At 63.8% G+C, this 57671-nt stretch carries 59 protein-coding genes and 2 pseudogenes (1 of these 61 running past the window's edge); 39 read left to right on the top strand and 22 right to left on the bottom strand.

Translation table 11 applies throughout. The features are described 5' to 3' along the window. The 3 genes from G9373_RS09595 to G9373_RS09585 all read left to right on the top strand — a co-directional run. Positions 1-838: the end of an ADP-ribosyltransferase gene (locus G9373_RS09595; protein ID WP_167114987.1), read on the top strand. Its footprint begins 1166 nt before the window's first position; 838 of the gene's 2004 nt are visible here — the last part of the coding sequence; its start codon lies beyond the left edge, outside the window; its stop codon occupies positions 836-838. 68 nt (positions 839-906) lie between these two features. Then, on the top strand, positions 907-1077 hold the full coding sequence (locus tag G9373_RS09590) for a hypothetical protein (RefSeq protein ID WP_167114849.1): 171 nt from the start codon (positions 907-909) through the stop codon (positions 1075-1077). Next, positions 1074-2168, top strand: a complete 1095-nt coding sequence (locus G9373_RS09585) for an ADP-ribosylglycohydrolase family protein (protein ID WP_240960433.1) — start codon at positions 1074-1076, stop codon at positions 2166-2168. The genes G9373_RS09590 and G9373_RS09585 overlap by 4 nt, the downstream gene beginning before the upstream one ends. A 688-nt stretch (positions 2169-2856) precedes the next feature. Here G9373_RS09585 and G9373_RS09580 read toward each other — a convergent pair. From G9373_RS09580 to G9373_RS09565, 4 genes and pseudogenes are all read right to left on the bottom strand, one after another. Beyond that, a complete protein-coding gene (locus G9373_RS09580; protein ID WP_206031964.1) occupies positions 2857-3720 on the bottom strand; it encodes a ParB/RepB/Spo0J family partition protein in 864 nt (287 codons plus the stop codon). After that, positions 3720-4432: pseudogene (locus G9373_RS09575) on the bottom strand (ParA family protein). The gene G9373_RS09580 and the pseudogene G9373_RS09575 overlap by 1 nt, the downstream one beginning before the upstream one ends. A gap of 578 nt (positions 4433-5010) precedes the next feature. Continuing rightward, a complete protein-coding gene (locus tag G9373_RS09570; protein WP_167114844.1) occupies positions 5011-6318 on the bottom strand; it encodes a pentapeptide repeat-containing protein in 1308 nt (435 codons plus the stop codon). Between the two features lie 580 nt (positions 6319-6898). Then, entirely contained in the window at positions 6899-7180 is a 282-nt protein-coding gene (locus G9373_RS09565) for a hypothetical protein (RefSeq protein WP_346842815.1), read from the bottom strand. A 282-nt stretch (positions 7181-7462) separates the two neighbouring features. On the opposite strand from G9373_RS09565, the gene G9373_RS09560 reads away from it, so the two are divergent. The 9 genes from G9373_RS09560 (at position 7463) to G9373_RS09520 (ending at position 16538) form a co-directional block, all read left to right on the top strand. Then, a complete protein-coding gene (locus tag G9373_RS09560; RefSeq protein ID WP_167114843.1) occupies positions 7463-8224 on the top strand; it encodes a LamG domain-containing protein in 762 nt (253 codons plus the stop codon). Positions 8225-8335: 111 nt separating this feature from the next. Beyond that, entirely contained in the window at positions 8336-9520 is a 1185-nt protein-coding gene (locus G9373_RS09555) for a hypothetical protein (RefSeq protein ID WP_167114841.1), read from the top strand. 142 nt (positions 9521-9662) lie between these two features. After that, complete coding sequence (locus G9373_RS09550) at positions 9663-10394, top strand: hypothetical protein (protein WP_167114839.1); 732 nt, start codon at positions 9663-9665, stop codon at positions 10392-10394. Positions 10395-10409: 15 nt separating this feature from the next. After that, positions 10410-11177: a hypothetical protein gene (locus tag G9373_RS09545; protein ID WP_167114837.1), complete on the top strand. Its 768-nt coding sequence runs from the start codon at positions 10410-10412 to the stop codon at positions 11175-11177. A 4-nt stretch (positions 11178-11181) separates the two neighbouring features. Further along, positions 11182-12492: a hypothetical protein gene (locus G9373_RS09540; protein WP_167114835.1), complete on the top strand. Its 1311-nt coding sequence runs from the start codon at positions 11182-11184 to the stop codon at positions 12490-12492. 14 nt (positions 12493-12506) lie between these two features. Continuing rightward, positions 12507-14135 carry a hypothetical protein gene (locus tag G9373_RS09535; protein ID WP_167114833.1) on the top strand — a complete coding sequence of 543 codons (1629 nt, stop codon included), beginning with the start codon at positions 12507-12509 and terminating at the stop codon, positions 14133-14135. Continuing rightward, entirely contained in the window at positions 14132-15190 is a 1059-nt protein-coding gene (locus G9373_RS09530) for an aminotransferase class I/II-fold pyridoxal phosphate-dependent enzyme (protein WP_167114831.1), read from the top strand. Before G9373_RS09535 ends, G9373_RS09530 begins: the two co-directional genes overlap by 4 nt. Then, positions 15187-15966 (top strand): amidohydrolase family protein, encoded by a 780-nt coding sequence (locus tag G9373_RS09525; protein ID WP_167114829.1) that lies wholly within the window; start codon positions 15187-15189, stop codon positions 15964-15966. Before G9373_RS09530 ends, G9373_RS09525 begins: the two co-directional genes overlap by 4 nt. After that, complete coding sequence (locus tag G9373_RS09520; RefSeq protein ID WP_167114827.1) at positions 15948-16538, top strand: hypothetical protein; 591 nt, start codon at positions 15948-15950, stop codon at positions 16536-16538. Before G9373_RS09525 ends, G9373_RS09520 begins: the two co-directional genes overlap by 19 nt. Position 16539: 1 nt before the next feature. On the opposite strand, the gene G9373_RS09515 is transcribed toward G9373_RS09520, so the two are convergent. From G9373_RS09515 to G9373_RS09470, 8 genes are all read right to left on the bottom strand, one after another. Further along, entirely contained in the window at positions 16540-17901 is a 1362-nt protein-coding gene (locus G9373_RS09515) for a sigma 54-interacting transcriptional regulator (RefSeq protein ID WP_167114825.1), read from the bottom strand. Positions 17902-18188: 287 nt separating this feature from the next. Continuing rightward, positions 18189-18596: a hypothetical protein gene (locus G9373_RS09510; RefSeq protein ID WP_167114823.1), complete on the bottom strand. Its 408-nt coding sequence runs from the start codon at positions 18594-18596 to the stop codon at positions 18189-18191. Next, positions 18596-19222 (bottom strand): nucleotidyltransferase domain-containing protein, encoded by a 627-nt coding sequence (locus G9373_RS09505; protein ID WP_167114821.1) that lies wholly within the window; start codon positions 19220-19222, stop codon positions 18596-18598. Before G9373_RS09505 ends, G9373_RS09510 begins: the two co-directional genes overlap by 1 nt. Before the next feature lie 221 nt (positions 19223-19443). Next, positions 19444-20880 carry an IS1182 family transposase gene (locus tag G9373_RS09500; protein WP_167114819.1) on the bottom strand — a complete coding sequence of 479 codons (1437 nt, stop codon included), beginning with the start codon at positions 20878-20880 and terminating at the stop codon, positions 19444-19446. A gap of 153 nt (positions 20881-21033) precedes the next feature. Further along, positions 21034-21195 carry a hypothetical protein gene (locus tag G9373_RS09495; RefSeq protein ID WP_167114725.1) on the bottom strand — a complete coding sequence of 54 codons (162 nt, stop codon included), beginning with the start codon at positions 21193-21195 and terminating at the stop codon, positions 21034-21036. Positions 21196-22267: 1072 nt separating this feature from the next. Then, positions 22268-23023 carry an HEXXH motif-containing putative peptide modification protein gene (locus G9373_RS09485; protein ID WP_167114815.1) on the bottom strand — a complete coding sequence of 252 codons (756 nt, stop codon included), beginning with the start codon at positions 23021-23023 and terminating at the stop codon, positions 22268-22270. A 631-nt stretch (positions 23024-23654) separates the two neighbouring features. Continuing rightward, positions 23655-24833, bottom strand: coding sequence for a YcaO-like family protein (locus G9373_RS09475; RefSeq protein ID WP_167114809.1), 1179 nt, complete (start codon positions 24831-24833; stop codon positions 23655-23657). 688 nt (positions 24834-25521) lie between these two features. Beyond that, a complete protein-coding gene (locus tag G9373_RS09470; protein ID WP_167114806.1) occupies positions 25522-26355 on the bottom strand; it encodes a class I SAM-dependent methyltransferase in 834 nt (277 codons plus the stop codon). Between the two features lie 106 nt (positions 26356-26461). Between G9373_RS09470 and G9373_RS09465 the strand changes: the two genes are divergently transcribed. The 3 genes and pseudogenes from G9373_RS09465 to G9373_RS09455 all read left to right on the top strand — a co-directional run bounded on the left by G9373_RS09465 (position 26462) and on the right by G9373_RS09455 (position 29225). Further along, positions 26462-26794, top strand: coding sequence for a hypothetical protein (locus tag G9373_RS09465; RefSeq protein ID WP_167114803.1), 333 nt, complete (start codon positions 26462-26464; stop codon positions 26792-26794). A 21-nt stretch (positions 26795-26815) separates the two neighbouring features. Next, complete coding sequence (locus G9373_RS09460) at positions 26816-27955, top strand: cupin domain-containing protein (protein ID WP_167114800.1); 1140 nt, start codon at positions 26816-26818, stop codon at positions 27953-27955. 134 nt (positions 27956-28089) lie between these two features. After that, positions 28090-29225, top strand: a pseudogene (locus G9373_RS09455) (IS701 family transposase). Positions 29226-29679: 454 nt separating this feature from the next. Here G9373_RS09455 and G9373_RS09450 read toward each other — a convergent pair. From G9373_RS09450 to G9373_RS09440, 3 genes are all read right to left on the bottom strand, one after another. Further along, the gene (locus G9373_RS09450) at positions 29680-30549 is read right to left on the bottom strand and encodes a hypothetical protein (protein WP_167114797.1); all 870 of its coding nucleotides are present in this window, start codon (positions 30547-30549) and stop codon (positions 29680-29682) included. Positions 30550-30633: 84 nt separating this feature from the next. After that, positions 30634-30993 carry a hypothetical protein gene (locus tag G9373_RS09445; RefSeq protein WP_167114794.1) on the bottom strand — a complete coding sequence of 120 codons (360 nt, stop codon included), beginning with the start codon at positions 30991-30993 and terminating at the stop codon, positions 30634-30636. 306 nt (positions 30994-31299) lie between these two features. Beyond that, complete coding sequence (locus G9373_RS09440) at positions 31300-34410, bottom strand: type I restriction endonuclease (RefSeq protein ID WP_167114791.1); 3111 nt, start codon at positions 34408-34410, stop codon at positions 31300-31302. Positions 34411-34885: 475 nt separating this feature from the next. Between G9373_RS09440 and G9373_RS09430 the strand changes: the two genes are divergently transcribed. The 3 genes from G9373_RS09430 (at position 34886) to G9373_RS09420 (ending at position 37591) form a co-directional block, all read left to right on the top strand. After that, positions 34886-35653, top strand: coding sequence for a hypothetical protein (locus G9373_RS09430; RefSeq protein WP_167114788.1), 768 nt, complete (start codon positions 34886-34888; stop codon positions 35651-35653). Positions 35654-35797: 144 nt separating this feature from the next. Next, positions 35798-35977, top strand: a complete 180-nt coding sequence (locus tag G9373_RS09425; RefSeq protein ID WP_167114785.1) for a YegP family protein — start codon at positions 35798-35800, stop codon at positions 35975-35977. A 372-nt stretch (positions 35978-36349) separates the two neighbouring features. Continuing rightward, entirely contained in the window at positions 36350-37591 is a 1242-nt protein-coding gene (locus tag G9373_RS09420) for a saccharopine dehydrogenase NADP-binding domain-containing protein (RefSeq protein ID WP_167114782.1), read from the top strand. Here the strand turns inward: G9373_RS09420 and G9373_RS09415 are convergent, their stop codons facing one another. From G9373_RS09415 to G9373_RS47635, 4 genes are read right to left on the bottom strand one after another with little or no spacing between them, the layout of a single operon-like run. After that, on the bottom strand, positions 37592-38530 hold the full coding sequence (locus G9373_RS09415; protein ID WP_167114780.1) for an amidohydrolase family protein: 939 nt from the start codon (positions 38528-38530) through the stop codon (positions 37592-37594). Next, the gene (locus G9373_RS09410) at positions 38521-39123 is read right to left on the bottom strand and encodes an amidohydrolase family protein (protein ID WP_167114777.1); all 603 of its coding nucleotides are present in this window, start codon (positions 39121-39123) and stop codon (positions 38521-38523) included. Before G9373_RS09410 ends, G9373_RS09415 begins: the two co-directional genes overlap by 10 nt. A gap of 10 nt (positions 39124-39133) precedes the next feature. Next, entirely contained in the window at positions 39134-39883 is a 750-nt protein-coding gene (locus G9373_RS09405; RefSeq protein WP_167114774.1) for an MBL fold metallo-hydrolase, read from the bottom strand. After that, complete coding sequence (locus G9373_RS47635; protein ID WP_277346551.1) at positions 39880-40008, bottom strand: hypothetical protein; 129 nt, start codon at positions 40006-40008, stop codon at positions 39880-39882. Before G9373_RS47635 ends, G9373_RS09405 begins: the two co-directional genes overlap by 4 nt. A gap of 670 nt (positions 40009-40678) precedes the next feature. Here G9373_RS47635 and G9373_RS09400 point away from each other — a divergent pair. From G9373_RS09400 to G9373_RS09360, 9 genes are all read left to right on the top strand, one after another. Beyond that, positions 40679-40924, top strand: a complete 246-nt coding sequence (locus G9373_RS09400) for a transcriptional regulator (RefSeq protein WP_167114772.1) — start codon at positions 40679-40681, stop codon at positions 40922-40924. Between the two features lie 158 nt (positions 40925-41082). Beyond that, positions 41083-41757, top strand: coding sequence for a class I SAM-dependent methyltransferase (locus G9373_RS09395; RefSeq protein WP_167114767.1), 675 nt, complete (start codon positions 41083-41085; stop codon positions 41755-41757). Between the two features lie 23 nt (positions 41758-41780). After that, positions 41781-42554: a hypothetical protein gene (locus tag G9373_RS46330; RefSeq protein ID WP_167114764.1), complete on the top strand. Its 774-nt coding sequence runs from the start codon at positions 41781-41783 to the stop codon at positions 42552-42554. 102 nt (positions 42555-42656) lie between these two features. Next, complete coding sequence (locus G9373_RS09385; RefSeq protein WP_167114761.1) at positions 42657-43205, top strand: 3'-5' exonuclease; 549 nt, start codon at positions 42657-42659, stop codon at positions 43203-43205. A gap of 455 nt (positions 43206-43660) precedes the next feature. Next, on the top strand, positions 43661-43849 hold the full coding sequence (locus tag G9373_RS09380) for a hypothetical protein (RefSeq protein ID WP_167114757.1): 189 nt from the start codon (positions 43661-43663) through the stop codon (positions 43847-43849). A gap of 53 nt (positions 43850-43902) precedes the next feature. After that, positions 43903-44352: a hypothetical protein gene (locus G9373_RS09375; protein ID WP_167114754.1), complete on the top strand. Its 450-nt coding sequence runs from the start codon at positions 43903-43905 to the stop codon at positions 44350-44352. Positions 44353-44456: 104 nt separating this feature from the next. Next, positions 44457-44825 carry a hypothetical protein gene (locus tag G9373_RS09370; RefSeq protein ID WP_240960431.1) on the top strand — a complete coding sequence of 123 codons (369 nt, stop codon included), beginning with the start codon at positions 44457-44459 and terminating at the stop codon, positions 44823-44825. 87 nt (positions 44826-44912) lie between these two features. Continuing rightward, the gene (locus G9373_RS09365; protein ID WP_167114751.1) at positions 44913-45059 is read left to right on the top strand and encodes a hypothetical protein; all 147 of its coding nucleotides are present in this window, start codon (positions 44913-44915) and stop codon (positions 45057-45059) included. A gap of 125 nt (positions 45060-45184) precedes the next feature. Next, positions 45185-45721: a DUF6611 family protein gene (locus G9373_RS09360; protein ID WP_206031985.1), complete on the top strand. Its 537-nt coding sequence runs from the start codon at positions 45185-45187 to the stop codon at positions 45719-45721. A 225-nt stretch (positions 45722-45946) separates the two neighbouring features. Here G9373_RS09360 and G9373_RS46325 read toward each other — a convergent pair whose 3' ends face one another. Then, positions 45947-46249: a hypothetical protein gene (locus tag G9373_RS46325; protein WP_240960429.1), complete on the bottom strand. Its 303-nt coding sequence runs from the start codon at positions 46247-46249 to the stop codon at positions 45947-45949. A 1-nt stretch (position 46250) separates the two neighbouring features. Here G9373_RS46325 and G9373_RS46320 point away from each other — a divergent pair, with 1 nt between their 5' ends. From G9373_RS46320 to G9373_RS09320, 7 genes are all read left to right on the top strand, one after another. Beyond that, positions 46251-46421 (top strand): hypothetical protein, encoded by a 171-nt coding sequence (locus G9373_RS46320; RefSeq protein WP_240960428.1) that lies wholly within the window; start codon positions 46251-46253, stop codon positions 46419-46421. A gap of 35 nt (positions 46422-46456) precedes the next feature. Next, entirely contained in the window at positions 46457-47452 is a 996-nt protein-coding gene (locus tag G9373_RS09350) for a DNA ligase (RefSeq protein WP_167114748.1), read from the top strand. Positions 47453-48061: 609 nt separating this feature from the next. Continuing rightward, a complete protein-coding gene (locus tag G9373_RS09345) occupies positions 48062-48766 on the top strand; it encodes an SOS response-associated peptidase (protein ID WP_167114745.1) in 705 nt (234 codons plus the stop codon). 473 nt (positions 48767-49239) lie between these two features. Further along, on the top strand, positions 49240-50544 hold the full coding sequence (locus G9373_RS09335) for a CopG family transcriptional regulator (RefSeq protein ID WP_167114742.1): 1305 nt from the start codon (positions 49240-49242) through the stop codon (positions 50542-50544). 47 nt (positions 50545-50591) lie between these two features. Then, on the top strand, positions 50592-50924 hold the full coding sequence (locus G9373_RS09330; protein WP_167114739.1) for a hypothetical protein: 333 nt from the start codon (positions 50592-50594) through the stop codon (positions 50922-50924). Between the two features lie 146 nt (positions 50925-51070). Beyond that, positions 51071-51418 (top strand): Lsr2 family protein, encoded by a 348-nt coding sequence (locus tag G9373_RS09325; protein ID WP_167114736.1) that lies wholly within the window; start codon positions 51071-51073, stop codon positions 51416-51418. Positions 51419-51434: 16 nt separating this feature from the next. Further along, positions 51435-51764, top strand: coding sequence for a hypothetical protein (locus G9373_RS09320; protein ID WP_206031955.1), 330 nt, complete (start codon positions 51435-51437; stop codon positions 51762-51764). Positions 51765-51851: 87 nt separating this feature from the next. Here G9373_RS09320 and G9373_RS09315 read toward each other — a convergent pair whose 3' ends face one another. Continuing rightward, positions 51852-52388 carry a hypothetical protein gene (locus G9373_RS09315; protein WP_167114722.1) on the bottom strand — a complete coding sequence of 179 codons (537 nt, stop codon included), beginning with the start codon at positions 52386-52388 and terminating at the stop codon, positions 51852-51854. 397 nt (positions 52389-52785) lie between these two features. On the opposite strand from G9373_RS09315, the gene G9373_RS09310 reads away from it, so the two are divergent. The 5 genes from G9373_RS09310 to G9373_RS09290 all read left to right on the top strand — a co-directional run bounded on the left by G9373_RS09310 (position 52786) and on the right by G9373_RS09290 (position 56261). Continuing rightward, complete coding sequence (locus G9373_RS09310) at positions 52786-54645, top strand: SIR2 family protein (RefSeq protein ID WP_167114734.1); 1860 nt, start codon at positions 52786-52788, stop codon at positions 54643-54645. 144 nt (positions 54646-54789) lie between these two features. Then, a complete protein-coding gene (locus G9373_RS09305) occupies positions 54790-54981 on the top strand; it encodes a hypothetical protein (protein ID WP_167114718.1) in 192 nt (63 codons plus the stop codon). 226 nt (positions 54982-55207) lie between these two features. Continuing rightward, positions 55208-55390, top strand: a complete 183-nt coding sequence (locus G9373_RS09300; RefSeq protein WP_167114731.1) for a CPBP family intramembrane glutamic endopeptidase — start codon at positions 55208-55210, stop codon at positions 55388-55390. A gap of 90 nt (positions 55391-55480) precedes the next feature. Then, complete coding sequence (locus G9373_RS09295; protein ID WP_167114715.1) at positions 55481-55681, top strand: hypothetical protein; 201 nt, start codon at positions 55481-55483, stop codon at positions 55679-55681. A gap of 100 nt (positions 55682-55781) precedes the next feature. Next, entirely contained in the window at positions 55782-56261 is a 480-nt protein-coding gene (locus G9373_RS09290) for a hypothetical protein (RefSeq protein ID WP_167114728.1), read from the top strand. 181 nt (positions 56262-56442) lie between these two features. On the opposite strand, the gene G9373_RS09285 is transcribed toward G9373_RS09290, so the two are convergent. Next, positions 56443-57420: a phosphatidylserine/phosphatidylglycerophosphate/cardiolipin synthase family protein gene (locus G9373_RS09285; RefSeq protein ID WP_167114973.1), complete on the bottom strand. Its 978-nt coding sequence runs from the start codon at positions 57418-57420 to the stop codon at positions 56443-56445. Between the last annotated feature and the right edge of the window lie 251 nt (positions 57421-57671).

Here is a 57671-nt window from a genome sequence, read left to right as displayed (position 1 = left end):
GGCGCACCGGCGCGCTCTGGGGACGCCCACGGTCGGTGGCGGCACCATCCCGCACTTCGACCACGACATCCCACCGCAGAGCCTCGGCGCCGACAAGCACGCCAGCCTCTGGCGCAGCGGAATCCGCGCCTACGGCAAGGAAACAGCCGGCGACTACAGCGTGATCGCGCAGAAGGCGGGGGACCTGAAGGCATGGGGGTTCCAGGTGGGCCCAGGTGGGCAGGTGCAGACCTCGAGCATCGGGTCGCTGACCACCTCGAACGCGCAGTTCGTGCAGAAGATGCTCAGCTACCAGGAGCGGACCGCGCTGACCACCTACACCGGCGGTAGCTACCACGCGATCAATGCGGCGATCACCGGCCGCGACCCGAGTCCCTCCGGGCACATCAAGACCGTGGTGTCGCAACTGGACTCGGCATTCGGAAAGTTCCGTGAACACAACCCGAACACGGCGCCGATGACACTCGTACGCGGTACCCGAGTGCCGAGCGGGTGGACGGGCAGCACCGAGGAGTACATCGACGCCGCCTTTACCGTCGGATCGCGGATGGAGATCGGCAAGGTCACCAGCTTCTCCACCAACCACGGCACCGCGAACGCCTTCGCCGGCCACCCGCCGTACATGATGGTCGTCCGCACCCGGGACGGACTGCCACTCAAGTCCATCTCGAAGTTCTCCTCCGAAGACGAGGTCGTGCTCCCGACGGGTACCCACCTGCGGTGCGTGAAGGTCGACCACAAGGGCATCGGCGGCCGGCCGACGGTCTACATGGTCGCCGAAGACCTCGTCGCCGAAGCCGACAGCGGCGCCGGCGGCGGTACAACCAAGGCCGCGTAACCCATTCTCTACCAGCTAAAATGACACGTCCCCTCCCGAGGGGGGCAAAGACGGAAGGACCACCGACGATGGCCGCACTCAACGACGAGCAACTCGACGAGATCCGCCGGCAGCTCGATCAGGGGATGACCCCCGACGCGATCGCCGACTACCTCGGACGAGTCGCCGACCTAGACCTCATGGACATCGAGACCGTCCGCACCGCCGCCTACGCCCTCTCGCGAGGAGAGACCCCATGACCATGACTCCATCGATGAGCTACCACACCACGCCGGCCGACACTCACATCCGGTACGCCAACGCGTTGACCGGACTGGCCGCCGGTGACGCCTGGGGCTACCAGGTCGAATTCACCAGCTACGCTCAGATGCCGGCCTACCCGGTCGCCCCACCGGTGGGCCGGTGGGTGATCTCAGATGACACGCAGATGACTCTTGCCCTTCATTGGGCTCTGGCCGAGGTCACCGACTTCGCCGACATCGAGACGGTCACCGACGCCATTATCCGGCAGTTTCTGCTGTGGCAGGTCGACCCCGACAACACCCGGGCCCCGGGCCGCACCTGCATGACGTCGCTGCACAACCTCCGCGCAGGCGCCCGCTGGTACGACACCGATGGCGCCGTCGAATCCGCCGGCTGCGGGGCCGTGATGCGCCTGGTCCCCACCGCATTCGCTCCCGAATCGTATTGGTTGGGTCTGACCGCGCTTCAGGCCGTGATCACCCACAAGCACCCGCGGGCCGTGGTGCCCGCGTTGCTGCTCGCCGACACCATCCGCGACGCCCCCGAGCATCGCGGCCGGTTCGTCGAGCACGCACGGACAGTGGCTGCGCAGATCTACAACGGCACCAGCGGCTGGACCGCGGATCCCTACCTGCGCGATGTCCTCGCCCCGATCACCGGGGACGTGTCGTCATACCTGGTAGAAGGGCTGGATGACGGGACCGCGGACATCCTCACCGCCGCCGCGGACCGACTCGAACAGCTACGCCCTCTGTCGCCGGCCGAATTCGGCGATCCCTGTGTCGGGATCGGTGAGGGGTGGGAGTCGGCCAGCGCGGTCGCCCTGGCCCTGCTGGTCGCCGACCTCGCCACCACCACCGCCGATGACAGTCCGGCAGCACTGACCGGACCCAAAGCGCTCGCCTGGGCATCCACCAGCAACGGCGACTCCGATTCCATCGCCTGCATCGCCGGTGGGCTCATCGGCTCCGCCCACCCCGAGAATGGTTACTGGGCCGCCGCGGGTTTGGCGCCTGAATTCGAGCCCCGTTACGCCGAGGAGATCGCCACCACAGCACGCCGGCTCCCGGCCGGTGACACCGACTGACACACCTGCCTCTGACATGTTCCTGCCGATCCGCGCAACGCCTGCACGCGCCAGTGGCGGCTATACCAGGGAGCGCGCCGCCAGCCAGATGACGCGCTCGGAGACCGCGCTCAGCAGCGTTCGTGCTTTCTCAGGGGCGGTGCCGTCGACGAGCGTCCACAACTACCCGCGCCGCACCCCAGCTCCATAACCGGGTACCCCGGCCGTGATCCAATCCATCACCTCAACGTCGTTGTTCATTACCCGCAAGCTATCCCAACGACCGCGGGCTTCCCTGCAAGACATCTCACATCCTTAGTTTTCCGGCGCGTCTTACCGGAATTTTCAGCCGGTCATCTATAACGAACGGGTCGGAGTCGATTCACCAGCCGTAGGTTCGCCGTGGAGTGCCGTTCTCCGGTGTGCCGGTATGTCGTAGGCCAAAACGGACCCTGGTGACCGCAGAAAGGCGCTCAGCCCGTTTCGCCTCCGCGGCCGGCCTCGGTAACAGCTGACGAAGCGAATGACCGCGACCGTCAACTACTGCTCACCCTAGAAATGGGTAGACGCAGGCATAGTCGACGAAACGCGCGTCATCGGAAGCGTTAGTCGTCCACACGTTGTGCTCGGCACGCAGTTGCACCACAGGGACTCTCGGTGCTGGGGCTGTTCACGCATCATGGTGAACAGCCCCAGCCAGGTTCCTGGATCAGTGTCGATCGGTGAGTGCCTGGATGAGTGTTTGCAGTCCGTCGGCGTCGAGATAGTCGACCAGGGCGTCGGCGAGCGTGACCGGGTCGGCCTCCATGCGGCGAAATGTGCGCGTGACTTTCGCTGCGGTGACGGGAGTTCTTTTCGGCTCACGGTTTTCAGGTTCAGGTGCGGGATCCGGCTCGGGCTTCTTGTGTCCCCGCTCTTGCTCGGCTGCCCAGACCTGGACCTGGGCCTCGGGTGGAACCTGGGCGAGTGAGCGGGCAGTGCGGACGGCGAGTTCGCCGTTGCGGAGCGCGGCCTGCAGTTCCGGCGCCAGGTTGAGCAGGGCCCGCCGTTGAGAGATCCATCCCTTGGACTTCGCAAGCTTCATGGCGGCCATCTCGACGGTCCCGCACTCGCCGATCAGAAGTTCGACGGCCTTGGCCTCTTCGATGACGTCGAAGTCGCGGCGGCCGACGTTCTCGATGACCGCCGCCGCAAGCAGGGTCATCCGGTCCTTGGCAACCGCGTCCTTGACGACGATATCGAGGTTGGGGCGCCCGAAGTTTTCGGCGGCGGCCAGGCGCCGGCAACCGTTGATCACCACCCACCGGGCGAGCCCGATCTTGGTTTCATCCTCCGGATACAGTCGCAGGTAGGCGTCCCGGGTGACTACCAGGGCGGGTTGGAGTTGGGTGCCGGTGATCGAGACCAGGTCGCTGAGGTCGCCGAGGTCATCACGCGGATTGCGCGGATTCGGGGCCAGCTCGCTCAGGGGCACGTTGGTCGGTGTCCCGCCGGCGGCGGGCCGGTCGACGGGGGAGTTGTCGCCGACGACTCCGGCGAGGGTCGCGAGGTTGGTGCGGGTGCCGCGTGCCATCATCGACCACCGTCGATCCGCAGTTCTAGAGCCAGCCGGTAGAAGTCCTCCCGGGCCTGCAGTGCTACCCGGTTGGCGGGGTACTCGGTGACCACCAGGCCGTCTGCGCTCGCCCGGGCATGCAGTTTGTAGTGCCGGATCACGGTTTTCGCGAGTGGCCACTTGTTCGCGCGGATGAAGTCCTTCGTTTCCTCGAGGTCGAGCTTGCCGTCGCGGGGATCCCAGTTGTTGATCACCACCGTGTACGGAATGCCGCGGGGCTCGAGGATCTTTCGGATGGTGCGTGCGGTTGGGTCGAAGGACAGTGGCTCGGTTTCCATCGGCACGATGACGTGATCGGCAACCTCGAGGACTGTTCGCAGCGCGTCGGCGGCCGGGCCGCGACCGAGTGGGTCGGAGGTGTCGTCGGCGGCATTGAGGTCGATCCAGCCGGGAGTGTCGACGTACACGTGGCGGATGCCGGGCAGCTGGCCTAGCTGACGGAGCCCGTTGAGATCGTCGTGGGCCTGGACGACGTGGAACGGCAGGTTGTCGAGGCGGTCGGCCCACCAGATCGCCGAGCCCTGCGGGTCGACGGAAACCGCGGCGACCGGGGAGGTGGCACGGGATCGTCGTCCTGATTGAGAACGTCCGCGGTGACGGCGGCGAGATTGACGGCGACGGTGCTCTTCCCGACGCCGCCCTTCTGATTGAGAAGGACATGAATGGTCATGGGACCCTTTCCGTTTGCTTCACCCGTGTGGGCTACTTCGGACGGGGTGCACGGTACGGCACAAGGTGGCCGTGTCAGGTCCGACACGCGGCCGGGCGGCAGAATGATGTGCGGATCATCTAACGGGCCTCAAGCGGGTCCGTTTTGTCCGTTGTTTACCGCGGTAAACAACGGACAAAACGGACGTTGTTCGATGTTGCGGCCCCGCGTACTGACCCATCCGGATGGCGCACCGCCTCGAATCGCACAGTGCGCGTCCTGCAGCAAGTGCTGCGGCTCCGAGAAGGTGCCTTTATTGCCGCCACTGCGGCTGATGCGGAGGAGTTCTCGACTCATCCCGGTTTAGTTCCCCGGGGGCGCTGCCCCGCCGTGGTGTCCATCGCGACTGTCGTCGACGGTGCCTGGCCGGTCCGGCAGGGGTTCCGGGTCCAACGGCCGAGGAAACACCGGATTTGCCGGTCACGGGCCTACGGTGAGGTGTCGTGCCGGTCAGGCTAGTAACGCGCTGACCAGTGCCAACGTTGTTTCTGGACCGGATGGACCGTAAACCCTTATATGCGAGGGCATCTTCTCGCGGCCTATTCGGGATCTTCCTCGTCAAGTGGGAACGGCGGCAGCTTCGTTTCCTCGTCGACAATCGGGGGTGCGTTGAACCACGTTGTTCCCCCGTGGATCTGCGGCGCTGTCAGGCCGAGCGCTCGCGAGAGGTCGACGCCGCGCAAGTCCGCGCCTCCGAGGTCTGCTTCCGTGAAGTCGGTGCCATCGACGACCACCCCCCGAAGATCGGCGAAACACAGGTTCGCTCGCCGAAGTGTTGATCCGCGCAAGTCCGCACCTCTGAGGGAAGTCCGACGTGGCTGCCCATTACCACCGGACATCTGCCAATCCAATTCATTAATAAAATCCATCCGCGCACCGTCGAGATTGACGGACTGGAGTCGGGCGCCGACGAGGCTTGCACCCTGAAGATGAGCGGCGGTCAGGTCGCCTTCGAAGATCGCCGCGCCATCGAGCGTTGCACCAACCAGCGACGCCGACGGCCAATGAGCATTCCCGATCTGGATTCTCTGCAGGTTCGCGTGGTTGAGCTTGGCTCCCCTCAGCGCGTCGTGCGGGACCTTGGCTTCAGTAAGGTCTGCTCCGGTCAGATTGGCGCCCTGAAGATGAACGCTGGTGAGGTCGGCCTTCCGCAGTTCCGCGTTCCTGAGGTCGGCGCCCTCTAAGTGCGAGGAAATCAACCGGGCATCGTTGAGGTGAGCTCTGGCCAACCCAGCCTTGGCCAGGCAGGTGCGATGTAGCCATGCTCCCTCAAGAGCCGCATCGAAGAGGACCGCATTCGCCAGAGAACAGTCGTTTAAGTGCAGCTCGAGATTGGGGGAATCGTTGTCCGGCGCGCGCCGCGCCAGCACCGTGAGGGCGGCCTGCACGTCCGCTGGCGGCCTGGCGTCCGTATCCTCATGGCTCCGGTTATCGAGTTCGGGTCGAAGTGGGGCCTGCTCTCGGACGAACGCCGTCAAGACCTCGACGATCGCGTCCTGATCCCTCGCGGAATCCCGGGCGATCCGCTCTAGCGCGAACATGCCGCCGATCCGGACCTGGAGTTTCTCGCTGCCCAACTGGTCGATCGCGTGCGTGAGCCTGTCGGTGATCTGGCCTTCACGCTCGAGCTCACGCTGCTTCACGCCCGCTTCTCGCTCGTCCTGAAGCTTCCGCCACGCCACGATAGCCCCGGACCCCACGGCGAGCCCGGCGATTGCCTGCAGGAGCGTCGAGCGGATGCCGTTCCTCGCCTCAAGCAGCTGTTCCTTGGTGAGATCCTCGGGGGACACCAACAGCCAGGGAATCACGATCACTACCGCAAGGGAGAGGGCGACGAATCCGAGCACCGCGACGGCACGGATCCATCCCCGGCTGTGGGGATGAATCGGTGAATCTGGTGACGACCCGACAGAGCCAGGCGTCTCATCCCGCCCGGAACGGCGCATGTCGCAAACAATACCGTGAGAGGGCCCGTGTCGGTCGCACTTCGACCCCGAGGGCCGCCGCGCTGCCCGTATTGTGAATGCGATCCCTGCGAACCCGGGTTCCTCAGCGCGCTGGACCTTGTCGTCGATGCCCAAGCAGGTCCGAGTTGACCGAGCGGTTCGATCGCTGCACGACCCTCAGTCCGAAAACGTTTTGTAGCTCAATGCTTCCTGTCGTCGAGTTCTGCAACTCTCGACCGCATTCACCACGTGAACGGTGATCGCCCATCGGGGCACGCTGGACACCCGGGTGAGCCGCGGAATATCGACCGGCCCGGCCGCACGCTCCCCGCGAGCCACGAATCAACAATGTCCGTTTTGTCCGTTGTTTACCGCGGTAAACAACGGACAAAACGGACATCCGCCAGTGGCGGCAGTGGCCGGGGCAGCTCGGCGCGGACGTCGATGGTGGCGCGGAACCATCGGGCGAGGTACTTGTCGGTTACCAGTTCCGGATGCGTGTGTAGGTATTCGATGAGCCATCCGGCCAGTCCGTCCCACGTCCTGTAATCGCCTGCCGCGACAGCGTCCAGCCGAGCTCGTCGAGGGTCCAATGTGCCTTCGCGGAGTTGCGCAACATCGACGTACTCATCCAGTTCGACTCATCGTCGGCGCCGCCGCCGGCGACCGGCACTAGGTGATCGATTGACGGGAACAACTCCCAGTACGCGAACTGGCTCTGCGAGACGGCCCAGTTCGGATGCGCGGGGAACTCCTCCGGCACGATCAGAGACTCAACTCGGAGGACGCTCAAATGAGACCGAAGCGTCAATTCTCGAACGCAACGTACAGTCCGTTGAGGACGCCTACGCTTTATGTATGCCTACAGATGAGACCCGCTAGTTCTTCGGGACGAAAGGCCTCCAAGCGACGCGTCAATGCGTACTGGCGGCCGGCACGTAGCTGACACTCCATGAATGGTTAGGAAGATGGAGACCTCACCCGGCGAAGCCGCACGGCAGCGTCACTCATCCTGTACGCGCCCGCCGAGACCAAACACTCCGCCATGAACTCGCCGGACGTTCCGACTCACGGTCTCGTGGGCGCCTACACGATGAACGACAGCCCGGCCGACTCCAGCGGCAAGGGTCATGACGCACATACGAGCGGCGTGACAACCACCCGGAACCGCTTTTGCGCCCCGCGCACGGCGTATCACTTCGACGGTGCCCGCTCCGTGCTCACGATTCCGGACCACGACGATTTCAGTGTGAACACCACGGGCTATCTGTCGATCTCCGTGTGGTTTCGTCCCGAGGGGACATCGGTTACCCCTTCCGGCGAACTTCTCTTTTCGTCCCAAGAAGGCACCGGTTACGTGCATTGGTTCGGGAAGGGCGACGTGAGCGAGGACAGTGGAAACGAGGAATGGACGTTTCGCATTTACAGCGCAGACAACACCGAGAATCGGCATAACCGGATCAGCTTCTACCATTTCGACTATCGCGGTGGGAAGGGTCCGGGTAGCTATGTGGAAGAGCCCGTCGCGCAGGGAGTGTGGATCCATCTCGTCGCCTCAGTCAGCAAACCCGAGCATCGAATCTGGTTGTACAAGAACGGAGTGCTGCGCGACACCGACAGCTTCGGGCCCCAGGTGAAGAAGTACTCGATCGACGATGTGGATCTGCGCAACGGAAATGCGCCCGTGCGAATGGGGTCGAAAGACGGCGAGAGTCATTTCAAAGGCGCCATCGACAATGTGTACTTCTACAACCGGTTACTGACACCGACCGAGATTGCCGCGCTCTACACCGATGCCACCCCCTAGTCCGGCGGCACCGGCACCATGAGATCGGACGCGGGCGCTTCCTCGCCGAGCCAGTCCCTTCAGGCGGCGATGGAGTTGCGGCCAGTGCCGGGCCTGCTGCAGGCGTTGGCCATGCTGCCTCTGACTCACAACGAGTTGGTGGAGGCGGTCGAGATCGCCCTCGATGACAATCCGATGCTCGAACGCGCATCCGGGGCCACATGCCCGAGCTGCGGACGTCCCAGACCCGGTGGTCAGTGCACCAATTGTGCGCACGCGCGACCGAGTTCCGAAACGCTGGCGTCACCGTTCGACGAGCTGGCAGCGCTCGCGATGTGCGAAGTCCGCACCGAATGTCGGCCAGTCATGGCGCTGTTCCTCGACCACCTCACCGTCCGAGGCCTCCTCGACAGTGATGCGGCAGAAATCGCCGATCTGCACGGTGTGCCGCTTGCGCACGTCACCGAATGCATCCGCGCTGTGAAGGCGGTCGGTTCCGTGGGGGTGGCCGAGCGTACCGTCCCCGAGCTTCTCGCCGCCCAGGCGCGGGTTCTCGTCGACTCGGAGTGTGCGGACCCGTGGCTCGTCGACCTGGTTCGCGACCATCTCGCGCTCGTCGCCGCCCGGGACTCCAATCAGGTCGCTCGACTCTTCGCGACGTCCGAGATTGCCGCATCTCGGGCCTTCGAGCTGATCGCCCGGCGCATGCGTCCTTTCGTCTCTCTCGGTGACGACACACAACCTGTCGTGCGGACCCCGCCGGACATCGTTGTCAGCAAGAATGCGGAGGGAGTGCTCGGGATCGAGGTCGAGGACAGTACCTGGTTCGGGCTCCGCGTTCTCGCCGTTCCCGAGGAACTGGCGTCGCATGCCGAGGCATCCGAGTGGCTGCTCGTCCATCAACGCAAGGCGCACGACCTCATCCGGCAGCTCGACGCCCGAGCCAACATGCTCACGCAGATCGTGCGAGCCGCCGTCGAGTACCAGTCCGAGTACTTCGACCAGGGTCCGCGGGCGCACCGGCCACTCACCCGCTCGCATCTCGCCACGCTCGTCGGAGTTCACGCCTCGACAGTGTCGCGTGCCGTCAAGGACAAGAGGCTACGACTTCCCGACGGAAACGTCGTCGATTTCGCGGACCTGTTCGGCACGGCCGTTGCCGTCCGCTCCCACCTGTCAGCTCTCGCGCAGGGCACCGCGATGAGCGACCGCCAGCTCTGCGCGGAACTCTCAGCCCGGGGGTTCACCGTCTCGAGGCGCGCGGTGGCCAAGTACCGCGCGCAACTGGGCATCGCCGCCGGTGGCTCCCGAAGCTGACTTCACCCGACCACCCTCGCTGAGCTCTGTCGGCGAATCTTGCTTCACACCTTCGGCCGCGAACGTGCTGGTCGAGGGTTGGCACGTTTTGTGCAGTAAGGGAGGTAGGGAGTTCGGCCACTTCGAGTGAGAGGAACCAACCATGCATGACATCGATCGCGTTCTCTTCGAAGACAGCGGGGAGGTGTACGGCGAAACAGGGCAATTCGAAACCGACGGCCAACGTGAAGAGCTCGGATCTTACGGGCAGCAGGAGGAAACCGGGTCCTACGGGCAGCAGGAGGAGACCGGAACCTACGGCGAAGGCCTCTACGAGGAAAGCGTCACCGAGGAAACTACGAACGAGTCGACGCTCGCGACCGAATTGCTCGAGATCACGAGCGACGAGGAACTCGACCGATTTCTCGGGAACCTGGTCAGCTCGGCGGTATCCGCTGCGAAGAACTTCGCCAATTCGGACGCGGGCCGGGCAGTCGGCAGCGTCCTCAAGACGGCGGCGAAGCAGGTGCTGCCCCAGATTGGCCAGGCAGTCGGTGACTACATCGCCCCAGGCAGTGGCGGCGCATGGGGTCAGAGCGCGGGCAAGTGGCTCGGAAGCAAGCTCGAGCTCGGTCTCGATGTCGAAGGACTGTCGCCCGAGGATCGCCAATTCGAAACAGCCCGCGCGTTCGTGAGGTTCGCCGGGAACACCGCCCGTACCGCCGCCCAGGCGCCCCGATCGATTCCTCCGAAAGTTGCAGCGAACCGAGCTGCGCTGGTAGCCGCACAGCGTCACCTGCCCGGCCTGATCTCCATGGCAGGCACACGGCGCAGGAGGCGACAGTCGGGCCGGTGGGTGCGGCGCGGAAGAAACATCATCATCATCGACGCGTGAATGGGTGAGCCAGAGATGAGCATGTTGGAAGAAGAAGGCGGGTTGTTCGAGTTTACCGAGGAGGAAGAAGGAAACTCGGCGGTCCTGGAAGAAGAAGGATCGTGGGAGTTCGGAAACCAGAACTACGAGAGCGTCTTCGGCGAAGATCGTGAGTCGGCGTTGGTCGCCGAATTGCTCGAGATCACCACTGAGGAGGAACTCGACGAGTTCCTCGGCAAACTCGCACGCGGGGTGTTTCGTGGAGCATCGAAATTCGTGAAGTCCCCGATCGGCAAGATGATCGGCGGCCTTGTCAAGAACGTGGCCAAGACGGCTTTGCCGATGGTCGGTGGTGCACTCGGTTCGATGGTGTTGCCCGGCGTCGGAACCGCGCTCGGTTCGAAATTGGGTTCGATGGCTGGCAACCTCCTCGAAGAGGAGGAGGTGGCGATGCTCGGTGAGATCCCAGCCGAGGAGGAGGCAGCCCGGCGGTTCATCCGATTCGCCGGCGCCTCCTACCGGAATGCGGCTCGTACGCCGCGCTCGGTGCCACCGCGTGTGGCGGCACGCGCCGCGACCGTCAGCGCCGCACGGATCTACGCGCCAGCCCTGCTCCGGGCGGGCCGGCGACCCTCACCGTGGCGCGGTCGTCGCCGCGGTTACATGCCCGGGGGCGACTACACCACCGACGACACCGGCTGGGTGGAACAACCCGGTGACCCGTATTCCGCGCCGCCGATGGTCGGTGCGGCGTCGGGACGATGGGTGCGCCAGGGCAACCGCGTCACCTTGATCGGCCTGTGAGGCGGTGAGTGCCGTGGACCAGCGGGCGTGGGCAACGCAGCTGATCGAAAGCGAGGCCAGGGGACTGATGAGCCGCCTCGATCTGATTCAGCCGTTCGTTCTGAACGAAACAATGGTGACCGCGGCAGCACCGCCCTACGACGCATTGTTGACCATCGAACGATTCCTCTTCCAGAGTCGCGAACACCTCCGCGGGCAGGTGCGCGAATACCTGGCCTGGTTGCGCGGACCCGGCCGCAGCGCCGACAACGGTGAGCAACAACGCCGCTTCGTCATCCTGCGCATGGCATTCAACAACGTTCTCGCACAGTTCGATTTGTTCACCGAGGCCATCACCCAACGCAGCGAACACCGTACCGGTGTCTGGCTGTCCGGTCTCGACGTTCTGGCAGCCGACGCGCTTCGGGTGAACGTCGAAGGTTTCGCCGAGGCACCCGTGGTCTGTTATCTCGCCCGCGGTGCCGGCGCTGCGATCCGGCGGACACGCACCCGGTTGCCCGGTGGCAGGTCGAATCCCGTCGCGATCATCCGGATCCCGCGTGAACGCATGATCGGCAGCGGAATCGCGTCGTCGCTCATCCACGAGGTCGGCCATCAGGGTGCCGCACAACTAGGTCTGGTCGAGTCACTGCGAGCCGACATCACCAACGCGGCCCGCGCGAACCCTCAAGGCGGCTGGGATGTCTGGTACCGCTGGATCAGCGAGATCATCGCCGACTGCTGGTCGGTCGGGAAGATCGGCATCACCTCCACGGTCGGTCTGCTGGCCGTGGTGAGCCTGCCGAAATTCTTTGTCTTCCGCCCCTCGGGCACCGATCCACACCCCATGCCCTACATGCGGGTTCTGATCAGCACGCGGATCGGGGAGGCGCTGTATCCACATCCGCAATGGGCGGCCATGCGCTCGACCTGGAAACGGCTGTATCCCATCGCTGACCAGACCGCGGAACGGCGGGCGGATATCGATCGGCACGAGGCCACGATCGGCGCCTTCGTCGACCTGCTGCTCAACCACCGCTCTCCGGCCCTGCGTGGCCGCCGGCTCGGCGAGATCTGGCCGGTTACCGAACGGAGACCGGACCAGCTGCTCGCCCTGTACAAAAAATGGAACGGCGACTTCGGAGTGATGGCACGGCAGTCCCCGTCACTGGTGTTCGCTGCGGTCGGTCAGGCGAAAGTGGCCGGGCTGATCACACCCGAGCGCGAATCTCCCATCCTGCGCGACCTGCTCTCGGCGTGGGCGGTCCGCAGCAGCCTCGACGTCACACGCCGCCCCTCCCCACCCATCGCGACGCCGCCGCGGCGCGCATCGTGAGAAAGGCAGATGTCATGATCATCTCGATCAATCCGGACCCGATTCGCGTCGGTCAGATCGGTTCACTCAATATCCAACTCGACTACGAGAAAGAAGGATTCTACTGGTTCACGATCGACGGTCAGGATGCCCCGTTCCCCGGTGGCAAAGGGACGAAGGAGCACCCGTACGCATATGTCGGCGCCTTTCTAAAGAAAGACAAAGGCTTCGATTTCGAACCCGAAGTCCAGTTCAGCAATGACGTTGACCTCTATGTCTACTGGGTACGAGGGGCGGAGGATAACGACGTCGAGGACCTCAACGAGAAGGATTGGAGCGAAAACCCCCCGAAGGTCACCACAATCCTCCCCGCTTCGAACCCTGAGCCGACCATGACGGTTGCGCTCGCCGCCGCGGATCCACCTTTGAGCGGTGATGAGGTCCTCTGGCGGTTCATCGGGGCGATCAGTCGCAGGATGCGTTTCGACGAGTTCCGCGACTTTGTGCAACCGAAACTTCCGAAGGAGGCGGCGGATTATTACGGCCCGAAGGCATACGGCGAGCTCAAGAGACTTGCAGACGAGTTTGTCACGCGCGCGGCCGTCCCGAAGAACAACATCGGCGGAGAATTGAGTGCAGCTACGGTGTCCGCGGCCGTGAAGAAGTCCTATGTCGCGAACATTGATCCGCCCTCGAAGGCATACCTCGGTTCCCACCCGTATGGAGACGAGCCACATCCAGAAACCCACGAAGTGGACGACAAATATCTCGAATCCCGGTTCCCGCTCCTGAACGTCCCGTTCGTGGAACTGATCTGGAACTATTGGATGGAGGAGGGCATGCTCGTTCAGACGATGAACCGCATCCTTGCTCGGTTCCAGAATCGCCGCCCCGGTCCGGGCGGTGACCCCTTGCTCCGGTGCAATATCAACCCTCTGATGTCGTTGCGGTCCTTCCTGTGGCCGTTCTCCGAGGACGAGCAGAACAGGCTGACCGTGCGGCGACGCGCAGCCGAATACGAGTACGAGTACGGCCTGCGCCTACGCGGGCGCGCGATTCCGCACGCGTCGATACTGTCCGAGCGGCGTAGCCAGTTCATAGAGGCCTTCCACCGATTGCTGCACGTGTGCGTCCAGTTCTACAAGGAGCACGACGACAAGACGGTCGACGCCGACGCGTTCCCTCTGCTGAGCAACCTGCAGGAAGTGCATCTCATCCTCGCTCGCGGTGCACACAACCAGTTCGCGAGCCTGGCGGTCACGGCCCGGGCCGAGATGCTGACCATGCAGTGGCTCCTCGCCCAACCCGAGATGCACGAATTCCTCGGCGGGCCCACGATGATTCCGTACGAAGAGCCGTGGATGGAGCGGGTCGACACGATGAAATCTGTTCAAAGGTGGTCCGACACCAGCATCACACATTTCTACGAGCTGGCCGTGCAGGGCGAGCAGCTCCTGCTCTCGATCCGGCATGGGCGTTGGAACGAGTCCACCAGAAAGCGCGAGGATGCGGCGAATTGGGCACTGGTGCATCGCAACCCGGTTCAACGCTACATCGCCAATCTCGAGACTGTGCTGGGGATCGATGTCAAGGCAACCGTCGATGCCACCATGCCGTCGGATCTCATCGCACGCAGACTGATGCGACAGAGGTCTCGGGCATGACAGCCGGCCCCCGCCTCGATGTCACAACGGCACTGTTCCTCGACCTGCGCCACCAGGCGCGCACACTGCCCGCATGGGAGTCGCTGACCACCGGTGTCCCGGCCGCTCTGGCTGAGGACCCAAGCGCCCGTCACGTGGCGGCCGCGGTGGCGGACATGCAGAGCGCCGGGGCCGGGGTCGTCGCTCGTTCGACGCTGCATGCCTTGATCGATATCTTCACGCTGTTGCCCCGGTCCGGAGACACGGTTGCGGTCGACGAGGCGGCCTACCCCACCGTCCAGGTGGCCGCGGCGTTGGCACGGAAGGCTGGTGCCCAGGTGTGGGCGTACGGCCATCACCGCCCCGACACGATCGCCGACACCGGTGGGCGGTTGTTTATCGCCACCGATGGGTGGTGCCCCGGCTGCAATCGCCCGGCACCCATTGGCGAACTGAGAGATCTCGCCGTGCGTTCGGGTGGCCTTCTCGTTGTCGACGATTCACTCGCGTGTGGCGTGCTGGGGCGCAGGGGCCATCGGGAATTGTTCGGTGATGGGGCCGGCACCGTCCGGTGGCTGGGCGCAAGTCATGACGGCGTGCTGTGGGTGGCGTCGTTCGCGAAGGCGTATGGGGCTCCACTTGCCGTGGTGACCGGACCGCCGGGCGCACTCCGAGTACTGCGCAGCGATGGCAATCGCCTGCACTCGAGTGCACCGTCGGCGCCGGATCTGTCGGCTGCCGTGCGAGCCCTCTCCCTTCCCCGCGAGCTGAACCGGCGCCGTCTACGGTTGCAGGTTCACGTGTTGGCGCTCCGCAGCGCGATCGTGAGAGAGAGCCTTCCGCTGAACGGCCTGCCGTTTCCGATCGTGGGTATCCCGATGCCCACCGGGGCTGCTGCGCGGTGGTGGGAGGCGCTCCGTGCGGACGGTATCGGCGTGATCGTCCAGCGACCACGGTGCCGGCGCGCTGCCCTTCTGAGCTTCGTTCTCAGCTCGCGGCACTCGACGCGCGATATCGAGCGGCTGATGTGTTCGGTGCGGCGACTCAGCCGTGATGGTTGGGGCGCGGCCGCGTGAGCAGGTATCCGATCATCGACTCGCATTGTCATACCGGCACTGCCGGAATTCTGGCGCGGCCGGGCGAACCGGACGTATCGCTTGTCCGGTATGCCGTTCGGGCAGTCGAGGCCGGGATCGGATGCACCGTGATCATGGCGCCCCCGGTCGGCGAGTATGCGGCGGCCAACCGCATGGTGTCGGAGGTTGTGATGGCGAATCCCGGCCGCTACCTCGGATACGTTTTCGTGAACCCGGAAGGCGATCGAGGCCGGGTAGACGAGGTGGTCGCCGGGGCTAGAGGCTGGGGTGCGCGCGGAATCAAGGTCCACTGGTCCGATGGCGCCATCACCCAGGAAATTGCCGAGGTCGCGCGCCGCCACCGCCTCCCGATCCTCTACGACCCGCGAGGAGACATCTCCACGGTACGGAAGGCAACCGACGCCTTCCCGGACGTCGCCTGGATCGTCCCACACCTGTCATCCTTCGCCGACGACTGGAAAGCGCAAACGGCATTCATCGACGAGCTGACGCGGACCCCCAACCTGTTCACCGACACCGCCGGCGTCCGATACTTCGATATCCTCCTCGACGCGATCCGACGAGCCGGAGCACACAAGGTCCTCTTCGGCTCGGACGGACCCTATCTACATCCGGGTGTGGAACTGGCGAAAATCACCGCGCTGAAGCTTGCCCCCCTCGACTTCTCGCTGGTGACCGGAGGAAACGTCATGCGACTGATCAAGCGCAGTCGAAGGCCCACCCCAAGGAGAATCCGATGCAACCGCTCACCGTGAATGAGGAGTTTCAGACCAGAACTTGGGACAAGATCGACGGCGCGGTCCAGTTCCTTCAACCCAAGATGGCTGGGATCGCCGAAATCAAACCACACACCGCGGCTGGCCAGAGGAGCGGCCTCGACCAGCTCCGCAAGTACAAGTCGCTGCACCCGGACCGTCCTCAATGGCTGATCACGTATTTGCCGATCAACGAATCGGGATCTCCGGTACGAAGCGGGCGTGCCGGTGCGGTCAAGATCTTCGCGCGTTCGGTCGACTGGCCCGGAGGCGGAAGAGGCGCGTATCGGCTCGGATCGCTGGAAATCGTCGGGACGAAGAAGTTGCCAGGTCTGATCGCCTTCCCCCGCGTCGACCAACCAGGCTTCTTCGGACACGCGGTGGAGAAGCACGTTCGCGCGCATCTTTTTCGGTCGATCAACCGCAAGGCGGTACGTGGAACGGGCGGCGCTCAGCCAGGGCCCGACGTCATGTGGAAGGAACTCGCCGCCTTGTACGGCGAGCTCGCACGAATCGTCCCCGACCCGCTCTATGCGGAGATCGCCGCCGAGCTGGGCGTCCGTGTGGAGTGAGTCAGGTAGGCGACGCGTCCCGCGCTCGCGCGCGGCGCAAGTGGAGCGCCCGATCGGTAACCCCGAGCAGCGCTGCAGCTGCCCGCACATTGCCGTCACACTCGGCCATTGCGGCGTCGACCGCAAGATCGCCCACCCCGTCGCGCAGTTCCTTGAGTGTCGTCCCTCCAGAGATCGCCTCACGCACCGCCGTGACCAGGGCCTCGTCAGCCACCGCGCCGGTAGACGGAGCCTCCGCATCACCATGAGTACACGTCGGCCGATCCGCGGGGGGTAAATCTCCCGGGGTGATCGGGCCCCCACCGACATGTCGTGCGGCCACGCGGTGCGCCACCTGGCGCAAATCGCGCAGATTGCCCGGATAAGTGCGCTCACACAGCGCGCGTTTCACGGCAGCGTCGAACCGGACCGGATCACTTCGACCGCTTGCCTCGGCGTAGAAATGAGCGAACAAGTCGAGGACGTCGCTGCCACGTTCACGCAATGGTGGCATCAGAACCGTGGACGCGGCGATCCGATAGTAGAGATCGCTTCGGAACCGGCCGGTGTCGACATCCCTGGCCAAGTCTCGGTTGGTCGCGCAAATCAATCGAAAATTACTGTGTTGCCACCGATCTCCACCGACGCGCTTGTATGCGCCCTCCTGGACCACACGCATGAACTCGGGCTGCAGTTCGAGTGGTAGGTCACCGACTTCGTCGAGGAAGAGAGCGCCTCCATCCGCCGCCGCGCATGCACCCGACCGGGCGGCGACCGCCCCGGTGAATGCACCCCGCTCGTGCCCGAACAGCTCGCTTCCCAGCAGCCCGGGAACAATTGTCGTGCAGTCGACAACCACCAATTGACCGTTCGATTTCGAGCACTCAACCTGATGAGCGACCCTCGCGGCAAGCTCCTTACCGGTTCCCGTTTCACCAAGTATGAGGATCGGACCCGACCCGAACCGCGCCGCGGTGATCAACTCACGCAGAGCCCGACGCAGCGCCGTACTTCGACCAACAATGACCTCCGACACGGTGCGTGAATCGATGAACTCCTCCACTTCACGGATTCTCGCGAGCTGGGCCTGGATCGGTTCGGTGTCATCGTCCCACCGCAGTACATCGCTTGCCCCCGCCGCGAGTTCCGCCCACGGATCCACCATGGACCGGCCTACGTGGACGACGATCACCTGCGCATCGGCGGCGGCGCTCTGCAGAGCTGTACGAATGTCCAGCCAAGAACACCGCGCCGAACAGACGATGACACCGAGCCGGCCCTTGCCACATGCGGCATCAAGCCGAAGATCATCCTCCGCTGAACACAATTCCTGCACAACGTAGTTCGACTTCTTGTCACGTTTGAGATCAACGATCCACGACATCGGACGCGGACATCATCGGCAGACCCCTGACTACATCGATGTCGAGATACTGAGTCTCGCGAGCGCTCATCTCTTCTCAGTTGGATAGCGGTGGAGGTCACGGCTAGGTGGGGATACATTGCGATCAAGACCGGTCTGTTTCATCGTCCTCTGGCGATTCGTCCATGTCACTGATCGTTAGACGCTCGAAAGGCTTGCAGAACTCCCGGATCAGGTCACTGATCGGTCGAGGCTCCATTCGCTGGATCAGCTCTGGTTCCGATGTCCGCCAGTGTCGAGTCTGACGTTCAGTTTCCGGCCTGAGCGTGCGCGCGACGGGCCGCCTCGATCAGAGCTTCGGCGGCACGTTCGGCGCGCTTCGATTCGGTACGACTCGTCGGCGTATCGGTGTAACCGGACCGCGTCTTGAGGCCCAGCAGCACACTGAGGTGCTTCGCCGTGGCCGTGTCGACGGACCCGAGCAGCGTGACAGCATCCTTGTGGTCCTCGCCCTGCGCATGCTTACCCAGTCGCGCGCAACAGATGACCTCCGATGCTGCGATGCCCGCGTGCACCCACAACGTCACGACCGCATCATCGACACCGTCCGGCTCGTCGGCGAAGTCGCGACCGATCTCGGCCAGGTGAAAGAACTGTTCGGCTTTTCTTAGCCGGCCTCGGCGGACCGCCTGGTCACACGGCCGCGTCCGCCCCACTACCGATTCCCCCGACGCAGCAATCGGGTGAAACCGGCCCGTGAACCGGCCACCGTCAGCCCCTCCTTCGCCACATCCCGCAGGACCGGCTCGTCCGCGCCGCGGCCGGCGATCTCACTCTCCGCGAACTGCAGATCCCGCGCATCGTTGCCGGTCCATCTGGTCACCTCGGCCGTCAGCTCCGCCACCTGTTCATCCCACCGCTCGCCTGCGACGTCGTCCGGCCGGACCAGAAAGATGTCGATGTCACTGTCGATCGTCATCGTTCCGCGTGCAGCCGACCCGAACACGGCGGCATACACCGGGGGAATCTCCCAGCCGGCCAACCGCGCCTCCAACCTGCGCAGGAACTCCCCGGACAAACCGGCGAGACCCATGACATGAGGGAAGGCCAGGTGCTCACGATTGAGCTGATACACGAATGCGTTGCCCACCCTCGAAGACAGCACCGTGCCCTGCTTGCTCAATCGTTGCAACACCTTCCGTATCCCCTCTTCCGAATGGCGGTGCAGCACCCGGTGCAACTGGCCGGTCGTGAATGTCGCCTCGGATGCGGCTGCCAGCGCAGCGAGCACCTCACCATCAAGCGTGGGCGTCACCGTCTGCAGCGGCCGGATCAGATCCATAGTTCCGTTCCCTAGGGACGTCAATCTCACGCACTATTGTACGCCTACCCGTATTATAGTACGGATGGCCTAGGAGCGTGGGTCTGTATTGCCAATCGGGATCGTTGCCAGGGTCCGCCGGAGTCGATTGGGTCGGCGGTGGGTGGGCAGATTGGTTCGGGATGAGCGCAGGTTGCGCGGGTGTCCGTACCGAGCTCTGCGGGTGGCGGCTGACCGGGAGGTCAGCTCGCGGCGAGGGTCGCGAGGCCGTGGACACCGACTACGCCGTGGAGCTTGCGGAGGTTGTGACAGGCGGCGAGCAGCAGCCATTCGCCGCGGGCCTGGTCGAGTCCGCGGAGCAACAATTGTTTGGCGTTCTGCAGGGTGCTCATCTGACCGAAGACCGGTTCGACGATGGCCTTGCGGCGGGCGTATGCGTTGCGGCCCTTCCGGGTGGCCAGCTTGCGGGCCATTCGTTGCTTGCCGTTCGCGGACTTGGGGATTCGCCCGCGCGGCGCGATCGGTGGCGGGTCGACACGGCGCCGGCGTCCGGTCGCGACATAGAACTCGGTGCCGTGTTCGTCGGCGAACTCGGCGGCGCTGTCGAGGTTGTCGGCCGAGCAGTAGCCGGCGTCGGCGAGAACCTGGTCCGGGACTTGCCCGGTGTTCGCCGCGGTCTGTTCGGTCATCGGCATCAGATTGCCGACATCGGCGGCGTTGGTGTTCACGTCAGTGGCCACGATCACCTGATGTTTCTCGTCGACCACGGCCTGCGCGTTGTAACACTGCTGAAAGGCCGCGTCGCCGGTCAGCATGATCTTCGAGTCCGGATCGGTGAAGTTGCGTTGCGCCTTCGGTTTCGGCGTCGCCTTACCGGCCGCGCCCGTGCCCGCCCCCGCGGCGGTGTCATCGTCGTCGCCGCGGTCGCGGGCCTTCGCCTCGGCCCGCTCCCGCGCCGCCTGCCGGGCCTCTTCCTCGAGGGCGGCCTTCGCCGCCCGGATCGTCGCCAGCCGGGTTTCTCGGCGCCGCAGCTCCTCGGGGAGCTCGTCGCCGCGGTTGTTCCGGCCGAAGCGGGCGTCTTCGGCCTTGTCGATCCGTTCGGTCTCGGTCAGCAGGGCCGAGACCTCGTCGGCGAGGACCTTCTCCTTCTCCGACATGCGGGCGTAGCTCATCGCCTTGCGTTTCGAGGCGTTCGCCCGCACCTTCGTCCCGTCCAGGGCGACCCGGCCCAGCCGGACCATGCCCGCGGCCTGGCACAACGCCAATGCCTGCACGAACAGGTGGCCGAGCGCGGACAGGTGCCGCTTGCGGAACCGGGCGATCGCCCGATAGTCCGGGGCCGCGCCCGCGGCGAGCCACCGGAACGGCACGTCATCGACGCATTTGCCCTCGATCGCCCGAGACGAGCGCACCCCGGTGGTGTATCCATAGAGCAGGATCCGCACCATCAGCGGCGGGTCATAGGGTGGGGCGCCGCGGCCCTCGGTGTAGGCGGCGCGGATCCGGGACAGGTCCAGATGCTCGTCGACCAGCTCGGCGATGAACCGGGCCAGATGCTCGGCCGGCAGCCAGTCGTCGAGCGACGGCGGCAGCAACAACCCCTGTTCCGGGTCGAATGCCCGGAACGTCTTGTCCACCGGCCGCTTCGGCACCCCGAAATCGGGTTCGACCCGCTGCACAGGGTCTACCTCGAATAACCCACCATCATCGAGATCATCAGGCACGCCCCATCATCTCGCATACCCGACCATCACCCGAACACCCCGCCCGGCGTGTTACCGACCCACGCTCCTAGGGGTGTTGCAGAAGCGGCGTCACTCGTCGAACAGGAATCACGCCACTCCGAGGAGTGAAATCGGGGCGATATGGACCTCGACCGCCCGCCCACGCGCCCCGGCGAGCGGGGTGATGGCGAAGGCGTCGTCCCGGTCCCGCGCAGACGTCGAGTCGACCATCAGCAGCGTCGACAGGTCGGTCTTTGTCGGTGATGCCATGGTCGATACCTGTCATTGATGACTTGGCCGTAACCGTACGAACCGGACCTCTCTGCGCTCTGCGAAGGGAGCTAGCGACCAACCAACCCATCCCGGTGCAATTACCAATGTGCCGGCCGACAAGGTCAAGCGAAGCGAGCGACCAAATGGGAGACCTGGTGCCATACTGAGCGCAGCGCCGGCGCGAGGGTCATGAAGCAACAGTTCGGCCGATCCGGCGGTACAGAGCAAACCGTGCCACGAACCGGCACAGTACGACGGAGGCGCTGAGTCACCTGCGCCCCACGACTCAATCGCACTCGGGGCTAGCCCGCTGAAGTCGGCCCAGACTTCGGTCGCGGCGTCGAAAACCTGATCGCGAATACTTAGCCAGTTACCCGAATCAAGCCGTTCGCCAGGTGGCTCAGAAGGAAGATTCGGCAGTACGACGTGACGCCGAATGACCCGCGTGGGCCATAGCATCAGAATAGTCGGCTTGCTCATAAGCGGTAGCCGACATTAAAGGCAATGCAAATCCGGACTTCCGACACTCGGTGCGGGAGCACTCGGTGCTCTAGCCAACTCGGGAAGGCAACAAGGAGACCCGACGACGGTATAACGCGGTACGTGCAAGGGTTCCCCCGCGAACGGTAGCCAAGGCGTGGATCGAGCAGCTCAAGGACCCCCGAGTCTGGAGTGGCATGGACGTAGTACACGCCACTCCACGCGGAACCGGGGTGTACGTGGAGTGACTGCGAGTCGAACTGCCGGTAGCGAACCGCCCATGCCTCGGCCCGTCGCTCGCCGAACTCTCCGGCGTCGGCGCCGAGTGGCGTTGTAATCTTCACCAGCGTCGAAGTTGCCTCATCAATCCAACTCGTGATTCTCCTTATGCTTGGTGCGGGATCGGTAAGCAGATCCGGTTCACTCTGCCATGCGCCAAGGTTGCTGGTAACAATTCCGGACTCGTTCTCACTTCGTCGCATGATAAGTGAACGCAACTCGGCGTTTACGTTTGTCGCATCGTGAATTCGCGTGTAAACCGGTGTCGGCCAACACGCCAGAAGCCCGCCACCGAGGTTTCGATTCAGAGTCATCGCCGTTCCCCTATCAGCCGGAAGGCCACTGCGAGGCCCGTGGGAGTGAGCGGACGGCAGGTCGGGTCGTCAATTAGGTCTAGACAACCATCGAGGTATCGCGTGAGGAGGTTGATGCGGCTCTCCTCACCTGCTAAACCTCGACGCCGATACCACCGAACGAGCGTCGCGGAAACGTAGGCGGCACCGAGCAATTCCGTTGGCTGCTTGTTCTGAGTGCCGGAAGGCAGCGTGAATCGTTCGAGCGCCTGGAATGTCTGGAGCGGCTCGAGTTCTTCTAATAGATACGTCCAGTTATGGCACAACTCGTGCAGGAGATATTCGCCGAGAAGAACCTCGTCTGAGAAGGCTCGCGGACTGATATAGATATGTTGCGGTGCGAAAAAACAAGAACATGACATCGCCTCGCTGCGGACGAGCCGTTTGACGCGAACTGGGAGTTTCAGGAGCGCTTCCCACTCAGGCACGTCATGCGCTAACCCTTCGAGTGCCGCGTCGATATCTGCCTGTTCATCCGCCGAAAGCGGCTCGCTGGCGATGTCGGCGGGCGACCTCATCCTCCGATTCGCCTCGATCGCGTATTCCGGTAACAACAAAACCTTTAGCTCGCTCCAATTAATGTGTCCGCGGTCGTGGACACCTTCCCGCCAGGCGCGGACAGCACAGACCGCGGAGAGTAGTCGCGACGCACGGAACTCTCCATCGAGAAAAGGCAAACCCCCCACCTCAGCAAGGAGATTTACACGCGCCATGGCGCCTCATCTAAGAACCGCACTAGATCGTGATGTTTGGTACGGAAGTCATCAAAGTGATCAATTGCCGAGCGAGAGCCCACCGATCGGCCAATTCGATTTTCTAAGAGCTTCAGGAATTCCCCAATAGTCCGCTCACCGAACCAGCGATTCTTGAGGGACGCGATCACAGCGTCGGCTACCAACTGGTCAATCAATCCGATCTCGACCAGATGACTAGACGCCCTACTCAGGTGAACGAGCGGTTCCGATACCGGCCTCCACGGCCACTCCGGATCGTGCAACAACGCTACGACGTCGTCCGGCTGCTCCGGATTGCAACGGAAGGACTCGTAAATCTCGCCAAACCCCATCATTCCAAGGTGGTCGAGCTCCGCGGCGCGGATAGCACCGATCGAACATAGCCCCCAGACCTGCCGCCCGGATCTCAAGACCTCGATGATCTCGTGGTGTCCAACCGCTGGAACGCTCTGAAAGAATCCGTCAGCAAGCGCGATGGCTACGTCAGGACCCGACTCGACACTGAGACGGTCGAACGAGCCCCTCCTCGCAGGTGGTCGCAGTTCGACATCGTAAGGAAGGTCTCCTTCATCGAACCCGCACAGACTAGGCCCTGCAAATAAGACAAGACTCAATGCTGCCTCCGGAGGTGGGAGAGGAGTCTCCGGCCAACTTTTCCCTCAGCAACCGTGAAATTCTCTGCACCTGGCACGACAATACGAACGACGGCCAAATCGGTAGTTGGGACTTCGTAAACATATCTCAGCACGTGACGGAGCCCGGCCGCGTTCGCAGCACTGACCGTCGCAACAATTGCATTGTCGACATCAAGCGTCGCGTCGAGGGACGCGATCTCGGCGAAGTCGATTGCGTTGGCGCCTCTGCGCGCCACGCGGAGAACTCGCCCAACGTGGCGCCGACGGCCTGTGGTGCCAAGGCCCTCGAATCGCGAATATGTTTCTGCTAGATCGTCTCGACCGCCGTGGATTGTTACCAGCCGACTCTGAACAGCCTCCAAGACAGCCCGCATTGCAGCGATCGAAGGGTCGCAATGGCATCCGTATCCCCCGTTCACAAGGCACGGGTCATCGACCAGAGGATCCCAAATAACAGCACGGAACCACGGGACCGGAACGGGCCCTACCACGTAACGAAGCGAGTACTGCAATCCGGCAGCCTCAATAGCGTCGCCTGTCGCTTGGAGATGCGTGGGGAGAGATTCGGGCGAAACAAGTCGAGTGGTGTCGTTGACAGCCTGAAATGACTTCGTGTCTCGTTCGATCACTTCGAATAGGCCGTGAAGGGTCGCCTCCGCAACATCGTTGCCCGATGCGAGGCCGGTTGTATTCGAACCGAAATAACGCTGCGTCACACCATCGCCCAGAAACACGCTGCTTAGAGGAACGGGATGTGGACTCCCGTCCGCGACCGACGTGGCGACAATAGATGGCAGCGTCTCATCGCGCCCTATTTCGACTCCAAGTCTCGGGCAAAACGATAGGACATCGTAGTCCGCCTCTGTCGCGGACATCGGGATCGTGTCGGGAGGCCGGCGCTCGGCCACTGCGAACTCGATGGCCTCCATAGCGGCGCTCGCTGCCGCTTCGTCGTACGTTACGCCTTTGCCAGCATGTACAGCCAGCGTCCTTCCCTGTGGCCGAACGGCTGCGAAGACCGGCACTCCGACACGGTCGAGGCGTGTGAGGTCTACTAATCTGCGTATGCCGTACAGCTCGAAGAGCGAGCGTGCGGCGGCAAGAGATCGGTCGGCGGGTCGGTGCCGGAAACTTGTCCCGAGTGATATGGTCACTGACATTGGATCGGCCATCTTACAAACCATGGGCAGTCGCTAAACGGCATCGTATCAAGCCCAATTGCAAGCCACGCCTTTCCCGATCTGCGCCTCGTCTGAAGACACGGGAATGGAAGTGCGGCGTTCGGATCCATAGTCCAGTAGTGCTCGGCTTGCACATGCGATGCCCGCAAAAAGGCAGCATTGCACGATACACCCGCCCAGGCATCGTGGGAAAAGCGCGGATGCCCGATATCGAAGTCATCAATGCAGACGACGCCACGCCTTATCAGCGCTAACTCTGTTGCAAGGGGCGAGTTTTCAACCGAATGTGCATCGAGGTAGTAGAACGCGCAGTCGAAGGAGTTCGCGACAGTGGATAACATCGCAGCTGAGTGTTCGTGTGTGACAGCGACGTTGGAGTATTCATTCAGTCGATGCCGAGTGAATACGGCGCACTCCTCGGTCACGTCGCAGGTCAAGATCGGTAGACGGGGATAAGCGTGAGCTAAGTACTCCGTCGTATCTCCTAGGAAACACCCAGTCTCGACGATGGCATCGCACCTGTATCTGCGAATCAGCCAGTCGGCGCCTAGAGCGGCGGCGATGTCGAATCCGAAGGGCCCACCGTCCCCCGATAGGCCTAGCACCCCCATGCGGGGGATTCGATAGAAGTGGTGATAGACGCGCTCGGAATGCTCGCGGGTCAGCATTTCTGTGCTCGAATGCTGGTCAAGTTGAACCTAAGTCGGTGTGTTACTGATTGCGAAATCAGACGCGCGCAAAATAGATACAATTCCTCCCAACCGGCCTTGTCGAGTCTGGGCCAATCGTAGGTCGTCGCCACGAACCGCCACACATCCTCTGCCGAGCCGTCTAGGTTCAGGACGAAGCCCTGGTCCGATATCTTGCGGAAACCTGCCACATTAAGCGCGTTCCGCAGTTGTCGCAGACTCGGCGGCGGTGGCACGAGGTGCGAGCGAAGGTGACCATCATGAGCGAGTTGGTGGATCTTCTGACGGTACTTCTGCATGATCCCGTTGCGTGGTTGAGTTCCCGGCAGGATGATCGACACCACGCCGCCTGGCCGCAGTACGCGAGCGATTTCTTGCAATGCTTGATTCGGCCGATCGAACAAATGGATGCTGAGATGACAGACAACAAGATCGATCGAGTCGTCGGCAATGGGCAGGCTACCCCCATCCGCGCAGCATCGTAGCGGCAGGTGGGTCGCGGTGGGGTAACGCGCAAAGTCCACCGAGATGACGGCAGTCTCGGCCCACTGTTGCGCTAACACCTTGGAAAGATGCCCCTCACCACACCCAAGATCGAGCACCGTGTTGGGTGCGTGGATACCATGCCATGCCCGCAGGGCCACTTCGTAGGAGCTCAATGAATCAGAAGTGCGCCCTCGTGCGAATGCCCCACTCGTCACGTCCGGCGCCTCCGAATGGAACCATTCAAAGAACGCACGCGGCGACATTCCCGTATCGGGCACCGATTGAATCGGCCGCACTGCGTCTAATGCGGTCGATCGCACGCAAATATCCCTCGGGGTTTCCATCAATTTTGAGTGCCGATTCGTGGATGCGGGTTTAGGTATGACCGTAGAAAGCTTACTCTAGGAGGGTAGCGATTGGAGGGAAATGGACAGCACGGAGCCAGAACAGGTGTTCAAAAACGTAACACGTTACACGACCGAGGAAGAACGCGCGAAGGTCGAACGGATCGAGCTCGATCCCGATGATCTGGACGGGTTCATGGATCTGCTGAGGAAGGGCCTACTCGAAGCTGCCTCCACTCATGACGCAGCGGTGCAGAACTGCATGAATTTGACTGCAGAGCTCTCCATCAGACTCAGTCGCCCGGTCTACAACGAGGAGAGAGATCTCGTCGAGAATCTTGAGGCGACGGAGATCGTACGGGGAGAACTTCGTGCCAAGAAGATCATGAAGGAGGACACTGGGACGATCGAGTAATCAGCCAGTTCAGCGGGAATTATGTTGACCTACGACCTCTGCTGGTTACTCGGGCAGTCAGCAGACGAATTCTGGTCAGAGAAATACGAAAAGTCGCCGGCGCTATGGCGCGGCGACGGTCGACGCTTCAATGAACTTTTCGGTATGGAGGATTTCGAAAGGTATCTCACCATCTCCGGGTGTTCGGACGGAGCCATAGTGCTTGCCCCGCCCGGCGGAACCAGCGGACGGTTGGATCCCCATGAGGTAGAGCTCGCATGGAGAGCTGGCTATAGTGTGATCGCCGCAGATCTCCACAAGCGCTGGCCGGAAGTAATCACATTAGCGGCCGATCTCGGGGCGGCGATGTGCTGCGCGCTCGCGGTGAATGCGTATCTGTCACCTCCCGAGGGGAGCGCGTTCGCGAGACATTATGACGCGCATGATGTTTTCATACTGCAGACTTATGGCTCAAAACATTGGCTCGTCTTCGATCCAGCTGACGAGCTACCCGTAATGCACACCCAGAATGCACAGTTGAACCGGGACAGCGCTCTGGCCCTCGATGCTGAGCTGCGAGCCGGAGACGTGCTTTACGTCCCTCGCGGGCACCCTCATGTGGCCACTGCTGGATCCGAAGGGTCGCTCCATCTGACCGTCGCGCTAAGCCCGAGTCGATGGGTTGATCTCGCACATGCTCTCGTTGACGTCCTCGCGCAGCAATCAGTGGAGCTCAGAAGAACCGCCCACGATTTCACGTCGTTCACAACTACGGATCTCATGCGCAAGCTGATCGAGGCGAACGACGCTTCCGCTTCGATCTGCATGACCGAATTGCAGCGCTACCTCGATCGAGATCGGGTGGATACGGCCCTTCCAGGGGGTGCCCTAGAATCGCTAATTTCAGATCACGAGCGTGTTGGCCTGGACACCGTGGTGCAGAGGCGGCGGGGCGGCCCCGTCCGATGGGGCCTGCGCGATGGTCGGGTATGGCTGACAGTCTGCGGCAGACGCATGGAGCTACCGGAGGTGGCCGTTTCCGCACTCGAGTACCTGTCGCGAACTGAGCAGTTCCGGATCAGTAATCTTCCTGACGCTTACAGCGACCGAGCAAAGGTAACCCTGGTTCGCGCCTGGCTGCGTGAGGGAATCGTCCTCCGAACTCAAGTCACGCACGATTGACCTACCCGATTCCAGGATCGTTGTGGTCCGCCAACGTAGGGCGGCTCGCGCGGAACGCCAAACTGGCCACGACGAACGCACGAGGGCCTAGTACTGCAACGGCACTTGCTTGACAGGTAGACGATACTGGTTGTGTGGTCCTTGATTTGGTTGTTTCCGAGTTGGAAGCGTTGCATGAGCGGATCTCCGGTCGGTTCGCCCGGTCGGAACCGCGGTCCCGGGTCCGTGAATATGTGACGGGTTTGGTTGCGGGTCTGGAACGCAAGAACGGGTGGACCCTCGCCGAGCGGGCCGGTGAAATGAGCCCGGACGGGATGCAACGTCTGCTGCGGCGGGCCGACTGGGACATCGACGGGGTGCGCGACGATGTGCGTGACTACGTGGTCGAACGCCTCGGCAATCCGGCCGGCGTGTTGATCGTCGATGACACCGGTTTCCTCAAGAAGGGCAGACCCGCTCGGCCGGGGTGCAACGCCAGTACTCGGGCACCGCCGGGCGAGTGGAAAACTGCCAGATCGGGGTCTTCCTCGCCTATGCGAGCGCGGCGGGGCACGCGCTCATCGACCGGGAGCTGTACCTGCCCGAGTCCTGGACCTCCGACCGGGACCGGTGCCGCGCCGCCGGGATCGGCGACGAGGTGGAGTTCGCGACCAAACCGAGACTGGCGCAACGCATGATCGAACGCGCCCTCGACGCGCAGGTCCCGTTCTCCTGGGCCACCGCCGACGAGGCCTACGGGCAGGTGAAGTACCTGCGGGTCTGGCTCGAGGAACGCGATGTTTCGTATGTGTTGGCCACCCGTTGCAACGACGATGTGTTCACCCTGCACGGCCGCTCCGGCCGCGCCGACGAGATGATCGCCGCGGTCCCGGCGAAGCAGTGGCGCCGGATCTCCGTCGGCGACGGCGCGCACGGCAGGCGCGAGTACTCCTGGGTGCGGATCCCGATCCGGATCGCCTGGGCACCCGGGCGTGGGCACTGGCTGCTCGCCCGCCGATCCCTCTCCGATCCGACCGAGATCGCGTACTACATCTGCGCCGGACCCCGCCGCACCACGCTCACCGAACTCGCCACCATCGCCGGCTCGCGGTGGCGGGTCGAGGAATGCTTTCAGCAGGCCAAGAACGAGGCCGGCCTCGACCACTACCAGGTACGCACCTACCGGGCCTGGTACGCCCACATCACCTTGTCGATGCTCGCCCTCGCCTGGCTCGCCGGGACGAAAACCGAAGCGGTAAAGGGGGAATCGGAACCGAAGATCAGGGCATGATCGGCTACACGGTACCCGAGATCCGCCGTCTACTCGTGTTTCTGATCCTGCGACACGCCCACCCCGACGAGCACATCTGGTCCTGGTCGCACTGGCGGAGACGCCGACAACACCAGGCCCGCATCTGTCATTACCGAACCCGCGGCCACCTGCCATAAGTGCCGTTGCAGTACTAGCACGTAATCCGTTATCAGGCGAAGAACTGTGCTTCCCGGGGGCAAGTACTACGGGTGCCTGCTTCGGGTGGGGGCCGTCGCTCGAATGCTGGCCTGAATTCGGGTTTCCAGTGCACGATGCACACATCCCAACCGCTCCTGAGTATGGGAAATGTCATAGGATCCGTTATCGGCGTTTGAAAACGTTTGTCGCGGAATGTAATTGCGTTCACTGTCTGGCGTGGCCTGTGTAACCAACCGGGGTGCGGGTCGTCTGCTCCGCTGATCAACCTGCCGAATCAGGTCTGGGTGAAGGTCTTTTTCCGCTCCTTAGTCCGGATTGCGGTACCCGTCCACGTAACCTTGATCTCACGCCCCGGGGCCGGAGACGCATCGGTGAAGGTGTTCATGGCCCCGCTCCCCGGGAAATGCGCCCACTCTGCCCCGGTGATCAGCGTCCCGTCCGCGTATGCTTTCACGTTCCTTGCGATGCCGCCACCGTTGTTGTACAACTCCCAAGCTCCACTTCCGGTGTGAATTGCATTGAACTGCGCGGAGCGCACGGAACCCACCAAACGCAGATTGAATAGGGTGAGTCCGACGATCACCAACAGCGAGATCACAGCTATCACAGCTATCAAGTCCATCGCTCCCCTTAGCCAGTTGTAAAACGGCACCACCCAGTGCACGAGCTGCGGATACTTCCACCACGCAGCGACGAGAAGCGGTACCGATGAGATGACCAGCAACACGAAACCGGCGCCAAACGTCCACACGGCGCTTACCGGAAATTTGAAGACGACACGGTCTGGTACTTCGTTGTCGCCGGCACCCGCCGTTGCGGCCTCCTTGGCAGCGTCTGCACCGGTTCCACTGGCGATTGCAGCCGCTGCGGCGGCGTGAAGTGCCACATTTCGACGTTCCAGCTCCCGTTGCAAACTGTCTATCGATACGGCGACGCGCGTATACGAATAGCCGATCAGACCCGCAGCGAGAATCGCGAACGTCATGAATACGGCGCGCACAGAGCTCGGCGCGTCGGAGAAGGAGTCTTTTGCGAGGTCGCCGAACAGGATCAAGCCACCGAGTCCACCGGCAACGTACAAGCATCTACGCTGCCAACCTTGATAATCACTGATCTGCTCGTTGAATGTGAGGGTCCGTGGCATCTCAACAGCTCCAGGGCGGGCCGAGCCGACGAACTATGCGCCACCGGTACGGGATGGCACTACATGGCCGCGGCGCCACGATCGTTATCTCCTCCGGAGGCGAAAATAGTCGAGCCACGCCCACTCGAAGAATCCGATGATCAGCTGGATATCGCTCGACGTCAACTCAATCGGATTGTCGGCGATCGCGCGCACCGTGGCGGCGACGGTCACCGTTTCCACAACCTGTTCAATCACAGTTGGCGGCGCATCGGAGGAGTTAAGGAGTTCCATCGCGGTGTTGATCGCACGGGCGACAGGGTTGACCGTGTCGATATTCTCTTCGTGGTACCGAAGAGCGGCAATTCTTCGTTGCCCGCGACTGCGCCCCGCTTCTCGCGCCTGGTCGTTCTCGCTGGTGCCGAACGTGTCCACCCTTCGACCTCCCACGATGTAAGCGGTCACTTCGAGATCGTCATAAAGTGTGACATCAGGTAGCAGAGCTTGTCTCCGGTTCCAATCCACTGTGGCACCCCGAGTTTTCCGAGCCGGTACCGCGCCATGCTGCACGTGTCCGGTATGACCTGGTTTACCCGGAAACGGTTGGCGGATTCGCACGGTCCGCGGCGACGGCGAGCACCTAGATTCTGCAGCGCAACACCGCAGATCATTTGGAGACATGTCTAGAGGATCGATCGATCCGCGGAGATGGTCGTGGCGTTCGTGCGGCGGGTGGCCCCTTGGACTCACCACAGGTCGGGGCGGTACCCGTTATGCGCTAGCGTTCTCCTCAGAGACGACCTGGTAGAACCACTTGGCGATGTCGGAGACCAGATGGGAGCGGCCGGGGGCGTTGGTGAAGAAGTAGTCGCTCAACTTCTCGTGCGCCCCCTGGTTGTCGGCCACTGCCCCGGTGACCGCGTCGTCGAAGTCTGGCGACTCGACGAACTGTTTGGTGGAGTTCACCTTCGCCTGCTGCACGAGCGAATCGTCGTCGAGCAAAGTTCGCAGCAGCGCCTCGAGGAACGAGATCTTCTGAGACTGGGTGAAGTCTTCGGACCCGAACAGGTCGTTGAGGCGGTCGAGGACCTGCCGGAAGGCGACCATCTTCGGGTCACGCTTCTCTCCTGAGCCGGCCGCTGTCACACCGGTAAGCCCGACTCTGGCACCGAGGCTGATGTCGCTCTTACCCTGATCGACCTGCTTGACGCGCTGCAGGACAACATCGGACAAGTCGATTGGCGCGGTGTAGTTGTCGGGCTGGATGACCCTGTCGAGATGGCGCAGATAGATCTGCTTCTTCTCCAATTCCGGGTCGCCGTAGTCGACGATCTGAGACATGAAGTCGTAGAGCCGCACGAACGAACCGACATCCTTGCGGAACATGTCCAGTTCAGCGAGTGCCGCCTTGTCGCCCTCACCCCCGTTGTGGATCAAGGCCGCTTGGTAGCGCTCGGCAAACCGCTTCTTGCCCGGGTCCACAGCGGCTGCGAGAGCACTGTGGCCTTTGCCCTTGACGAACCCCTCCGCGCACTGGTCGACCTCGGCTTGGGTGTAGATCGCGGCGGTGTCGAGCTTCGCCGCAAGATCGTGAACCAGGTTCGGGTCGGTCTCGGTCTCGAGGAACGCGTCCGTGAAGTACGGCTCGAACGCCTCCCGGATCACCGTTGGCTCGTTGACGAAATCCACGACCTGGGTCATCGCCGCGGACTTCAAGACTCCCGACGGAGTGCGGTAGGTCCGGTTGAGCCGCGAAAGGGTCTGCACTGCAGTGACCCCGGACAAGATCCGGTCCACGTACATCGCGCACAGCAGGGGCTGGTCGAATCCGGTCTGGAATTTGTTGGCGACGATCATCACCCTGTATGCGTCCCCGGTGAATGCGGTCCGCAGGTCGTGGACTCCGGGGTTCATGTTGGCCTCGGTGAAGTCCTTGGGGCCGGACTCTGGGTCTTGGACGGCGCCGGAGAACGCGACCAGGGTGCCGTATCTGTAGCCCTTCTTCGCGATGAAGTCGTCGATGGCGTGCTTGTAGCGAACGGCGGCTTTGCGGGAGTCGGTGACGACCATCGCTTTCGCGTGCCCCTCGAGTAGGTGCGCGACGTTGGCGCGGAAGTGCTCGACGATGATCGCGGCCTTCTGGGCGATGGTCTGTGGGTTCAGCTTTACCCAGCGCATGACCTCTTTGGTGGCCTGCGACTGGTCCACCTCGTCCTCGCTGGCCGCGTTCTGCCCGATCTGGAACGCCAGCTTGAACGAGTGATAGCCGGTCAGCACGTCGAGGATGTACCCCTCCTCGATGGCCTGCTTCATCGTGTACACGTGGAACGGCACCGGTTTCCCACCAGCCGAAGGGGGCCGCCCGAACAGCTCCAGGGTCTTGCCCTTCGGGGTGGCGGTGAACGCGAAGTAGGAGATGTTCGCCGACGCTGCACGTTCGGTGGCCTCCGCCGCGAGCACCGCCTCGACGTCGACATCGCCGCCGTCCTTGATGTCTTGCAGCTCTTCCGCGGTCAGGACGGCCTTCAGCTTGCCGGCGACCTGCCCGGACTGCGACGAGTGTGCCTCGTCCGCGATCACGGCGAACGTCTTGCCCTTGAGGCCCTTGTTCTTGCGGATCTCCTCCATCGCAAACGGGAACGTCTGAATGGTGACGACAATGATCAGCTTGCCGTCGGTCAACGACTTCGCGAGCAGCCCCGACTTCGAGCCTCCGGCCCTCGCCGCCTCATCCCGGTCGATCGCGACGACGATGCCCTGATCGTTGTCGATCTGCTTGATCGCGTCCTGCAGCTGCGCATCGAGAACGTTGCGGTCGGTCACCACGATCACCGAGTCGAAGACCTTCTTGTTCTCAACCTGCAACCGCGCCATCCGGTGCGCGGTCCACGCTATCGAGTCCGTCTTCCCCGAACCGGCGGAGTGCTGGATCAGGTACCGCTTTCCCACGCCCTCGGCGGTGACCGTCGCGGTGAGCTCGGAGACTGCCTCCCACTGATGGAACCGCGGGAACCGCAGCGTCGACGACTTGCTGGTCTTGCCGCTGATCGGGTCCGTACTGGACTCGTGCTTGATGTACATGAGCCGGCCCAGGATGTTCAGCCAGGCATCGCGCTGCAGCACCTGCTCCCACAGATACGAGGTCCTCGACCCGTTCGGATTCAGCGGGTTCCCGGCACCACCATCCTCGCTGCCCCGGTTGAACGGCAGGAAATGCGTCTTCTCACCCGCAAGCTTGGTGGTCATCCACACCTCGTCGTTGGACACCGCGAAATGCACCAGCGCCCGGGCTCCGGCCTCGAACAGCGGCTGGACCTTCCCCGTAGCGGCGTCCTTCGGCAGCCGCGACGTGCGGTACTGGCTGATCGCATCCGTGACGGTCTGGGTGAAGTCGGTCTTCAACTCAGCGGTGGCGACCGGGAGCCCGTTGACGAAGAAGACCAGGTCGACCGAGCGGTTGTCGGCGGCCGAGAAGTGCACCTGCCGCATCACCCGCAGCCGCGCCGCCGCGTACTCGGCGTTCCGCTTCTCGTTCAGCGTCGACTCCGGCCGGAACACGCACATCCGGAACTTCGCAGCCAGATGCGAGAACCCCTTGCGGAGAAGGTTGAGCGTGCCGCCGCCGTTCTCCATCGGGGTGTCGAGGACCTTCACGATCCTGTCCAACAACTGATCCTGCTGCTTGACGATGTCACTCGAGCCCGGCTTGACGACCTTGTCCAACTGCTCCAGCTGCGTGTCGGCGAGCCAGCCGAGCACGTCCTCGGGGAAGAGCGCACGCTCACGGTCGTAGCCGGTGTCATCCGGGGAGTACAGCCAACCGTGCGCTGCGAGGTACTCGGCGATCTCGTTCTCGAACTCGATCTCGTTGTGTTGAGCCACTCAGGCCACCTCATCCCGCACGTCGATCTGACCCGTCACCGCCGCAGTGATGAGCGCCGACCGACGCTTGCGTGAGAGATCGATGAATCGCTCAGTCTCTTCGATCAAGGTGCCAATCTTGGCGGTCTGGTGATCGAGAAACGTAACGATGTCCCGTTGCTCGGTCAGTGGCGGACACGGAATAGGGAGGTTGCCGAGTTATGGATAGGGTTTGGCTCCTGACCGTTGACCATTAACCCGAGTTGACTAACTGGTCCCATACCGAATGCGCCGTATGGGGCGCTGGTGGCGTCCCGGTTATCGCACCGTTTCGGAATTCGTCACCGGACCACCTTTACGGGACAACAGCAGGTCAGGAGCTTCCGGTCACGGGACCTCTTCCGGAACACGCCGGTCAGGGTTCGGCTTGCGGGTCACCACGGACGTTGTCAGCAACTGTGCCGTTCACCGGTTAGCGCATGCAAGTATCGGTGGCATGTCCAAAAAGCGATTCAACTTTGCCTATGTCGGCGATCCTCCACCGGAGTGGACTGCCCACTTGAAGTGGAGCGCCCGGATCTTGCGATTGGCTGGCGAATCCATCCCGGACAAAGAACTTGAGCGCGAACTGGAACGTGAGGAACAGGAACAACGCGAGAAGCGCGCGCAGCGGCCGCCCGGCCGCCGCGAGGTGCCCGAATTTCGGAAACGACCCGACGCGTTCCTGACAACAGAGGACGAGGATCCAGTCCTTTACGAGCCGAAGCTCTCCATCCCATTCAGAACAAACAACGGCCTCGACCTCCGGTTCACCAGAGTGAAGGTGTACGAGAACGGGATGGGCTTTGATCTGGTCGCCCGCGAACCGGACCCAGACCCCACCGCCGGTATCCCCTTCGACACCGAGACAATCAATCTGGGGTACAGGATCAGGCCGGACAAGGCTCACAAAACCAGGATCCGGCTGGTCCTCGCGGTATCACCAACTCTTGGTGAGCACGGTTTCTTCGGCGGCACCGTGCTGTCCAACTCATTCAGACAGGACGACTTTCCCGATGATCCGAACGAGCCATGGCTATCTGGTGGCGGCGACTCCCGCAGCCGTGTCCGCGACCTGGGTGTGATTGAAACGCGAGCGCACTACTTCCTCAGTCCGGTACCCACACAGAGCACCATCCACGTCACGGTGGCTTACCCCGAGTTTGGACTCAAAACGACCAGCATCGAGTTCTACGCCGCGAACCTCCGCCCGCCGGGCCGATAGCCGATGGTCAAAAGGAGACCTGCAGCGAGTGCGGGCGCGAATCGAGCAGCTGCAGGGAATCGTGAATTCGGCCGCCGATGGGTGTTCGCTCGGCTTACCGTGAGCGTGTCCGCGACCGCCGGGGACTCATCCAGAGGAGTGGCGATGACTGCGAAGTTCGAGCTGTTCAAGGACGCCGCCGGCCAGTTCCGGTTTCACCTGAAGGCAGCGAACGGCGAGATCATCGCGGCCAGCCAGGGCTACACCTCGAAGGCTGCGGCCCAGAACGGGATTACTTCGATCAAAGCCAATGCGGCGACGGCCCCGACCGAGGACCTGACCTAAGCACCGACCACCGCATTCGCGATTAGTTATGGGCGACGAGGTCGGTGCGTTTCGAAGGCAACGGCACCTAGCATCCGCAATTGGGTGCGCGATTCTCTCCCCGGTCAGTGACCGACAGTACACAAGCTGGCTCAGGTGTGTGTGCCGGCCAGCTCGGCGAACGGATGTAGCCAACTCGACCTCTGGTTGTGGGTCGAATCGGCGAATGTCACCCCGCAGGTATGCTCCCAAAAAGAGTCCTGAACTGGGGGTATGACACGTCCCCTTCGGTTCGGGTTCGGGGGATTTGCCTCACCACGCCCCTGACCTACGGTTACTTAGGGTTACATATACCTCTTCTGTCTGATCCGCTCCACTTGTATGCTCGCGCGCATGACTGACAGCGGACGTGAACTAGATCTCGTCATCTACGGTGCCACCGGGTTCGTCGGGCGGCTTCTCGCCGACTATCTCGCGCGGAACTCCCCGGACGGCATCCGGATCGGTCTCGCCGGACGGTCACAGGCGAAACTCGAGGCAACGCGGTCGGTGCTCGGGGCCCGCGCCGCCGACTGGCCGATCGTCATCGCCGATGCTGACGACGCCGTCGCGCTCGCCGAGCTGGCCTCCCGCACAAAGGTTGTCGCGACCACCGTGGGCCCGTACGCGAAGTACGGCGCCGAAATGGTCGCAGCCTGCGTCGCGGCCGGCACCGACTATGTGGACCTGACCGGGGAGGTGCTGTTCGTCCGCGAGAGCATCGACGCCCACCACGAGAAGGCCCGGGCCAACGGCGTGAAGATCGTGCACTCCTGCGGCTACGACTCCATCCCTTCCGACCTGGGTGTTCATGTGCTGCACCAGAGAGTCCAAGCCGACGGTGCCGGCGATCTCGGCGACACCACATTGGTGGCCACGCTGCGTGGCGGAGTCTCGGGTGGAACCATCGATACGCTGCGCACGCAGATCGACGTGTCGAAGAAGGATCGGGCGCTGCGTCGGCTCGCCGCCTCTCCGTACTCACTCAGCCCTGACCGAACGAAGGAACCCGATCTCGGTCGTCAGCCTGACGTCGCAGTGGTCAACGGCGCGGAGATCGCCCCGGAGGCCACCGGTTGGAAGGCGCCTTTCGTCATGGGGTCCTACAACACCCGCATCGTGCGACGTAGCAATGCGCTGCGCGACTGGGCGTACGGCCGCACCTTCAAATACCGAGAGGTGATGGGCGTGGGGGACTCGCGACTCTCCCGTCTCTACGCAGGTGGTGTCGCGGCCGTACTCGGTGGACTCGTGCTCGGCTTGAGCCTGCCGCCCACCCGGTTCGTGCTCGACCGCATCCTGCCGGCACCGGGCGAGGGCCCCAGCGAGAAGACCCAGCGCAATGGGTTTTTCGCGATGGACATCTACACCACCACAACGACCGGCGCCCGCTACGCTGCCCGGGTGAAGGCGCAGGGTGATCCCGGATACCGGGCCACCGCGGTCCTGCTGGGGGAGTCGGCACTGAGCCTCGTCCTAGACCGAGATCGCCTTCCCGAGGCGGCCGGCGTCCTCACTCCGGCTACCGCGCTCGGTGACGTGCTCGTTGAACGACTGCGCGGTGCAGGTGTGGAGGTCTCCGCTCGAAAGCTCTGACTAGCCGTCGATACGTGTTCGCTTGATCAGGTAGCGGATCAAGCGGTCGTGAAGTGGTGCCGCCGCCTTGGTCCTGAACACCTTGGCGGCGAGCCGCTGCTCGATGCTGGACTTTCTGTCGGTGGGAAAGATTTGCCTGACGAAGTGCATGCGCTCGGCGAGGTCGAACTCATTCGCGCGCATCAGCACTGTGGTTGTGGACTCCTGGAGCTGGTCGATGAGGTCGTCCAGGTTGGGGTGAGTGAGCTGTCCGTGGCGCTTGCGGATGACTCCGTCGGCGATGACGGTGTCGATGTTGCCGGTATTGGCATAGAGGACAACCGCTGCCGCCGCGTCATTGACTGGTGCCATGTTGATGTCGCGTTTGCGGATCAGGAGCAGATCCGCCCGTTTGCCCACTGTCAGGCTGCCAACTTCGTGGCCGAGCCCCAGGGCATGAGCGCCATCGATGGTGGCCGACTCGAGGACGTCCTCGGTGGTCATCCGCAGGTGCGCGGGGAACAGTCGGCGGCGCGCGAGTCGGTCGTTGTCGTATCCGCGAGAAGTTTGGAGCGCCAAACGCATCTGCGTGAACATGTCCGAGCTTTGGTTGGAGACGATATCGATTCCGAGGCCGGCGCGGCCGCCGAGTTCGGCAAAGCGCGCCAGGGCCGGAAATCCCATGCCCATCTGCAATTCGGTTTCCGGCGTTACCGCCAGTGTGGTGCCGTGGCGCACCATGAGCTCGAGTTCATGGTCACTCAGACTCCAACCATGCACAAGGAGTAGGTCGCTATCGAGCGCGCCGGCTGCGGCGAGGCGCTCGACATAGCGCGTGTGGCGGCTGGACTCACCGAACCCGGCGTGCGCGGAGATCTTGTGGGAACCGAGTTCTCGCGCCAGTTCGATCTCTCGCAGGGAGTACTCGATCGGGAAAAACTCCGCTTCGGTCAGTGCCATGCCCCACCGCACACGCTCGGTGTTCTCGGGGCGAAAATGCGTGGACCGAATTCGGCGGGCGTCGTCCCACACACGCTGCGGTGGTGTGAGGATGCGGCAGCGTCGTCGGGCTTGCCGCGCTCGGGATTCGGGAACAGGCCGTAGCAGAACACGCCGCCCGCGCCGGAGTCGCGGAATGCGCGGATCGCCGCATCAGTGTGTGCGGCCGAGTTCATGATGTGGCAGTGGTCGATAAGGGTGGTCGTACCGGCATTGAGGGCATCGAGGTAGCCCGTGAGGATCCCGATATAGACGTCCTCGGGTTCGTAGCAAGCGCTGTATACGCCTCTGATGTGGGCGGCGTAGTCGACCAGTGTCGCGTTCGCCATCCGACCCCGCAGCTGCGTTTGCCACATGTGCCGGTGCGCGTCGACGAAGCCGGGCGCGACGAGGTGATCCGCAGCGTCGATGACGGTGTCGACCGCTGTGGTGTCGAGGTCCACGCCGATCTGACTGATTCGGGTTCCATCGATGAGGACGTCTGCCCTGGCGATCTCGCCATGGGTGGGATCCATGGTGAGTAGATGGCCATTGCGGATGAGCGTGGTCGACATATTTCGATCCTTACAGGGCGGACCCGACGAGTTCTCGTGCGGTTGCGGCTGCTTCGGCGACGGAGCCGTGATGGATCGGCCCGTGTCCGGGCAGGAGAATGTCGGCGTCCAACTCTCCGATGATGCGCAATGACTCCGCGGCCGTGCCGCGGTCATGGTCGAACCACTGCGGCAACAACTGAGGTCCGGAGACCGGTGAGGTCAGGTGCCCGGTGATCAGGGCGTCGCCGGAGATCACCACACCGCGATCGGGAAGGTGGTAGATGGTGTGACCGGAGGTGTGGCCGGGTGCGAGAACCGGGACTGGGGCGCCCGGGCAGGTCAGGGCGCCGGGTACGGGCATCGCGGTGGGGGAGTCGATGCCGTATTTGGCCGTGCCGCCCAGGCGGATCAGCTTTGTTGCCCACGGCAGGACCCCGGGTCGCCAGATATTGCTAAGCACATCCCAGGGCGTCGCGACCTCGTGGCATTCACGGCGGGCGTGAGCGGCCTCTTCAGGGTGTACCAGTACCGGCGCCCCGTAGGTGTCGGCGAGATACTGTGCGCTGCCGATATGGTCGACATGCGCGTGGGTGATGAGTACGGCCTCGATGCCGCGCGGATCCCGTCCGATCGTCCGGATCGAGTCCTCGACGTCACCGCGCTGCCCTGGATAGCCGGTGTCGATCACGGTCACCGCGTCGCCTTCGGTGAGCAGTACCCAGTTGACCATCTCGGAGTGCACAAAGAACACGCCGTCGGCGATTTCGACGGGCTTCATCGCGTGACCACTGCCGGCATGCCGAAGTCGTGTCGCGCGTCTGTGGTGACCTGCGCGCCCAACGTCCGGCGGTAGTCCATGCCGTCGTAGTCGGCGAGCGTTTCGTGCACCGATCCGGCTCCCATGCAGTCTCTCCTCTTGTGTGCGTACTCCAGCGGGCAGGGTACGTGGTCGAGGTGGCGAGGGGGGTTGGCGCGGTGGCGTAGTGGGTCGATCTGTCGCTGTGCCGATGGCCTTGTTGCCGTGTCGGTGCCACCGGCGGTGCTGGCTACCTCGACGGCGTCATATGTGGAATGCGTTTGCGCTCAGTGGTTTCGACGTGACAGGCGGGGGCGGGCGTGAGGATATTGTGGCGTTCGCGCTCGGGCAATGTGACTGTGGGCACTTCTTTTCGCTGGACCGAGTGCTGTCGCAGGGGTCCGTTTCAGTTCGGGCGACACACCCCGACGTTTGGGGACGTGACGTCTTCCCAGCTAGATGAGCACCCGTTCCGGGCAAGCACTGGCTTCTGAACGCTCCCGACCAGGGTGGCCGGCCGCTGGCAAGCCCCCAGCGGTGCGTTCTCCAAGTGTTCGAACATTGCAATGTATCGCTGTATTGTTTCCGTCCATGACTCCCTGTCACACACTGTGGACGCGATCGTGGGCATTACAGCACGCCGTTGTAGGGTCTTCCCTGGGAAATCTCTACAGCCTGGCGTCGTGTCGCAGCCGTGCCTGCAGGGGTCGACCGCGGGAGCGCAACCGAACTACCACCCGCATCCCCGACGGGCGATGAACAGGAAGGATTCTCTCCATGGCTAATCCACATCGGCTGACCACCGATCAGGTCATTGACCTGATCAAGGAGGAAACCGGTACCGAGCTGTCGGTCTCGACGTTTCGTGGGTACGTCTCCCGCGGGCAAGCTCCGGCGCCGGTGGAGAAGATCGGCCGCACGCCGCTGTGGAAGCGCTCGGAGATCGTCGAGTGGGCGAACAACAGGCCCGGGCAGGGGGCGCGCACCGACATCCCCAAACCACGCCGGCGCCGCGCCGAGTGATCACCCCGTATTCCCGCGAACACCTAGAGGTGTCGTGAACTGGCGAAACGGCATGTCCCTCCCCTCTTGGGCCAGACCGTGAGCGCTGTGACCGTTACGATCGTCCCCGCTGCGGGGGAATTGGCTTCGCATATCAACGATCAGAGGAACGCAAACATATGGCAGCTGGTGAGGTCACTCAGGCGGAGAAGGACGGAGCCGAGAAGTACAGCCGCGCCGTCCTGGCGGCGTATGACACCTTCGTCCTGAAGTGGAGCAACACCTACGCCTGGCGCTATCCCCGAGAACGGCTCCTCACCCACTACGACACCCACCTGGGCGGTCGGCACCTCGATATCGGTCCTGGCACCGGCTGGTACCTCCACCAGGCCACCTCTTCGGCCGCGGCGCCCGAGATCACGCTGATGGACCTCAACACCAACACCATGGCGATGACCGCCGGCAGGCCCGCCGACCGGAACATCACCCCGGAGGTCCACACCGGAAGCATCCTCGCCCCCATCGACCCCACTGTGGGTGTATTCGATTCCGTCGCAGCGAACTTCGTGTTCCACTGCGTCCCCGGAACCTGGGCGCAGAAGGGGAGAGCATTCGGGCACGACGGGGTGTTCTTCGGCTCCACCATCCTCGGGACCGGCGTGCAGCACAACCTCTTCGGCCGCGCCCTCTGCGCCCTCTACAACGGACCGATCAAGGCCTTCGACAACAGTGCCGACGACCCCGGCGGCCTGCGTACCGCGCTGTCGGCAGCATTCGATACCGTCGATATCACCGTCGTCGGAACGGTGGCGGTTTTCGCTGCACACCGGCCGCGGCGCACCCCGGCGCAGTAGCGACGACGAACGGCCCACCCCCAGTGAAACGAACACGCACCGACCCGGACTCCCTCGAGGCGTACGTCGCCGCCGCGCAGCAGCTGCGAGCGGCGTTGATGCCGCTGGCCGAGTGTGATCCCGAGCGGCGTGCCCGGATGGACGGCGAGGCTTTCGAGCATGCACGCCAGGCCCGGACACGCTTCCTCTCGTCCGCATCCGGGCTGGCACGCCGGGAGCGGAAGCTCGCTGCCCACTGGGAGAACGCCGCAACCTTGCGGTACCGGCACGGCCGGGACGCCTTTGGCCGCGCCGAAGACCTGGGCAACCGCCTGATCTCCCATCTCGCCGGAGGCCGGCGGCCCACCCTGCGCGAGATCCACGAGCTGGAAGACGCCTGCGCCCACGCGTGCGCCCTCGACCGGCGACAACGGTCGGAGTTGTACGGCACCTCCAGATTCTCCGGAAGCAGATCCACGACGAGGTCCCCGATCGTGGACCAGGCCGAATTGCGATGGCGGATCCGCCGTGACCTGACTGGGTTGACCCTCGAGAACGCGCTCGCCGGCACCGGCACCACCCGAGAGGCCGAACGCCATCTCGCACCGTGGCTCAAACAAGCCGCGGCCGCCCTCGACACCCCGATGAGCATCGAAGGCCTCGAGGACATCGCCGCCCAGTGGCGTGGGCGCCGCGCCCCCTACATGCTGGCGAACCCCGACTGGGCAGACGTGATCATCGCCCCGCCGATTCCCCGTACACGCCCGTCCTGGTGGTGGAAACTCACCCGCGGCGAGGAACCCCCACCGGCCCGGTAGTCCACGTGCGTCGCCGATTCTGGACCGCATCTCTTCGCGCGGAGGGGGCGTGATGATTGCCTTGTCGGGGGGTTCGGTCAAGATGGCCCAGAGGAGGACGTCATGACCGCACCCGAGCGCACCCCGCAGCAGTGGGCGCGGGACATGCTGATGCCTGGGCGTTCGATAATTGTCGATACAGAGACCTCTGACCTGGGCGGATCAATCCTCGAGGTGGCCGCCATCGACTCCGCGAGCGGCGTCCTCCTGCTGGAGACTCTGGTCGATCCGGGCGATGTGCCGATCCATCCCGATGCCGCCGCAGTGCATGGCCTCAGTGCCGACCAGCTCGCCGGCGCCCCCGCCTGGCCTCTCGTCTTCCCCGTCCTGGCGGCGGTGACGGCGGGACGGGTCGTGTTGGCGTACGGCGCAGATTTCGATCATGGGCGTGTTCTGCACGATTGCCACCGCTTTGGCCTCGACCCGCAGCATCTAGCCGACCGGGGGCGGTGGGACTGCATCATGCGTGCTCGCTCGCAGGCGGAAGGTACCGAGAAGAACATTCGGCTCGGCGGCGCCCACCGGGCACGGGGAGACGCCGAAGCGGCCCGTGTCGTCCTGCAGGACATCGCGCACGGTCACCGGGACGCTCCTGCGACCGGGGTGGTGTAGCAGCTTCCGGCTTCGTCCACAGCATTCCGCCGTGCACGACTTGTCACCTTACAAGGTGTAGATGTAAGGTAAGTCCTGTCGGACCGGAATTTCGTCGATGGGTCGATCCGATTCGGTCGCTCCCTCGCGATTGTAACATCGCAATGTGAACATGTAATGTAAGTTTTCGAAAGGTTCGGAACGCGAACGACATCACCATTACTGCGGAGATCGTCACCGCCGCCCTCACGCTCGGCTGGGGTTCGATCGTCTCCCGGAACGGGAAGATCACCGCCGTCCCCCTCGACATCGAAGTCCACGACGACGCGATCCTGGCGGACTACTTCGACCTGTGCGAGCTCGCGGAATCGGAGAGCGACCCCGCCGCCATCGCGGCCGCGCTGAACCGAGACCACCTGCTCTGACCTGCAACAACCACCGACCATCCACCGACCATCCACACACAAGGAGTTCCGATGTCCCATCTCATTGCCGAAGCCGTCACCCCCGACCACCGTGAGCGCATCACCATCGTGCACGGATACCGCCACGACGAGGCGGGTTCGCAGTTCGTGGCCGTCGAGTTCGCCGACGGCACCGCCGGGGAGGTCGACGTCCTCGACATCTTCCTGTCCGCGCCGGACGCGGTTGCTGTCGCTGCCTGAGCTCCGCGCCCGTCGTTTCCCTAAACCCACTTGTCCTTTCGAGGAGGCCACTGATGCCCGAGTTCATCGACGCCGGTGATCCCGGCCGTGAGTACCGCGCCCTGATCGACGGTAGACCCGCCCTGGTCGGCGGCCACCTGCCCACCGGCCCCCATCACCCGTCCCGCGGCACCATGGTCGATGCGTTCGACCCGCCCGCCGACCCGGACCCGAATCCGGCACTCTACGTGCTCGTGTCGGTCCAGTGGGCCACCGAGGTCACCACCGTCGACACCGACACCACCACATTTGTGGAGGGCCTGTTCGGCACCCCGCGCGGAGTCAGCTGGTACCTGACCCCCGCGGTCTACGACCAGGACACCGACGCCTACACCCTTGCCCCGCAGGCATATGCGGCCGGTCCTGCCATCGGAGCCCTGCACGAGGACGTCATCCACGTTGTCCGAGGTGCTGGGTACGCTGTCCCCACGGCAGTGCGGGTGTACGACTTCCCGCTGCATTGAAGGGGGCAAGTGGCACAGGATCCCGCAACGGGTCTGTCGACTCGCTGCATGCGCCCAGCGCGTCGACGACGAATACCGGTGCCCACCCAGACAGGAGTCACGAGATGATCCCGAACGATCGCAACGTCCCGGTCCACACCGGCAGTTACCTCGACGAACCGTGGCGCACCGCGGTCACCGATGCCCTCTTCGCCCGCGTCGCACTCCTCTCACGAACGGGGATGAACCCGGCGGACAACCCTCCGCCGCTGGCGTCGCGACTGCATCGCGCTGAGGACCTGCTACCACTGGCCGCCACCGCGCCAGCCACCGAGAGCGACACCGCGCGACGCAAGAAACTGATCTTCGCGCCCGGGCTCAGCCACGACGCTCTCGCCCGCCGCCGAACGGTCCGGCTCGACCCGACCACCGAGACGCCCGCCGGCGATACCCAGATCGTGCACCTCAGCCCCTCCCACGCCGAACCCAAGTAGGGGAGAGCGGAGCATCAGTCAACTCATGTAATTGACCTGGGGAAATGGCACGTCCCCCTTTTCGTGGCACGTCGAGAAGGGGACTTCATGAGCATCGAAAGCTGTCTGGCACTAGGGATCCTGGCGGTCGCGGGCGTAGGGGCCACCCGTCTCGTTCTCTCCCGCAAATGGCGGCACACCGCGCCCGAACGCCGTGTCCAGTATGTGCCGAGCGGGGACGCCTCCAACGAGTAGGCGCCACACTTTTCGCAGCATTCACAGAATCAAGAACAACGAATTGCCGAACGGGGAGAGGCTTGTGAGCACGGCGGGCCGTGATCGTGGATTCCTGTGTCAGAGGCGAGGAGGAGACTATGGCTATGTCGGGCACCAATGAGGACACACCAATGACTCGGCGGCCTGCACGTCGGGTCTCAGTGCTCCAGGCCATCACTGAAGGCATTCCGACGTCGTCACGGTGGGGACGCGTGGATGTCACCCCGCTGCAGATCGCGCAGCAGCAGCGGTCCCTCCGGGCAACGCTCTCGATCTACCCGCCAGGCGTGAGGTCGCGCGAGCGAACCTTGATGCATCTGCGCAAGCTCGGAACGACCTGGGTGGGACTCCTCGGATACCTGGCGGTCCTCGTCGTCGCTGGCAGTGCCCTCGGGGTTCTCGGAGCTGCGATCGCACTTGCCGTGCTCATCGCGCTCTGGACCGGCATCGCCCTGGCCACTTCCCGCGTCAACAAGGACACACGATGCCTCCGCATCTACGCGCGGCCAGGAAGCGTGGGAGGGGAGATGGCCCGGCTGGAGGAGATTGCAACCCAACTCGATGCCCTCGACACGGCGAACCTTGAGCCTGTGTCCTACGAAGCGGAATGGGGCCGCATCTATCGGCAGCTCGCATTATGACGAGGTGGGTCACCAATGGTTCAGGAGCGCTACCCTTCCGCCACGATCGACGTCCGTCTGGTCGCCGACACGATGAACTGACGAACGCAGAAATGCGTGTGAACTGCACAGACGGCACGTCCCGCTTCGGCAAATTCATTCACGAGGGAGGCAAAGGGCCATGACTGCGGCCGGGATCGAGCTGGCGCCCGTAACGGCGGGATCGCCGCGGACGACCGGAGACCGCTAGTGATCGGGCGTCCTCCGACGTGGGGCACCTCGTTTCCAGGCGAGGTGCTGCCCACGGTGACACGCGAAATCGAGTCCCTGCGCACGGAACTCGCGGTGCATGACGGTGACACCTCTCCGGTCGTGGGGATGTTCCGCCGGTACCTGGATCTGCTCGAACGCGACGGACTCATGCTTGCCGACCGCGATCGGTTCGAGATCCGGCGCCTGCTCCAGCGTGCGCAGGGCCGGGTGACGTCCACCGCGGTGTTCCTGGCCGGTGTGGTGGCGACGATCCTCGGGGGTCGGTGGCGCCTGCATCGTGATGGACTACACCGTCGTCTCGCTCGGCCCGGCCAGTTTTCTCCTCGGGGCCCTGGTGGGAGCCGTGATCGCCGGTACCGTGATGCGAGTGGGCACACGTGAGCTGGGGTCGTGGACAGCGCACCTCGCCGACACCGCGATGGCACGTCTGGACGAACGCCTGCCCTGACCCCCTTCGCGGTCCCTCGAGACCGGGAGCGTCCGATGAGCGGAGCTGGGAATCGGCTGATCGCGCCGATGCTGGCCACCCCCGGGCCGCCGCCGGAGGACACCGAGCACCGCTGGGCCGCGGAGATGAAGTACGACGGCTGCCGCATCCTGGCCTCGATCGGCGGCCACGAACACCCGGTGCTGTGGACCCGCAACCTCAACGTTGTCACTTCCTCGTACCCGGAGGTGACCGAGGCGCTGACCGAGGCATTCGGTGGTCACGGGCGCATCGTCTTCGACGGTGAAATCGTCGCCCTCACGCAAGGTCGGCCTTCGTTCGCACGCCTGCAGAAGCGAGCGAACACCCTGCGCCCGACCACCGCCCTGCGTCGGCAGGTACAGGTCACGTACCTTCCGTTCGACGTGCTCCGGCTCGACGGGGACGACCTGATGGGTGCCCCGTACCTCGATCGCCGCGCCGCCCTCACCGACCTCGGCCACCCACTCCAGGGCGCCGGCCTCCCGATCCAGATCCCACCACATTGGGAAGGCATCCAGGGTGCGGTCATGCTCGAAGCGGTTCGCAGTTCAGGTATGGAAGGTGCTGTGTTCAAACGTGTTTCGTCGCTGTACCTTCCGGGTCAGCGTACCCGGGCGTGGCGGAAGGTGTTGATCCGTACGCGGGTGAGCTGCGTAGTGCTCGGGTGGATTCCTGCCGGCGGGATGCAGCGCAACATCGTTGGCGCCCTCGTGCTCGGCGCCTACGACGACCAGGGCGCACTCCGGTATGTAGGGCACGTCGGGACGGGCTTCACTCAGGCTGGGCGCCGGCAGCTCGGTGAGCAACTGGCCGCCCTCGAACGTCCCACCAGCCCGATCGTCGCCGAGTCCGCGGCCGCGGAACAGCACGGTGTAGTGCGGTGGGTCCACCCGATTGTGGTGGTCGACATAGATATCCGCGAATACGGGCCCGGAGGGCTCCGGCACCCTTCGTACAAGGGGCGACGTCCCGATCTCGACCCGGAAGGGGTCTTCGTGCCCGAGTCGTAGAAGACGTCTTCAGCTGAGGAGGAGGAGTAATGATGTCGCTGCAGGGGTTCGTGTGGTGGTTGCTCGGGGACTCGGTGTGGTACGTCCCCATTCCGGGCTTTCGGGAATGGATGGGCTTCGGATAGCGCGTGGTGCGAGCGAAGGGAAGCCGCTGTCGCCTTCCCCGGTGACAGCGGCTTCGTTTCCTTCACCGGGAACGCTACGCAATGTAGGTCTTACCCGGTCAGGAAGACGGTGCCGGTCATATCGCCTCTCGGCAAGTGGTCGCTCGCAGCGACTTTTCTGGTGTGGTACCCGGGGTATGTCCCGCCACCGTCAGCCTCTTCAACGACCGAGTATCGGGTGATATTCCGGCCCGTGCGGGCGCCGGATTCAGAACGGCGGCCACATCCCGGGGTTGGCGGGATTCGCGTAGGGAAACAGGACACCCCAGAACGGCCACAGCCAGGGCATATGGAAGGGGGAGAAGCATCCCGGATCGCAGACCATGGCACGTTCCTTCGGCAGGTTGGCCCCGACCCACCCTCGAGGCTATGGCCTCCGTCGCCGCGCTCGCGTCGGTCATGGCGTGTTAGATCGGGGCAGAAGATGTGACCAGGGAGGGTGAACGTGTGCGGCCGCTATGCCAGTACCACCACGGACAAGGAACTGCGCTCGATCTTCCACGTCGACGAGGTCGTCGGTGACGAGCTGCGCCCGTCCTACAACATTGCCCCGACCCAGCAGATCCGGGCGGTCCTCGAACGGGCACCCCGGGACGAGCCGGACGCGGCACCGGTCACACAGCTCAGGACGCTGACCTGGGGTTTGGTGCCCTCGTGGTCGAAGGAAGCCAAGCTCGGCCGCCTGATCAACGCACGCTCGGAGTCGGTGACCGAGCGCCCCTCGTTTCGGGCCGCGGCCTCGAAACGGCGGTGCTTGTTGCCCGCCGATGGGTACTTCGAGTGGGAGAAACGCGACGGCAAGAAGATCCCACATTATTTGCACGGCGACGGGGTGCTCGCGATGGCCGGCCTGTACGAGCTGTGGCGCGATCGTGCGCTGCCCGAGGACGACCCGAATGCCTGGTTGTGGACGGCGACGATCTTGACCCGGCCGGCCACCGATGCGCTCGGACGCATCCATGACCGCTGCCCGGTGGTGTTGCCGGCCACGTTCCAGGAGCACTGGCTCGACCCGGCCCTCACCGACAAGGACGACGTCCAGGCGCTACTCACGTCGGTGCCCGATCCGGTCCTGCAGACCTACGAGGTCAGTACCGCGGTGAATTTCCCGCGCAACAACGGCCCCCACCTGCTCGAGCCCGTGGCGTGACTCCGCAGCCGGATCGCATTTCCCCGACCCGACGGGAGCTCCGGCGACTTGCAACCTAACAATACGACATTGTAAAGTCGGGGGCATGACGGAGGACGCGCAGATCAGCATCGACAATCAGGCCGAGCCCACAGACACCATGGTGCCGCAGCACACCGAGAACGGCTTCGGCACCTACGAATGGGACCGAAGAGCACGGAATCGTGTTCCGCATGGACCTCGACCAGTTCGGCACCATCGGCGGCGTCCCGATCAGCCAGTACACCCCGCCGCCCCCGCCTCCGTACACACCGCTCAACCTCTCCTGAGTCGATCGCACGCTCGCGCCGCGCCCGAGTACCCACTATCGGGTGCTGGGGCGCAGTCCATTTCGCAGCTACCGGCTCGCCGGGGTGCAGTGACCGATTGTGGTGGCGGCGGGTGCCGTGGGGTGCGAATCGAGGTCCCCAGCTACACCGGAACAATGGCCGGTGATGAGCGAGACGAACATGGGCCGGGTACCGGTGGGGGATCCGATCCCGCTTCGGTTCGATCCGACCACCAAGCAACGCCTCGAGGAGTTGGCCGCCGGCATCGGTCCGCGCCGATTCGGGGCACTGGTGCGGGTCGCCGCACGACGGCTGCTGTCCGACCCCGACCGGGTGCCGGAAGCACTGGACCAGGCCCGCCGGGCCTCCGCCGACGCCCGCCGCATCCCCTGGGCGGAGCGACCCCTCGATCTCGACCCCGCCACCAGCACTCGCCTCCACCAGCTCGCTCGCGAGTTCCACACCGACCGGAGCGCGATCGTCCGTGTCGCTGTGCACCGCTTCCTGACCGGGGCAGGCCGGTTTCGGCACCCGGTGCTCCGTGAAGACGCCCGCACCGATCTGACGTGCCGCATCCGCGTGTACGTCAACCGCTCCACACTGGTCCGGCTCGAGAAGCTCACCGCCCGCAACGGCGAGGCCCTCACCCCTGCGGCGATCCGGGTCGCGGTACGCCGACTCCTCGACGACCCGGGAGACCTCACCGCCGACCTGGCCACGATCGGCGCGGTCCGCGACCTGACCCCGGAGACCCTCGGCCCGCGCACGAACGTGCACTTCGACGACGACCTGCGCGACCAACTCGACGCCCACGCCGGTCGGCTCGACTCCGACCGCGCCGAACTCATGCGGTTGGCCGCCCGCCAACTCCTGGCGAACCCGCGGGACCTCGATCAGGCGGTGACCGAGGAGATCTACCGCGGGGACGCCAACCGGGATCTGCTCCTCGCCCGGAACACCCGCCGGCAGACCGCGGCCGCAAACCAGGCGACCCTCCCGCCTGCCGCTCGGAGGGTGCCGAGTCCGCAGGGGAACCCGTTCGGGCGCCGGCACGTGTTCCGGTTCGACGAGGACACCAAACGCCGCCTGGAGGAGCTAGCGGACGAGTACGGTCCCCGCCGGCTGTCCGCGCTGCTGCGGGTGGGGATTCGCCGACTCATCGAGAACCCGGCGGCCGATGAGGCCCTGGCGCAGGCACGCCGCGTCGCCTCCCCGCCGCGCACAGCCCGGGTCGACGTCGCCCTCGACGACGAACTCCTCGCGCACATCGACGCCCTCGCCGAACGGCTCGGCTCGAACCGCCAGGAGTTGGTGCATCTGGCGGCCACACGCATCCTCCGCTTCCACCACAACATCGAGAACCGGATGCTCGACGAGATGTTCCGCGCCCAGAACAACCGGAAACACCTGCTCGCCAAACATGCCCGCCGTGAGCGGATTCGTCGGAGAGTCCGCGGCAGCGGCACCTGACCTGCGAGAATGGGCGGTGGGTCGGGCCCAGCACCACCGGAGGACCCATGTCTCGGTTTCTGCGCCTCGCTGTCGTCGCGTCCACGGCAGCCGCCGCCCTGTCCCTGACCGCGGCGCACGCACACGCCGCCCCAGCTCCGAGTGGGTGCGACATACAGTTCTTCGCGGTCGGTGCCATGTCGACCTGTGCACCCGGATCGGTGAATACCCACCAATTGGAACTGGTGTGCGTCCCGTTTACCAATTTGAATTATCCCGTCAACACCATCACCGTGTGGGGGCCAGAGGTGCCCACCTTCCTGCCCTCCATCGCACTGTGTCCGCCGCCCATCTACTTCGCGCTCGTCCCCCTGAGGGACACCCAGGTGCACACCCGATAGGACCAGCCCCCGGCTACTCGTGCGCCGTACAACCGGCGAATGACCTGCGGATATGACACGTCCCCGGGGTCGGTCCCCCCGATCGGCCGCGGCCGCCAGTAGGGTTTTGCCTGCTGTATCGGGAAGACGTGAGAGATCGGGGAACTGTGGCGCGCAAGGTAGTTGTCGAACTGGTCGACGACATTGACGGAACCGTCTTCGGTGAGGACGGGGAGAGCATCACCTTTTCCGTCAACGGGGTGGATTACGAAATTGATTTGAAAGTCAAGCACGCCAGCAAGTTTCACAAGCAGATCGGATTCTTCATCGAGCACGCCACCCGGGTCGGTGGCCGCAAACGACGTTCCGATCGGCCCGTGGTCTCGGACGCCCCGGTGCGGCGGCGCGGGAACGGCAAGGAGATCCGCGCCTGGGCGGCCGAACAGGGCTACGAAATCTCCTCGCGCGGGCGCATTCCCGCCGAGGTGGAGCAGGCGTTCCAGGACGCCCACTGAACGCGAAGGAGCGTTGATGCGATCGCTGCGTAATCCCTGGTACCGCGCCTCGGTGCGCCGAGCGGCGAGCGAGCATTGGCTGACCACCGGCAGCCGGGGGTTACGTGGCATGACCGGTGAGCCGGTGGAACTTAGCGACACCGAGGTGGCTACCGTCCTCGCTGCCCTGGTCGAAACCACTGGCGGTCGGTGGCCGGCCCACCCCGCGCGTATCGCCCGCACGCTTCGCCGGCTCGGCATCGACGGCAACACCGAGCAGATGGCCACTGCCATCACCGCTCTGGTAGGCGACCCGGCCTGGTCCCACCGCGCCCGCGAGATCATGTCCAGCGCATCGGACTGGTAAGCCGGATTGGCTCATTCACCTGGGGAGATGACATGTCCCCATCGACCGCAGTCCGGGCCCGGCTATTGGCACAGGGAAGCTCTCTAGTCAGGCGTTCTCGCTCTGCTTGTTCGCCACTTCGCCGACTGCACTCTTGAGCCACCACCGGAGATTCCGGCTTCCGACCAATCGCGCGCCATCTCCGAACCGGCTTCGTTCCTGCGAAATGAACGGAACCGAATTGCCGTCGACCACAGGCTCTTGTGTCCAACGGTGCGGCGACCCGTAGATCGCATTGAGGGCGTCGCGGTCATTTCCCAGCTCTACCAGCTCATCTTCGGAGATTTCATGGTGATGGAGCGGATCGGGAGCACCATCATTTCCTGCTCGACGATTGAGCTCCTCGTAGAGCCTGACCAGCTCGCCAGCAGCCTCACCCACTTCGGAATGTCCGCGCAGGCGTTCGATAAGGAAGGGCAGTACAGGGATGAGGGCCCTTCCTTCTGCGCGGTCGATCCAATCATCTTCCCAACCGAGGGTTCCGTCGGGGCCTGTCCTTGGCTCCCCGAAGAGCTGACGTGCTCCATCGACCGTATATCCCTGGTCATACAGTTCTTGGGCAGCGATCCACGACTGCTCGGGCATTTCACTCCTGTTCACTCTTGTTACGAGCTTCTCAGTCGGACAGTTGCGCGGTGCTTGGCGCGAAGACAGTGAATCCGCTAGGTGACGTTTTCTCCAACGACCCCCGCACGCGCTCGGGCGTGTCGCTCAGCCGGCCCCGCGTGAGCGGAAACCCCTTCCCGACGCGTTCAGCCTGGGCCACGCAACGAACGCGCAGCAATTCGCCCGCCCGATTCGGGACTTTTCACCGGACCACATAAATGGGACTTCGCCGGTCAGCGAGTTCCAGTCATGGGACGGCCATCGGCACGCGCCGGTGAGGGTCCTTCAAATGGCGACGCGCGTCCACATGAGGCGCCCGGCGAAACACCGTGTCGATCAGCACACGCGGTACGTCATGGTCACTATCGTTCACCTAATGCATAAGACCACGCTGCACAATGTCTTCCGGCCTTCACTCGATCCGCATGTCGAACTTGCACTCGGACTCACTGCACGGCCTGGTTCGACCGCTGTGCTCGCCGGCGCCGGGTTATCCGTCGGCGCTGGCGTACCAGCCGCGTGGGAGATTCAACGTGACCTACTCACGATGAGTGCTGAAGCTGCCGGGCAACCCACTGGGAACGTCTTCGAAGACTGGAAGTCTCGCTTCGGCGCCGATGCCACCTACGATGCTGTCCTTTCGGCGGCGGGCCCTACGCCCTCCGCGCGAAAGGCCATTCTGCGCCCGTACTTCGAGCCCACCCCAGATGAGCGCGAAAACGGAATCAAGGTCCCCTCAGCAGCGCATATGGCATTGGCCCGGCTGATGCGCGATGGATGGGTACGTGTCATCGTCACATTGAACTTCGACACACTGATCGAAACCGCGCTACGCACACTCGAAATCGAGCCCACCGTCATATCGACAGTCGCCGACGTCAAGGGCATGGAACCACTTCACATGCAAAATCAGCTGGTCTGGCATCTTCACGGTGACTATACAAACCCCGAAATGCTCAATACGCCAGATGAGTTGCGTGAATACGATCCGGCTGTAGCTGAACGACTAACCGAGCTGTTTGATCAGTACGGACTCCTGATCGTCGGGTGGTCCGGTACATGGGACCCTGCGTTGCGGACAGTCCTCGAAGCGAGCCCCTCACGGCATTACCCCACGTATTGGCTCGACCGGTCGCAGCTTTCCGAGCATGCGGCAAAGCTTGCAAGCAACCGGCACGCCACCGCGGTAACCGCATCCGCTGACGACTGGCTCCCCGCCCTCGCCGAATCGTGTACCGCGATACGGGATCGGCAGCGAGACCCGCTGACCACTCTCGCCGCCGTCGCTGCGGCAAAACGGGACTTTTCCGCGAAACGTGTACCGATCTCCACGCACGACCTGCTCATCAACGAAGGCGAGCGTTTGAGGGGACTACCCCAATACGACACGAATACTTACTCCCCCCGTAACGTCACCCAATGGGACAGGGAACTCGCGGACGAACACGAACTATGGATGTCGCTGGTAGCGACCCTTGCTTACTGGGGCGATGACAACACCGACCTTTGGTGGACCAACGCCCTCGAGTACTTCGGTAGCCTCCCGTCCCACGACACGGCGAGCAGCGCTACCCGAACATGGCTTGCAACTCCCGCCGTGCTGGCGCTCTATGTTGGAGGCGTGGCAGCTACCGCCCGACATCGATGGAGTCTTGTGACTGCACTACTGAACACACCGATCGTCGACGAACCCAACTCGAAAGATCCTCTCCCTGTCGCTTCGCTGTGGGGGCCAACAGCCGTGTTCCCTTTTGATGGAAACACCTGGGCTAGCCGAGAAATGTATCACCTGATTAGAACTCCACTTGCCGACGTTCTGGGTCTCGGAGAGGCTGTGACGCAGAAATCATGGGAACAGTTCATCTATTTGCACGCCATTACTCAACAACATCGCCTAGTTCGGAAGCTAAAAACCCGCACGCATCGCGAGTTTCCATATTTGATGGTCGACAACAATCCTCAAATGGGCGACCGTATTGTTGCTGATGCACGGAGATCCTTTGATACAGAAACGATCTCAGGTGAAGCACTAGTTCGAGAATTAACGACGTCCGGAATTTTCGGTCCCCACAAACGTGATCGAGATCTCCCTCTTGAGGGTCAGCGAGAGATGGATATCGCTCAGTTCTCTTCAGCACAAAAGGTTGTTGATGACACGATTCATGAACAAATTCACGCTGTAGAGCTGCAAAGAATGAATATTGGGTATGGTCGCCGATACCCCTTCTATCCCTAAACTAAGGCACGCTTTCAAGTCCGTCCGGTAGTCGACGGGTCAGCGATCCCTCTGCGGTGTCTCAAGGCCAGGTCGCAGCTGAGGCGCGAACCCAGCCGCATCTAGTGCCTTGCGCGCTGTATCCGTGCGAGTTAGGAATGTCGTATGACCGAGAATCCGGGAACCCGCGCGGGTTTGAATGTCGGCGACAAGGTCAAAGTGCATGCTGAGGGAACCTCGGTGTTCACGATCGTGATCATTGACGGCGACGAGGCTCTGATCGAGTCGGTTCTCCCCGCCCTAGGGACTTACCCGTTCCACTGCAAGCTCGAACGCTTAGTTCCGGTCGAGTCCTGACACAGTAAAAATGCACCCTGAACTGTGCAGATGACACGTCCCCTTTCGGAGATGACCCTCACCAGTTCGGACCGGACGGATCTCGTTCTGTCGAGCGGGGTATCCAGGATATTCATCTACGCCTTCATCCGCGCTGCCATGCTCGAAGAACTTGGCAGCGCAGCTGCTGCCGTTGATCGTGCAACGCTGACGGCCCGGCGCCCACCTCGTCGTTGCGACCATCGCCGTGGCCTCGACGGCGTGGTTCTCCTGGGGCCACGTCGAATACGGCACCGCGAACGTCCTTACGGCGCTGAGCGGTGGTGCCATCTATATGGGCCTGGCCCTCTACACCCGCTCGTTGTGGCCGGCGATCATGACGCACGGCATCTACGACCTGTTCGTCATCTGGGTGATGATTCGGATGTGACGGCTGGGGGCGGGCCCGGCCTGTGTGGGCCACCGCGCCCGGACGGGTTGTGCCATAGTGTGGGCACAGTGGCGAAGTCGCGGGGGTGACATGACTGTTCATACGTTGGTGCGATCCACGGGCAGGCGTGGCTGGACGGTGCGGTGCGATTTGTGTGAGCACACCTTCGCCGCGGCCGTGGCAGGCCGGCCCGAGGCGGTGGCCTTCGCCGAGACGAACGGGTGGATCGTCGGCGAGCGCACGTGGTGCCCGATGTGCGCGGCGGCCTACACCTCCCGCCGCACAGCCTGAAATCGCCGGTCCACAGCCGTGACCCGGAACTCCGGGGCGGTTGCCGGGCTGTGAGGATGGATTCGAGGATTTCGTCTTGCATTGAAGGGAACAGGGTGTGATGGGGGAGCTGGCCGCGGCGAGCAAGGTACATGTGATGGTGTCGTACTGGTGGAGCCGCGGCGACGGTCTCGCCAACCACCAGCTCGGCCAGATCCTCACCCGCGCAGCAGGTGTGGACCAGGTTGAGATCACCGATCCGCAGTCGATCGATCGGGCGCTGCGGTTCGCGGTCGCCGATCCCGCGGTGCTGGCCGAGCTGGACCAGTGGTGGCAGATGGTCGAAACCCGCAGGGCCGGAAACGGCACCCGCAACCCGGGTCTGGGTCTGGATCAGTCGATTCGGTACCTCACCGACCGGCTCGACGCCGCCGCCGTCACACCGGAGGCGCTCGGCGAGTGCCGCCGGCAGGTCGCCGCGGTCGATCAGACGATCATCAGCGCGAAGGACCTTCCCGAACTCGCGCACCCGGACGCGGAGGTGCTCGACCTCCTCGCCCGCTACCTGGAGGCACGTTCCCGCGTTCTCGCCCTGGCATGACCCCACCCGGGTGAGCCGGTGCCGGGCGCGGGACACAGGGTTGGACCGGCGAACCTCCACCCGCGGAAGCGACCTGCCGGCATTGCCATGAATGCGTGCATTGCCGGCGATGATGGCGATTCAGTCACTCGTGGGGACGTGTCATTTCCGCCGGTCACGCTGAGTACTGGCCGCGGTAGTTTCAGAGGTTCCAGAGTTGGAGCAGAGCGGTCCGCAGGCTGGGGGAGGCGATCCGGTGGTCGGCGGCTCGTAGCCGGGGGTTGGGATGCCCGAGGTCGGCGAGGGTCTGTTCCGCGTCCGGCACCGGGATGGGGGAGAGGTCAGCTCGGCTTCGCAGCAGGTGCCCGATGGCGCCGTGGGCGTGGAGGATCGCAATCGCCTCGGAATCGACGACCGCTGGGGGGTAAATCCACGCGTTGTCGGCGGTGACGAAAATCAGGACGTCACCGCGCTCGAGGCGGCTGTCGGACTTGTTGTGGTGGAACCATTCGAGATGGTACTTCGCGGCCGGCCCGGCAGGGCCGCGATGCCGGCGGGCCTGAGCGGCCCACGTGTGCTGCTCGGTAGGACCGGGCGTGAAGTCGACGGTGTGCCGCAGAAACATCCGGGGGATCTTGGCGGGCAGGAACCCGGGGTCGGCGCGCCCGCGGCTCGTGACCCCGGGCAGTGGTACCGCCCGACCGATCTGCCACTGCGCGGTGGCGTTGTCGAGGAACGCCTGATCGACCTCGGTGATCTCCGCAATGCCGTCGATGAACGCCCGGACGGCGGCGACGACCTCCGGGTCGTCGGTGATGACCGCGGCCTCCTCGGCGAGGGTGGAGCTGTGGGAGGCGTTGGCGGAGCCGATGACCGCCCGCCGGTCGGTGGCGATGACATTGGCGTGCAGGTTCGGTGACGACAACACCCTCACCCCGGCGTCCACGTAGTACGCGAGCGCGACCGGGGAGGTCGCGTGCGCGCGCACCGCGGCGCGGGAGGCGTTGACGACAAGAACATCCCCGGCACGCAGCGGCAGCAGGGTGGGCGCGTCCTGGCCGAGGTGCGCGATCGCAGCACGGCGGGGACCGCGCGTGCGGATCGCGCGGGTGATGTGCGGCCACGGACTCGGCCCGTGGAACGTGGTCCCATACCCGGAAACGGTAGCGGGTGCGAACACCCGGCTGGGTGGATCCGCGATCGGCGGGCCCACAGACAGTACATTGGATTCAGGCCGCTGACCTGTGAAGATGACACGTCCCCTTTCCCGCGGGGACCGATTCGCACAGCCCGCTACTGGTGTGAGGCTGTTGCCGTCACGGGCGCGGCCATCGGTCGATTCGATTCGGCTGCTCGGTACCACCCATGCATGCCGAGGCCGAATACGTCGAGGTTGACCCGTGTCGGGGTGGGGTGCGTCCACGCCTGGGG

The organism is Rhodococcus sp. A14 (genome assembly GCF_011603105.1).
Lineage (GTDB): Bacteria > Actinomycetota > Actinomycetes > Mycobacteriales > Mycobacteriaceae > Rhodococcus_F > Rhodococcus_F opacus.
This window is presented reverse-complemented; position numbering and strand designations above follow the sequence as displayed.

Coding starts and splice junctions, on each gene's coding strand:
- G9373_RS09535 (WP_167114833.1), top strand. CDS start 12,507: ATGATCATCTCGATCAATCCGGACCCGATTCGCGTCGGTCAGATCGGT.
- G9373_RS09400 (WP_167114772.1), top strand. CDS start 40,679: ATGGCTAATCCACATCGGCTGACCACCGATCAGGTCATTGACCTGATC.
- G9373_RS09425 (WP_167114785.1), top strand. CDS start 35,798: ATGACTGCGAAGTTCGAGCTGTTCAAGGACGCCGCCGGCCAGTTCCGG.
- G9373_RS09380 (WP_167114757.1), top strand. CDS start 43,661: ATGTCCCATCTCATTGCCGAAGCCGTCACCCCCGACCACCGTGAGCGC.
- G9373_RS09405 (WP_167114774.1), bottom strand. CDS start 39,883: ATGAAGCCCGTCGAAATCGCCGACGGCGTGTTCTTTGTGCACTCCGAG.
- G9373_RS09320 (WP_206031955.1), top strand. CDS start 51,435: ATGCGATCGCTGCGTAATCCCTGGTACCGCGCCTCGGTGCGCCGAGCG.
- G9373_RS09495 (WP_167114725.1), bottom strand. CDS start 21,195: ATGGCATCACCGACAAAGACCGACCTGTCGACGCTGCTGATGGTCGAC.
- G9373_RS09310 (WP_167114734.1), top strand. CDS start 52,786: ATGCATAAGACCACGCTGCACAATGTCTTCCGGCCTTCACTCGATCCG.
- G9373_RS09450 (WP_167114797.1), bottom strand. CDS start 30,549: ATGCCACGGACCCTCACATTCAACGAGCAGATCAGTGATTATCAAGGT.
- G9373_RS09290 (WP_167114728.1), top strand. CDS start 55,782: ATGGGGGAGCTGGCCGCGGCGAGCAAGGTACATGTGATGGTGTCGTAC.
- G9373_RS09350 (WP_167114748.1), top strand. CDS start 46,457: ATGAGCGGAGCTGGGAATCGGCTGATCGCGCCGATGCTGGCCACCCCC.
- G9373_RS09375 (WP_167114754.1), top strand. CDS start 43,903: ATGCCCGAGTTCATCGACGCCGGTGATCCCGGCCGTGAGTACCGCGCC.
- G9373_RS09560 (WP_167114843.1), top strand. CDS start 7,463: ATGAACTCGCCGGACGTTCCGACTCACGGTCTCGTGGGCGCCTACACG.
- G9373_RS09590 (WP_167114849.1), top strand. CDS start 907: ATGGCCGCACTCAACGACGAGCAACTCGACGAGATCCGCCGGCAGCTC.
- G9373_RS09430 (WP_167114788.1), top strand. CDS start 34,886: ATGTCCAAAAAGCGATTCAACTTTGCCTATGTCGGCGATCCTCCACCG.
- G9373_RS09465 (WP_167114803.1), top strand. CDS start 26,462: ATGGACAGCACGGAGCCAGAACAGGTGTTCAAAAACGTAACACGTTAC.
- G9373_RS09550 (WP_167114839.1), top strand. CDS start 9,663: ATGCATGACATCGATCGCGTTCTCTTCGAAGACAGCGGGGAGGTGTAC.
- G9373_RS09365 (WP_167114751.1), top strand. CDS start 44,913: ATGAGCATCGAAAGCTGTCTGGCACTAGGGATCCTGGCGGTCGCGGGC.
- G9373_RS09305 (WP_167114718.1), top strand. CDS start 54,790: ATGACCGAGAATCCGGGAACCCGCGCGGGTTTGAATGTCGGCGACAAG.
- G9373_RS09330 (WP_167114739.1), top strand. CDS start 50,592: ATGTCTCGGTTTCTGCGCCTCGCTGTCGTCGCGTCCACGGCAGCCGCC.
- G9373_RS46325 (WP_240960429.1), bottom strand. CDS start 46,249: ATGCAGGCGCCACCGACCCCCGAGGATCGTCGCCACCACACCGGCCAG.
- G9373_RS09420 (WP_167114782.1), top strand. CDS start 36,350: ATGACTGACAGCGGACGTGAACTAGATCTCGTCATCTACGGTGCCACC.
- G9373_RS09415 (WP_167114780.1), bottom strand. CDS start 38,530: ATGGCACTGACCGAAGCGGAGTTTTTCCCGATCGAGTACTCCCTGCGA.
- G9373_RS09515 (WP_167114825.1), bottom strand. CDS start 17,901: ATGTCGTGGATCGTTGATCTCAAACGTGACAAGAAGTCGAACTACGTT.
- G9373_RS09485 (WP_167114815.1), bottom strand. CDS start 23,023: ATGGCGCGTGTAAATCTCCTTGCTGAGGTGGGGGGTTTGCCTTTTCTC.
- G9373_RS09505 (WP_167114821.1), bottom strand. CDS start 19,222: ATGGATCTGATCCGGCCGCTGCAGACGGTGACGCCCACGCTTGATGGT.
- G9373_RS09360 (WP_206031985.1), top strand. CDS start 45,185: ATGTCGGGCACCAATGAGGACACACCAATGACTCGGCGGCCTGCACGT.
- G9373_RS09335 (WP_167114742.1), top strand. CDS start 49,240: ATGAGCGAGACGAACATGGGCCGGGTACCGGTGGGGGATCCGATCCCG.
- G9373_RS09545 (WP_167114837.1), top strand. CDS start 10,410: ATGAGCATGTTGGAAGAAGAAGGCGGGTTGTTCGAGTTTACCGAGGAG.
- G9373_RS09555 (WP_167114841.1), top strand. CDS start 8,336: ATGCTGCCTCTGACTCACAACGAGTTGGTGGAGGCGGTCGAGATCGCC.
- G9373_RS09315 (WP_167114722.1), bottom strand. CDS start 52,388: ATGCCCGAGCAGTCGTGGATCGCTGCCCAAGAACTGTATGACCAGGGA.
- G9373_RS09295 (WP_167114715.1), top strand. CDS start 55,481: ATGACTGTTCATACGTTGGTGCGATCCACGGGCAGGCGTGGCTGGACG.
- G9373_RS09370 (WP_240960431.1), top strand. CDS start 44,457: ATGATCCCGAACGATCGCAACGTCCCGGTCCACACCGGCAGTTACCTC.
- G9373_RS47635 (WP_277346551.1), bottom strand. CDS start 40,008: ATGGGAGCCGGATCGGTGCACGAAACGCTCGCCGACTACGACGGCATG.
- G9373_RS09530 (WP_167114831.1), top strand. CDS start 14,132: ATGACAGCCGGCCCCCGCCTCGATGTCACAACGGCACTGTTCCTCGAC.
- G9373_RS09520 (WP_167114827.1), top strand. CDS start 15,948: ATGCAACCGCTCACCGTGAATGAGGAGTTTCAGACCAGAACTTGGGAC.
- G9373_RS09385 (WP_167114761.1), top strand. CDS start 42,657: ATGACCGCACCCGAGCGCACCCCGCAGCAGTGGGCGCGGGACATGCTG.
- G9373_RS09395 (WP_167114767.1), top strand. CDS start 41,083: ATGGCAGCTGGTGAGGTCACTCAGGCGGAGAAGGACGGAGCCGAGAAG.
- G9373_RS09460 (WP_167114800.1), top strand. CDS start 26,816: ATGTTGACCTACGACCTCTGCTGGTTACTCGGGCAGTCAGCAGACGAA.
- G9373_RS09580 (WP_206031964.1), bottom strand. CDS start 3,720: ATGGCACGCGGCACCCGCACCAACCTCGCGACCCTCGCCGGAGTCGTC.
- G9373_RS09585 (WP_240960433.1), top strand. CDS start 1,074: ATGACCATGACTCCATCGATGAGCTACCACACCACGCCGGCCGACACT.
- G9373_RS09410 (WP_167114777.1), bottom strand. CDS start 39,123: ATGTCGACCACGCTCATCCGCAATGGCCATCTACTCACCATGGATCCC.